The organism is Streptococcus sp. HMSC062D07 (assembly GCF_001814215.1).
GTDB lineage: Bacteria > Bacillota > Bacilli > Lactobacillales > Streptococcaceae > Streptococcus > Streptococcus infantis_I.
The window spans coordinates 1-57,398 of sequence record NZ_KV815322.1 but is presented as its reverse complement, the minus strand read 5'-3'; the positions used below and the strand labels follow the sequence as shown (position 1 = coordinate 57,398).

The window sequence follows — 57,398 nt, the reverse complement described above, 5'->3', positions numbered from 1 at the left end:
TTGAGTTCCTTCTTGGCCCTCTACTTCGACCAGACGGTAGCTAACAGGCTTAGTCTTGTCCTCACGAACGATGATATTGTAAGGAATTGAACTTGTTGTGCTGATTTCCCTAGTTTCAGTAACTTGAGAACCGATATGGATGATCTGTTCTAGAGCTGGACGTAACTCCTTGATGCTAATCAAATCAGTCTTGACCAGAACACCATCTCTGTAGGTTAGTTGATAGACTTTTTCAACTAGACCTGCACGACCTTCTTGAACAAGTTTATGTTCACCCTTCGGCAAATTTTCATCTATAACAGTCACAGTTCTAAAATCAGTTTCCTCGGTTCTAGTTTCTTGCTTGACTGTAATATTTGGAACATGTTTTGTTCCGACTAAAATGATGGTTGGAACTGCTTCTCTGACAACTTTAGTTTCGATTAGTCTTGAAGAAAGTTCTTCATCATTGAAGTATTGCTTCTCGATTGTCTTATGGATTAGACCATCTTGACCTTCTTGGATAATCTTCGTTTCACCTTCTGGAAGAGTGTCATCATTACGGAATACCGTTGATCTTGTGATTCTCTCTTCTTGAATTTCGAAGATTGTGCGTTCGATACCAGAACCTTCAACTAGGACTTTATTGACAGGTTGAGCTGTAATGACTGTTCTGAGGTGTTCACGCTTAGTTTCCTTGCCATTGACGTAAGTTACTTGATAGTAGTCTGTTTGAATTCCCTCTTGGCCCTCTACTTCAACAAAGCTGTATCCAACTGGCTTGGTCTTATCCTTACGGATAATAACATTGTATGGAATTGGACTTGTTGCGTTGATTTCCTTAGTTTCAGTGACTTGAGTACCGATATGGATAATCTCATCTTGGACTTTCTGAACTTCCTTGCTACTGATCAAGTCTGTCTTGATTAAGACTCCATCTTTGTAAGTTAGTTGGTAAACTTTTTCTATGATTCCATTTTGACCTACTTGCACTACCTTGGTCTCTCCTTTTGGTAGGTCAGGATCTTCGATCTTTTGGGTCTTATAAGCAATATTCTCAATTTGAGTATTTTGCTCTACCTTGATCGTCGGTACATGTTTTGTACCTACTAAGATGATAGTTGGAGTTGCTTCTTTAATCAGTTTGCTGTCTACTAATTTCGTAGAACGCAATTCGTCATTGAAGTATTGTTTTTCGATTGTCTTGCGAAGGAGACCTTCCTCACCAACCTGAACAACTTTTATTTCACCTTCTGGAAGAGTATCATCATTACGATACTCAGTTGTGCTGGCTACTTTATCTTCTTGAATCTCTAAGAGAGTTCGTTCCACGCCTGCACCTTCGACGATGACCCTATTGATAGCTTCTTTAACAACTGTTGTCTTAAGATGTTCGCGTTTTGTTTCTGCTCCGTTGATATAGGTAACTTTATAGAGATCTGATTGTTCTCCGTCTTGACCTTCAACTTCCACGACCTTATAACCAATTGGTTTCGTAATATCTTTGCGAACTATTACAGTGTATGGAATTGGACTTGATTCACTTGCTTCTCTAACCTCTTTAACACGAGTTCCTACTTGGATGATTTTATCCTCAGGTTCTATAGTGATGTTAGATTCAACAAATGTTCGAGAAGTTTCTTCACCGTTCACCTTAGTTACAGAGTAGCGACTTGTCTTTTGCCCCTTCTTACCAGGCTGAATAATCTTAGTTGTTCCTGAAGGAAGTTGGTCTGTAAATTCCTCAACAGTATTGTAGTCAATTACTTCTGTTTCTTCTACAAGTTCCGTTGTCTCAACAATAGGTGTTGAATTACCGACACGGACGACACGATTGACAGCATCTGTAACCTTGTGTTCCGAAACGATAGTACGACTAATCTCATTACCATTCTTATAGCTTACCAAGAATGTTCGGATAATTTGTCCAGGACTACCTTCTTCCTCGACAACACTTTCACCTGCCGGAAGTGTATTGTCAGCGATATAGATTGTCTTAAACGAAACATCAATCTGCTCATCCACTGTACGTTCTGTCATTTTAGAAGTTCCGATTACAGTGATTTCATCAATCGCTTTTGGATCTTCCACTTTCGAAAGTTCCTTGCGAGCAACTTCAATATCGTCCTCATAGGTGACTTCATAGGTTATTGTTATTGCCCCTGGGGAACCCACTTGAGTAACCTTGTTGTAACCCTCAGGTTGGGTTTCGTCTTTTTCAATGACCTTGTTGAAGTCTTTTTCTTCGACAACAACTACGGATCTGACTGAGACAACCACACCCAGACCTTTAACAATAATCTTGTCTTTCTTCTCTTTGAGGGTGTTTTCATTGACCAAGGCACGGTCAACAAGTTCATCATTGAGGTAAGTCAGTTTGTATTGCTTTTCAATTCGACCTTTCTCACCGTCTTGACGGACTTCTTCGTAACCTTTTGGTTTCTTGTAGTCATATTCGATGACAGTTTCAAAGTCTACATCTTTGATTTCAGTAGTGTATTCTACTTTTTCTACTGCACTACCAACTGTGATAATACGTTTAACTGGTTGATCAATCACTTTTTCAGACGTCAAAGTCTTACCAGCTTCCTTACCATTCAGTTTTCTGATTTGGTAAGTCTTTTCAACAGAACCGTTCTTACCAGCTTGATTTTCAAATTGGTAAGTCTTTGGTTTTGTTGGATCCGTTCTAACCTCTGTATCGTATTCGACCGTTTCTTTCTCAGAGACAGTTTCAAAGGTTTCTGTCGCTGTACCAATCAAGATAATCTCTTTTGTAGGTTCAAGAATTGTTTCTTCAGAAATGATCTGACGTCCTACTACTGTATCACCAACTTTGGTAATCTTGTATACATTAACTTTCTTACCAGCGATACCTTTTTGAACAGTCTCCTTAAATCCGATAGGAAGCTCGTCTGTCTCACGAGTTTCGATGATGTACTCTGTTATTGTCGTTGTACGAAGTGTTTCAACCGTTTTATTACCAACGATATCCACTGGAGCTAATGGTTTGCCGTCTAGAGTGTTACGTCCTAGGAAGACATTCTTACTCTTAGCATTCAAGTTCACCCATTCCCCATTGTATAGTCTAAAGAAACCATTTTTGTTTGGTGTGTCTGCGATGAATTTGTTGTCTGTTGCTGTTACTTTAACACTATCGTTGAGACGGTTGATACCAAAGAAAGCTTGCATCAAGTCTTTGATAACTGCTCCGTCTGTTTTACGAGTGACATCGTAACGTTGCCATGGCTCATTGTCTTTATACTTGAAGGTATTGCTATTGACATCAATAGAAGCTGCGTTTGTACTTTCAATAGCGACCGCATTCTTCCATCTTGATTTAATTTTCGATACAGTCAACTCATTGTTGTCAATATTGATACTTCCTCTAGTCTTAGTAAATGGTACTTTTGTAACCTTGTTGACACGTTTTCCAGTAGTACGGTCAATAACACTTGCTACATAAGTTGTATCATCATTGATGTAAATCGGTAACTGCTTGATGTCATCTACTTCAATCTTGTTTCTTGAAATAGTGATGTCACCTGAACCGCCACCTTCAACACCTCTAGATGCTTGAGCAGTATTGTTGTTGACAGAGATGATATAGTCTGTCGAATCACCAGTGATGGTGTTTCCTTCAATGTTTAGGCTATAATCATTTGAACTTTCGTTGTTTCTAAAGAGAATACCAAATGTTCCTAGTTGTCCATTTTCAAATGATTTTGTTAAACCTTCAATGGTGTTATTTGAAATGACATAACGACCTTTATCAAGAGGTTTGGTCCATTTATGGTTTTTCTCATTTGTCAGGATAGAGATGGCTGTGTAACCACGGTAACGAGCTGGATCATCATCATCGTTTTCCAACTTAGAGTTTGGATCTTGTGTTACCTTGTTGTTACGAATAATGACATCTGTCATTGGATTGGCACGGTTATAGACCTCAATACCATTCAAACGGTCTCCAAGCGAGACGTTGTTTTCGATGAGGATCTTATTCCCGTCGTGAATATCCAAGCCTTTACGGTAGTTGTAGTTTGTATAGTTTCCAGTATAGGTAATGCCATCATTATAAGACCCTGCCATTGAGGCAGCACCATATCCAGTACCACCGTCCAACACATGACCGTTGTATGACAGGATATTATTGTCTACCACAAAATTACGTTGGTAACCGAACATAACACCAGCAACACGGTTGTTATGAAGGAAAGAGTTGGTTACCTTGTTACCGTCCATGATAGGAACATCTGGATCTCCAATAGACTTGACTTCATTTGAAACCTTCTCAGAGATACTGCTGTAACGGATTGGTCTACCGCTAGCATCATACTCTTGAGCTGTCGCCTTGCTTGAACTAAAGAAGACACCGGCTCTGTTGAATTTCATAGCACGAACATCATTGATCGTAACATTTGAAGAATCGTTTACGTAGATACCGTTTGAACGCCCAAAGTAAGATTTTCCTTTACGGTAAAACTCATTATCCTTAGTGTAGTCTGATGAATCATAGGCGTGCTCAACAGTTAAGCGGCCTACAGTAAAGTTATTCTGATTTTGAATGAGGACCGCAGACTCGTAACGGTTATCCGTCAAGTTTGTTTCAGGATCGTGCTCTCCATCTTGCTTTTTGTTAAACACAATTTTTGTATTGTTACGACTTGGACCACTACCAATCAAACCTTTTACATTGGCATAGTTCTCATCGATAACCAAGGTTTTCTTCAAGAGGACATTCCCTGAAACCATTACGGCAGCTCCTCCCTCGACCTCATTGGCTGCTTTCAGAGCTTTTTGAAGAGAATCACTTGCTTCAACCTTACCTGTTGTATCTAATCCGAAATCCGTAGCTTTTACATACTTACCGTATGTTGCATCTTCATATACTTTTGTATTGCTAGCAGCAGCTCTTCTGCGACGAACTTTAGGGATTGTAGATGCCTCTTGAGTTTTCTCTTTAGAAGCATCGGATAATTTCTTATCCCCCTCAGCAACTGATGTTTCTGCTTTGCTTTTCTTCTCAGCTTCTGGTTGCTCTTTTCCCCCTTTATCTGACTTTTCTTTATCTGCTTGTTCTACATGTGGTTTCTCTTGGACAGGTTGTTCTGTTGCTGGTTTCTCTCCAGCAACTTCCTTCTCAGCAGGAGCCTTGTCTGCTTCCTTTTCTGCCACTTCCGTTGTAGTAGTAGAGTCTTCTGGCGTTAAAACTGCAGACTTACCCTCATTAGTTATCGCCTCTTTCTTGTCTGTAGCAGTAGTTGCACTCTTTTCATTTAAGTTCTTATTTAATGAAGTGTCTTTTTCATCCTGATTTTGAACAACTGTATTATTTAAAAAATCAATTGTATCAGCTTTGACATGCACTTGACTTAATTGGAAGGTAGTTAAAATCCCAATTGTCAATAGTGAATATTTTGTTGATTTTTTAATATTCATTTCCTTTTTCTCCAAATTCTCATTTAGCCATCATCTCTTTATAAGATTTGAATTATGCATAAATATTTTTATCATACCTAAATTAGGGCGCAATATATTCATTCTATTCTATACAATAATACAGTGACCACGAGGGAAAGTCAATAAATTTTAACCAAAATTTTGATTTATCCAACTAACACCTTTTATTTGCTATTTTTTCTAATATTTGTGTCTTTTTGGTACTTTTTATTCAAAAAAGCTAGGAGTTTTTCCCTAGCTTTTTTGGTTCTTTTATACTAATTTTTCAAATACTTCCGAGAAGTTTTTGCTAATAGTTTCAAGCGAAACTTCTACTTCCTCTCGAGTTTGGTTGTTCTTAACCTTGACTTGTCCACTTTCGACTTCGCTCTCTCCCAGAGTGATAAGAGTCTTAGCTCCAAAAACATCTGCTGACTTGAACTGAGCTTTAAGTTTACGATTGAGGTAATCACGCTCCGCTTTGAAGCCTTGTTGGCGAAGAGCTTGTACCAACTCCAAGGCCTTCAGATTAGCCTCTTCACCAAGGACAGCAATATAGACGTCGAGAGTGTTTTCGATAGGTAGGGCCACTCCTTGTTTTTCAAGGACTAAAAGAAGACGCTCTACACCAAGTCCAAAGCCAAAGCCAGCAGTTTCAGGACCACCGAAGTAAGCAACCAAGCCATCGTAGCGACCACCTGCACAGACTGTCAAGTCATTGCCCTCAATCTCTGTAATAAACTCAAAGATGGTGTGGTTGTAGTAGTCCAGACCACGCACCATATTGGTATCGATGATATAGTCTACTCCTAGATTCTCCAACATCTGACGAACAGCATCAAAGTGGGCTTGGCTTTCTTCATCCAGGTAATCCAAGATAGATGGTGCATTCTCCACTGCCTCCTTGTCTTCTTTTTCCTTCGAGTCCAAGACACGAAGAGGGTTTTCCTCCAAACGACGTTGGCTATCCTTAGACAAGGTCTCCTTGAGCGGTGTCAAATAGTCAATCAAGGCCTGACGATAGGCCACACGGCTTTCAGGATTTCCAAGGGTGTTGAGGTGCAGTTTGACACCTTGAATACCAATTGCTTTCAAGAAGTGAGCTGCCATAGCGATCGTTTCTACATCGGTAGCTGGATTGCTAGAGCCAAAGCACTCCACACCAATCTGGTGGAATTGGCGTAAACGACCTGCTTGTGGGCGCTCATAGCGGAACATTGGCCCCATGTAGTAGAACTTGCTTGGCTTTTGCACTTCTGGTGCGAAGAGTTTGTTTTCCACATAAGAGCGGACGACTGGAGCAGTTCCTTCTGGACGGAGGGTAATATGGCGATCACCCTTGTCGTAAAAATCATACATTTCCTTGGTTACGATATCAGTTGTATCTCCAACAGAACGACTGATGACTTCGTAATGCTCAAAAATTGGGGTACGTACTTCTGCGTAGTTGTAGCGTTTGAAGATTTCACGCGCAAAGCCTTCAACGTACTGCCACTTGGCAGACTCAGTAGGTAAAATATCCTGCGTTCCTTTTGGTTTTTGTAATTTCATAGAGAATCCTCTTTCTAACTTAATAGTCCTATTTTACCATAAATAAAGGGATTGGGACAGTCAGAGGAGTAAAGAAATAGCTTTGACCATGCACAGTTGTAATCATTTTCACCCAAATACCTGATTTCAACTAGCATTTACAATCTGCCACAGGCATGATACAATGAAAACCATCAGATATACGAAGGAGAACTTATGAAAAAGAATATCTTGACAACCCTTGTTGCTGCCCTTGTCTACTTTCTCTGTATCGGAGTGGGAGTTCTACTAGGGAGCCTTGTCGACCACACTGGAAATATGTTTTACGCCCCTGCCTTTGCAGCCCTAGTAGGTGGTAGCGTCTATATGATCCTTTTAGCAAAGGTTCCTCGTTTTGGAGCGATTACTACGATTGGACTTGTAATTTCTCTATTTTTCCTCGGGAGCAAGCATGGAGCTGGAGCCTTTCTGCCAGGTATTATCTGCGGTCTTGCAGCAGATGGCATCGCTCACCTAGGACATTACAAGGATAAGGTTAAAAACCTTCTTTCCTTCCTAGTTTTTGCCTTTGGTACTACTGGTCCCATCCTACTCATGTGGTTGACCCCTCAAGCCTATATCGCAACTCTTGTCGCTCGTGGGAAATCCCAGGACTATATTGACCGCATTATGGTTGCACCGAATCCTGCTAATATCCTCATCCTTATCACAAGTGTTCTCATCGGCGCTTTACTTGGTGCCCTGATTGGACAAGCACTTAGTAAGAAATTAGAACATAAAACATCATAAAAAAGAGCCATCTGGCTCTTTTTTATTTATGACTTAATTTCTTGGTCAAGAAATCTCCCAAAAATTGGATAGAAAAGATAATCAAGATAATGATGAGGGTCGCAAGAATAGTCACATCGTGATTGTAACGGTTAAAACCATAAGCGATAGCTACGTTACCAATACCACCTGCTCCAACTGCTCCCGCCATAGCTGTTTCACCGACTAGTGAAATCAAGGTTACAGTCGTCACGCGAATCAAGTCTGGAAGTCCTTCTGATAGGTAAACACCCACAATGTCCCAGAATGTCGCTCCGCTTGCTTGAGCCGCCTCAATGACACCACCATCAAGCTCTGATAAAACTACTTGAACCTGACGAGCAAAGAAGGCAAAAACTGCAAAAGATAGGGGTACGATAGCCGCATTTGGCCCGATACTTGTCCCTACGATCAAATGAGAGAAGGGTGACAAGACAGCCAAGAGAATGATAAAAGGAACCGCACGGAAGATTGAGGTAATCTTATCCAAAACCCAAAAGACGAATTTATCTTCTAAGACGCCACCTGGTCCAGTTAAGACGAGGAAAAGTCCTGCAACTAGTCCTAGGAATCCTCCAATGATAAAGGAAAGAACTGTCATATAAAGTGTTAAGTAAATAGCTGTCCCCCAGCCCGCTTGACCTAACCAACCCATCTTGTAGACGTTTGGTAAATATGTTTGGATCAAGTCTGCCATCTTACTGTCCTCCCTTCAATACTTTTAGTTGTACACCAGCCTGATGGATAGCTTCTTGAGCTTTTGCCAGTGCTTCTTTTTCTCCAGACAAAACAACCACAAGCTCACCCACAGGAGTGCCGTCAAGAATTTCAATGTTTCCATAGAGAATATTGGCTGTTACTTGATAGTGTTTGTATAATTCATTCAAAAGCGGCTCATCTGTAGAAGCTCCTGCATACTTGAGTTGTACCAAAATGCTATTTTCAGATAAGTGCTCCACGATTTCTTGCTTTTCAATCTTAACCATAGCTTCATCGATACCAGTAGCCGTTGAGATAAAGTCCTGGGTCAATGGTTGCTTAGGATCTGAGAAGATTTCAAGAACGCTACCTTCTTCAATCAAGCGGCCATCCTGCATGACTGCCACACGATTAGCAATGTCTTTGACAATCTGCATCTCATGTGTAATTAAGACAATGGTCAAACCTAGTTTACGGTTCAAATCTTGTAAGAGAGATAAGATTTGTTTCGTTGTCTTAGGGTCTAGGGCAGAAGTTGACTCGTCAGAAATCAAGATTTTTGGATCATTGGCCAAGGCACGCGCAATGGCTACACGCTGTTTTTGTCCACCAGAAAGTTGTGAAGGATAGTTTTCAGCACGGTCAGCCAATCCGACCAAGTCTAATAATTCTGCTACTTTAGCCTTCTTATCTTTCTCACTAAGTCCAGAGTGTTTGAGGGCAAAAGCTACGTTTTCCTCTGCTGTCTTCTGACTCATAAGGTTAAAGTGTTGGAAAATCATCCCAATATCTTGACGCTTACGACGTAATTGTCCGGCAGTTAAGGTTTCTTTACCATCAAAAATCACATCATCATCTACAGTAATTCGACCTGCAGATGGTTTTTGTAAAAGGTTAATAACACGAACCAGGGTTGATTTCCCTGCTCCAGAATATCCTACAATCCCGTAGATATCCCCTTCTTGGATGTGAATGGTCACATCCTTGACCGCTGTGATAGTTCTCTTCTTTTGATGAAAAGTCACATCAATCTGGTCTAATTTGATAATGTCTCTACTCATAACTTTTAATCAGCTCCTCTACTAATTCAATATGGGTGTAATAATCGGCGATTCGCACATTTTCATCTCCACCGTGGTCTCGGCTATTGGCATTTCCTAGACCAAAGGCAACCATAGGTACTTCTAAGGCATCAAATACCGTATGCATAGGACCTGTACCAGCAGTTGTCGGTAAGACAGATACGCCCTGTGGATAGAATTTCTTGGCTAGCTCAATAACATTGAGAATGGCCGGCGCACTCATGTCACTTCGATAACTCATCTCACCCAAGGTATAGTACAATTCTACCTTATCAAAACCGTTTTTGTCTAGTTGTTTTCGGATTTTCTCCAAAACATCATGGGGTTCAAGCCCTGGAACCAAACGGACTTCTAGCTTGGCACTAGCCTCTGCTGGCAAAATCGTTTTAACTCCTTGACCTTGATAACCAGACTGAATTCCTTCGATATTGAGCGCTGGTTCAAAGAAAAAACGTTTTAGAAAGGCTGTACGTTCCTCTTGTAAAAGTGGCAATTCCAAGCCATAAATCTGACTGATTTCCTCTGGATTGCGTTGGGCATAGGTTTCAACCAAGGCTAACTCACGTTCGTTTGGTTCCTGCACATCATCGTACAAACCTTCTACCAAGATACGGCCGTCGGCAGCGCGAAGACTTGTCAAAGCTTGAATGAGATACCATGGAGCTGATTCGATGACTCCACCATAGCTAGAATGGATATCGACGTCTGCACTCTTGACCTTGGCATCAAAGGTCACAATTCCCTTGTTTCCACCAGAGATTTCTAACTGTTCTAAGGCATTCTTTGTTCCTTGTTCCCAGACTAATAAATCTGCACCTCGAAGTTTGTCCGCATGTTTTTCTAAATATTTATCCAAATCCATAGAGGCCGATTCCTCTGCCCCTTCCATGATGAAGCTGATATTGACTGGAAGATCATCGTGATGTTGCATGTATTTTCTAAGAGCACTCAAACGAGCAGTGATATGACCCTTGTCATCATCCACCCCACGCCCATACATAATACCATCACGCACAGAAAGCGTGAAAGGATCCTCTGTCCAGACTTGATCACCATCTGCAGGTACTGTGTCATAGTGGTTGTAGAAAATGATAGTCTTGGCATTTGGTCGTGAACTTTTGAAATGTGCCATGACAAAAGGCGCTGTATAGCTCTCGTCAATTTCAACTTCTGCACCAACACGTTTAAAAATCTCACCTAGATAACGAGCCACCTCTTTCAGGCCAACTTGTTGGGCAAAGACTGATTTTTTAGAAATCAAGGTACGCAAAACTTCAAAATAATGTTGCGCTACATGATCCTTTTCAAACTTTTCAATTTGTTCTTCTTGGCTAGGGAAAACCATTTTCTCTCTACCTTTCTACTAGGACTTGTACCTTTAGAATCAATACAAGTGGATTTCATTTGTTTTAGGCTCTATATAAAAGCAAGAGGTGGAAAAATCTCTCCCACCTCCCTGTGTTTATTACCAAACTGGTTGATCCAAGCCGTCTGAAGTTTCTTCGATGACTTTTTTCACTTCGTCAGTGTGGTAAGCTGCGATAATTTTCTTGATTGCATCAGCTTTAGGTGATGATTCCCAATCTTTTTTCGCAACGATGATGTTATACCATTGTTTTGAGTTTTCGTCAGCTTGCTCTTTAAAGAGTGCTTTCTTGTAGTCCAATTTTGCTTCTGTAACAAAAGTGTTGTTTACAACAGCTGCATCAACTGATGACAATGAACGAGCTGTTTGGCTAGCGTCCAATTCAGTGATTTTCAAGTTCTTTGGATTTTCTGTGATGTTTGCGATTGTCGCAAGTGCAGTTCCTGAAACATCCAACTTGATCAAACCAGCTGATTGAAGCAAGTAAAGAGCACGGCTTTCGTTTGTAGCATCGTTAGGTACTGCGATTTCACCCTTATCTGGGATTTCTTCCACTTTAGTGTACTTGTTTTCACTTCCGTTTAAACCTGAGTAAAGACGGATTGGTGAGATGTAAGTATCTGCAATCGCTACAAGATCTTTACCGTTTTCTTTGTTCCAGTTGTTCAAGAAGTTGTAGTGTTGGAAAGCGTTCAGGTCTACTTCACCATCAGCAGTTGCTTTATTTGGTTGTGAGTAGTCTGTAAACTCTGTGAATTCCAATTTAATTCCGTCTTTTTCAACCAATTCTTGGACTTTGTCCCAACGTGCTTCTTCTGAACCACTACGGTTAACAGTCGCAATTTTAACTGTAGTTTTATTGTCCGCTTTCTTGTCTGAATTTCCGCAAGCTGCAAGTGTAAGGCCTGCTACTGTAGCGATAGCTGCTACGCTTAACCATTTTTTGATTTTCATGATTCATTCTCCTTTAAAAATAATACCGTAATAGTATCTCATACTTTATTTGATTTCGCAAATTGTTATTAGATAGGCAGACATATAGTTTGAAACTATATGTCTAAAAGTTGCAAAATCATCCACCTACGAGAGAGTGGATGATTTACAAACTTATTTAATGTCAGCTTCTGCTGGCAGGTAAGAACCACCAAAGAACTGTTGAGACAATTTTTCAAGCGTTCCATCCTTATAGAGTTCTTGGATGCGTTTGTCCACAAAAGCCTTCAACTCATCTTGACCTTTGGCAAGAAGTGGGTAAACATAAGGTTGTTGGTCACTTGGGAGTTCGATGACTTTCAAATTGTCCAAACCTTGGTTTTTGATAACTGTCTCTACACCGATCTTGTCAAAAATCTTATAGTCAAATTGTCCATCGCTCAAACGAGACATGATTTGTTGGAAATCTGCCTTAGTATAATTAAGGATAGTTGGATTGTCCGCATGTTCTGTGTTGTATGCTTCCAATTGTTTAGCTGAGGTTGTTCCTTGAACGACTTCAGTGGATTTTCCACCGATATCATCAAGAGACTTGATACTAGTGTCGTCCTTCTTCACAACAAGAACGTTAGGGTTTTTAGCAGTTGGCGCTGCGTAGAGGTATTTCTCTGCACGTTCTTTGGTATAACTAAGGTTGTTAACGGCCATTTGGTAACGATCGCTATCAAGTCCTGGGAAAATCCCTGACCACTCTGTCTTTTCAAACTTGACAGTATACTTGTCTGAGTCTTTAAAGATAGCACGAACAAGCTCAATCTCGTAACCTGTCAATTCACCATTTTCTTCATAGATAAATGGTTTTGGCGATCCATTAGTTGCTACAACGATTTCTTTCTTACCAGATGTTGCTTCACCAGATGCAGCATCTTTCTTCTCACCACCTGAGCAAGCTGCTAATGTACCTGCAGCAACAAGCCCTAGGGCAGCAAGTGATGAATATTTAACGATTTTTTTCATGATATTTCCTCCAAAATAAAATACAGTCTTATCTTAACAGAAAAATTAGGATTGCGCCATTATATGATTTCTATATTTGCCATAGGTTTTCTTTATGGCTGATTAAAAAACCAAGCGTAGGACTGCTATCAAGACCACTCCAAAGATAACCGTCCCCACCAGATTGCGGTAACGAAAGGCGACAAAGGCTGTCGGAAAGACTGCTAGAAAGTCTAACCATTTTATCTGTGGTAAGCTTCCGATTTTTCCTGTCACCACACTTGAAAGAATCAAGGCAAAGATAATAGAGACTGGTAGGAATTTCAAAAAGCGCTCTACGATTGCTGGCAATCCTTTGTACTTAGCAAGTATGAAAGGAATCATTCTCGGAATCCAGGTCACCAAGCCAGAGAAGATAATTGCCATTAAAATATACTTACTGACCATCCAAAATCACCCCCATAGTACAACCTAGCAAGGTCGCAAACAGTACAGCTAGTGACTGAGACACCACTGTCAACAGTACAAAGAAGGAAAGGGCAACAACTCCTAAAATGATGAAGAGGTTGCGCAAGGGAATTCTTCTTTGCATAATCTGAAACTGAGATGTAAAAATTCCAATAAACATTCCGACTAGGGCAAAGTCAAGACCGAAAATCTCAGGATTTGGCAAAAGGCCACCTAAGGCAGTTCCGACAACTGTCCCCACAAACCAAGCTAGATAGCTGTTAAGGTTGTTTCCGTGCATCCACATAGGATTGACCTTGTCCCTATGAATCAGCTCTCCCATCAAGACCCCGTATGTCTCATCCGTCAAGAGGCTAGACATTCCGATATTATGCCAGAGACTAGTATGACGGAAATAGGTCGACGCATGCAAACTCAATAAAAAGAGACGCAGATTAATCAAAAAGACCGTCATAGCAATGGCTGCCACAGGCGCTTGAACTGCTATCAAGGCTATCATAGCGAACTGGGCACTTCCAGCATAGACAAAGAGACTCATCAAGCCCATCTCAACAGGTGTTACGTAGGGCGAACCGATAATCCCACAAGCAAGGCCGATACTGACATAGCCTAAAGCGGTCGGCATCGCAGCCTGTACTCCCTCCCAAAATCCTTTTTCTTTCATAAACCTCCTCATTCTTACAAATACATCATTCTATTGTCACAAAGCGTTCAAAACAAGAACCCTAGGGCGACTAGCATCGAGATTGATCGATTCGAATATGATATTGATTATTCTCAGGATTGTCATCATCCTCATATTCTGTGGGATAGACATCAATCCAGAGCTCTCTCTTTTGCCCTTTCAGTTTAACCTTGTAGCGATAACCGTCATCATAGAGCCCTACCGTATCAGTGGTCATGGACTGGTAATCTGGAAGAGCTTCAATTTCTGCTTTCATATCTTGGGTTATCTTATAAAGCACTTCCTTCTGTTGAGCCTTGGACGCCACAGGGAAATAAACCGCAGCCCCTTGTAAACGATGTGATTTTGAAAAAGTAAAGATCACGCGACCACTATAACCTTTCCATTTAAAATTTTCATAGTCGTAGAAAAGACGCCCTGTTTTATAGAGATAGGGATCTTTTGCACGCCAAGGATTGTGATAGCCTATTTCTGTTTCTTCTACTATTTCATGAGGTTTTCCAAACACTTTTTCAAAGGATTCGAGGGGCATGTTAAATGAAATAGTTTCAAACATGACCAATTGCGTCTTTTGAAACAGCTGAAAAACCAGCAGAGACAGCAACAATACCACTAGGGCAAGTGCTACACTAATTATTTTTTTAAATCTCATATTTCTACTATACTAAAAAACTCGCGTATTTGTCCAAGATAAAAGAGTTAACGCTGAGCTAACTCTTTATTCCATAGTATCAAAAGCGAGGCTAGGTTTGGCATTTAGTTCCAAGTCTGCAAAGTTCTCTTTGTTCCACTCGCTAACGCTAGCATAGGCAATCATTCCTGCATTGTCTCCGCAAAGACGTAGAGGTGGAATGATAACCTTGACATCGGTGATTTCAGCCGCCAAACGTTCTCTAAGACCTTTATTGGCCGCCACACCACCAGCCACGACTAGGGTTTTAACAGGGTATTTCTCCAAGGCCCTCTTGGTTTTTGCCATGAGAATATCCATAACTGCTGCTTGGAAAGAGGCAGATAGGTCTTCCTTGGACAAGCTTTCTCCCTTTTGCTCGGCATTGTGGTGGAGATTGATAAAGGCAGACTTCAAACCTGAAAATGAAAACTCCAGATTGTCTTCCTTGATCATAGCACGTGGGAAGTCATACACATCCTGACCTTGATGAGCCAACTCGTCAATCTCACGACCTGCTGGATAGGTCAAGCCCATAACACGACCGACCTTATCATAGGCTTCACCAACTGCATCATCACGGGTCTCCCCAACAATCTTATAATCACCAGCTTCAGAAACATAGACCAACTCTGTGTGTCCACCACTGACTAGAAGGGCTAGCAAGGGAAACTCCAAAGGTTCGACACTTTGAGCTGCCATGAGGTGACCAGCCATGTGATTAACGGGAATTAGAGGTAGTTCATGTGCCCAAGCAAAGGCCTTAGCAGCTGACAAGCCAACTAGCAAGGCTCCGACCAATCCTGGTCCGTAGGTAACCGCAACAGCTGTCACATCCTCTTCGCTAATTTCTGCTTCTGCTAGTGCCTCCTCGATGCAGGCTGTAATGACCTCGACGTGGTGACGACTGGCTACTTCTGGCACTACGCCCCCAAAACGTTTATGACTCTCAATTTGACTAGCAATGACATTGGACAAGAGCTCGTCATCGTTTTTTAAGACGGCGACACTGGTCTCATCACAGGATGTCTCAAATGCTAAAATATATCTATCCTTCATCTATTTCTCTCTTCATGATAATGGCGTCCTCAACTGGATCATGGTAATAGGACTTTCTCTCAGCGATGACTGCCATTTTTTCTTTCTTGTAAAATGCTTGCGCTCGGTGGTTGGACTTTCTGACTTCAAGGAAAATCTCCCTGTCTGTCGGCAATGTTGCAAACAAGTCTGAGGCTATTCCCTGACCTTGATAAGCTTTCTTGACAGCGATTTGCAAGACTTCTGCTTCAAAGTTATTCTCCTGAATTGCTAGAAAACCTATCACTTCTTCCCCATCATAAGCTAGAACGTACCAAGTCTGATCTTGAGACAGGTCTGCTTGGATTTGTTCCAACGTCCAAGGACTGACGGGATAAACATCCGTCATCACTTCATAGATAGTTTGTGCTACGTCAGGTTGCTGTTGGATTCGTTTGATTTCTATCATAGGCGTTTAATGTAGGACTCGCCAGACTCGGCGTGGTTCTTGAGCCAATTTTCCTCAGCTTCGACACGTTTGAGGTAATTCGGCACAAAATCGTGCAGGGAGTCTGCTTCCTTGTCCCAGGCCCAAAGAGCTAGATTCGCTGCGTTTGGTAAGGTTTCTTGATAGTTAGCCTGTGGCAAGTGCTCTTGAATCTGCTCGACAAAGGGGGCAACTTCTCCGACAAAGGTTACCTGGTCGGCATCCTTGACTTGCTCTAGGACCTCCTCGAAAGACAGGTGAGCTTCTGGAAAGACTGACTGGGCATTTTCATAAAACCCTGCATATACATTGTTACGACGCGCATCCATCAAGGGGACAACCAAACCTTCCTGCTGGCTAGGTACCAGAGATAAAAGGCTAGACATCCCAACTAGCTCGATATTTAGGGTATGAGCCAAGGTCTTTGCAGTTGCCACCGCGATTCGCAAACCTGTGTAGCTACCCGGTCCCTCTGCTACCACGATTCGATCCAAATCTTTGGGTGTCAAATCTAGACTGGCCATCAAAAAATCAATGGCAGGCATCAGAGTGATACTGTGATTTTTCTTGATATTAATCGTGGTCTCGGCAAGAAGCTGCTTGTCCTCTAAAACTGCTAAAGACAGAGCCTTGCTGGACGTATCAAAAGCTAATACTTTCATAACACATTCCTATCTTTTTGTCTGTTTACTATTATACTACAAAAGCCGACACAAGGGAATTTTCTTTGTTTTGAAACAAAAATGTCCTGCCAAATAGACAAGACAAGCACTTAAGTATTCAAGCCAAAGTAAAATACAAACCAGACCACGTAGGTTACGAGAAGTAGGAAAAACGAATACAGAGTCACGAAGCCAATCTTCCACAGGAGTTTGGCATTTCGATTCTCTAGGAGAGTATACAAAACATTGCCACCGTATACACAAGCAACAAAAATCATAAAAGCTACCAAACGAACTCCGATAGCAAAAGAAAATAAGTTATACATAGGGCAACCTCCTTGATATGGAAACGTCTCTTATAACTTTATTATAGCACTTGCATCTTAAAGTTTCAAATGCTTATACATGGCAAAATGAAACGTATTCCAAGCTCCTTACTTTCATGTTTCCTGCTTTTACTAATTCCCCTTTTTATGTTATAATTGAGATAATTGTAACGAATCAAGGTCAATCCAGACAGAAACTGAAATAGAAATAAACAGCTTCAAGCTGGTAATTTTTTGAATACAGCTGACCTGAAAACAGAAAGGAAACAAATGATTTACAAAGTTTTTTATCAAGAAACAAAAGACCGTAGCCCACGTCGTGAAACAACACGCTCACTCTACTTAGATATCGATGCTAGCTCAGAACTTGAGGGACGCATCATTGCTCGCCAACTTGTGGAAGAAAATCGTCCAGAATTCAACGTTGAATATATCGAGCTCTTGTCTGACAAATTGCTAGACTACGAAAAAGAAACTGGCGCATTCGAAATTACGGAGTTCTAATATGGCCTATACTCTTAAACCAGAAGAAGTGGGCGTTTTTGCCATTGGTGGTCTAGGAGAAATCGGTAAAAATACATACGGAATCGAATACCAAGACGAAATCATCATTGTTGATGCAGGGATTAAATTCCCCGAGGATGACTTGCTTGGTATCGACTACGTTATCCCTGATTACTCTTATATTGTCGAAAACATCGACCGCGTCAAGGCTCTCTTGATTACACACGGACACGAGGACCATATTGGTGGGATTCCTTTCTTGCTCAAGCAAGCAAATATACCTATCTATGCAGGTCCACTAGCTCTCGCTTTAATCCGTGGAAAACTCGAAGAACATGGCCTTTTGCGCAATGCTACACTTCACGAAATCAACCACAACACTGAGTTGACCTTTAAAAATCTTAAAGCAACTTTCTTTAGAACTACTCACTCTATCCCAGAGCCTTTGGGAATTGTTATCCATACACCTCAAGGAAAAATCGTCTGTACCGGTGACTTTAAGTTTGACTTTACACCAGTTGGTGAACCTGCAGACTTGCACCGTATGGCAGCCCTAGGTGAAGACGGAGTGCTTTGCTTACTCTCTGACTCGACAAATGCTGAAGTGCCAACCTTTACAAACTCTGAAAAGGTCGTTGGTCAGTCTATTATGAAGATTATTCAAGGTATAGAGGGACGTATCATCTTTGCATCCTTTGCCTCAAATATCTTCCGTCTCCAACAAGCGACTGATGCCGCAGTCAAAACAGGGCGTAAGATTGCTGTCTTTGGACGTTCTATGGAAAAGGCTATTGTTAACGGAATCGAGCTTGGCTACATCAAGGCGCCAAAGGGAACCTTCATCGAACCAAATGAAATCAAAGATTACCCTGCGGGTGAGATTCTTATCCTCTGTACGGGTAGCCAGGGTGAACCTATGGCGGCTCTCTCTCGTATCGCTAACGGAACCCATCGTCAAGTGCAACTCCAACCTGGCGATACGGTTATCTTCTCATCTAGTCCAATCCCAGGAAACACCACTAGCGTTAACAAGCTGATTAACATCATTTCTGAAGCTGGTGTTGAAGTTATCCATGGTAAGATTAACAACATCCATACATCTGGACACGGTGGTCAGCAAGAGCAAAAACTCATGCTCCGCCTCATCAAACCAAAATACTTCATGCCTGTTCACGGTGAATATCGCATGCAAAAAGTCCATGCTGGACTTGCCGTAGATACTGGAGTTGAAAAAGACAATATCTTTATCATGAGCAATGGTGATGTCCTTGCCCTTACTGCAAACTCTGCTCGTATCGCTGGTCATTTCAATGCTCAAGATATCTACGTCGATGGAAATCGAATCGGTGAAATCGGAGCAGCAGTCCTAAAAGACCGTCGAGACCTATCCGAAGATGGTGTCGTACTTGCCGTCGCAACGGTAGACTTTGAGTCTCAGATGATTATTTCTGGACCAGATATCCTTAGTCGTGGTTTCGTCTACATGCGCGAATCTGGCGACTTGATCCGTCAAAGTCAACGCATCCTTTTCAATGCTATTCGTATCGCTTTGAAAAACAAGGATGCCAGCGTCCAATCTGTCAATGGTGCTATCGTAAACGCCATTCGACCATTCCTTTACGAAAACACTGAACGTGAACCAATCATCATTCCGATGATTCTCACACCAGATGAAGAATAATAAAAAATTCTCTGAAATCCTATGACTTCAGAGAATTTTTTATTATTTAACGACAATTTCGTAACGAGTTTTGCTAGTGAAAGTTTCACCTGCTTTTAGAATGACTTGATCTTTCAGGTCACTGTGAATAGCATCTGGTAAAGCCTGTGCTTCAAGAGCAATTCCATTGTGCTGCATCATTGGCTGACCCGCAATAATGACACTATCATCGACAAAGTTTGCGGTGTAAACTACAAAGCAAGGTGCTTCTGTCTTGAAGAGAAGGAAGCGACCTGAATTTTGGTCATAGAGGAAACCAGCATTGTCATGTCCTGCAGGCAGAGCAAATGGGTGGTCCAAACCAGATACGAGTTGGATTTGCTCATCTTCTTCTGCAAAGATATCTTTCAACAAGGCGCCATTGTAGATATGTTTGACCACATCACGATTAGCATCTGGAGCTTTAGCTGGGACACCGTCAGGAGCGATTGGATAAATACCTTCTGTATTCAGTTGGAAAACATGGCGGTCAACCGTCTGAGTGAAATCGCCAGACAAGTTAAAGTAGCTATGGTTGGTCGGATTGACCAAGGTATCCTGGTCCGTCGTCACCTTGTAGCTAACTTCGTAGGCCCCATTTTCTTCTAATTTGTAGCTAATCCAAATCTTAAGATTACCTGGGAAGCCTCCTGTACCGTCTGTTCTTTCTGTGTAAAGAGTCAAACCATGGTCGCTCACCTCGACTAGCTCAAACAAACTAGAATCCCAACCTGTTGAGCCACTGTGGTTACAGTTGCTTGCGTTATTGACTTCGAGTTCATAGGTTTCCCCATTCAATTCGAATGTCGCACCTGCGATACGACCTGCAACTGGACCTACACTCGCTCCATGTTTAGGACTGTTACCTACATAGCTGTCAAAATCATCAAAACCTAGGATAACATTGGCAAAATTACCAGCCTTATCAGGAGTTACATAGCGTAGAATCGTTGCACCATAGGTCATGATTTCTAGTTGGTAGCCTGCTTCTGTTTCAAAGCGATAAGCGACAACATCCTTGTCATCAACTTTCCCAAATACACGTTCTGTGTATGTTTTCATCCTTTTCTCCTTATTATTTGAATTCGTGAATAATAACACCTTGAACGACGCGGTTTACTGTACCTGTAGGTGATGGTGTATCAGGTCTGTTGCCAACCTTAAGCGAAGTCAAGAGAGCAAATAGTTGACCATAAACAATATAAGGGAATACACGGTAAACGTCATTCAAGACACTGCCACAGCCAAGTGCTACTTCCTTAACGTTTTCAAGACCAAAAGCTTGATCACTCAAGAGAACAACGCGACGAGCGATTTGGTCCCCTGCAACTTCACGAACCAAGTCTAAGTCATACTTACGAGTATAGTTCGTTGTAGTACCAAAAACTAAAACTACAGTATCTTCATTGATAAGAGATTTTGGACCGTGACGGAAGCCGACTGGACTTTCATACATTGTCGCAACCCGACCAGCAGTCAATTCCAAAATTTTCAGTTGTGCCTCATGAGCAAGTCCGAAGAATGGACCTGCACCTAAGTAAATCACTCGGTTAAAGTCTAGGTCAACCAACTCTTTCACATCTGCCACATTGTCAAGAACTTTACGAGCAAGACTAGAAAGCACTTCAAAACGTTCAGCTTTAACAGCAAATTCAGTTGGATCGAAGACCAAAAGTGCTGTCAACATCATTGAAGTAAAGCTTGATGTCATAGCAAATCCAGCATCGTTAGAAGCTGCCGGTTGCAAGAGCAAGAGGTTGCGATCATCACCGTGAGCTTGAAGTGCTAATTTCCCTTCAGCCGCACAAGTGATCGTTACTTGATAAAGATCGTCAACTAAAGCCTTAGCCAAGTCAACTGTTGCCACACTCTCAGGTGAGTTCCCGCTACGTGCAAATGATACCAAAACAGTTGCCACATCTTTTTTCAAATAGGTTTGTGGGGTGGCAACGATATCTGTTGTCGCAATAGCATTGAAATTCCATTTACGTTCGTCATAGACTTCCTTGAAGTATGGAACCAAGGTATCACCTACATAAGCTGAAGTTCCAGCACCAGTCAGGATAACCTTGATATAGTCATGTTTATCTGCAATTCCTTGCAAAAAGGCTGCAATTTCATCACGGCGTGCTTGGTATGATTCAAAAGCTTCCTTCCAAACATCTGGTTGTTGGTAAATTTCGCGTGTGGTGATCTCTGCTCCCAACTCAAGCAAATCTTCTTTTGTATAATCTAGCATTGAAAACCTCTAATCTAATATTGTTTCATGATTGAAAACATGGGAATGGGAGTCGCTCCCATTCCCATGTATATTTTCTATAAGATGATTTAACGTTTTAACGCAATCACATCTTATACTCAATGAAAATCAAAGAGCAAACTAGGAAGCTAGCCGAAGGCTGTACTCAAGTACGGCAAGGCGAAGCTGACGTGGTTTGAATTTGATTTTTGAAGAGTATTATTCATCTTCATCGTCGTCGAAGCTCGCCAATAAATCATTAACTTTCACAATGCTTTCTGAAGCACGACTCTTATAGTCCGCATCCATTCCAGTTAGGCTTGCATTGATAAACTCAATGACCATTGGAAGGTTCATTCCTGCATAAAGTTCAATGTCACGACCTTCCATAATCAAACGGCTCACCACGTTACATGGAGTTCCGCCAAGAAGATCCGCAAAGACTAGGAAATCATCCAATCCTTCAACAGCAGCTTCAAATTTAGCAGTAAATTCTTCTGGTCCATCTTCTGGAAGAAGAGCAACCGCATGAATGTTGTCTTGTGGTCCCATAATCATCTCTGTGCTACCTTTAAGTTCTTCACAGAAACGACCGTGGCTCACTAGAATTAATGATTTAGTCATAAATTATGCGCCCATTCCAAGTGCAAATTTACCAAGAGCAGAAAGAGCCAAGGCAAGCACGATAATGATACCGATAGCTTTTGTAGAGTTCATACCTTTCTTACCAAGCAACCAGAAGATGAAGGCAGTGAAGATTGCTGGAAGCAAACGTGGGAAGATTGAGTTCAAGATATCTTGGAAGTCAATCATCTTTTCACCGATTGGCAATTTGTAAGAAATTTCAAAGTTAATCATTGTTGCTACAAGAGCACCCATCATGAATACACCAAGTACAGATGCAGCTTCAATCAAAGCTGTCAAAGTACTTTGCATGTTGTTGATAAGGTTAACCCCTTCTTTGTATGCAAATTCCAACTGTTTCCAACGGAAGATGTCATAAGCTACTGCAACTGCGATCCAAAGGAAGATACCCCAAGGTTGACCAGCGATAGCCATTGTTGCAGCGATAGATCCCATGATAGCAGGTACAAGTGAACCAAAGATTGTATCTCCAAGAGGAGCGAATGGTCCCATCAAACCTGTCTTGATACCGTTAACCGCATCTTTTGAGCCAACGCCATCTTTTTCTTCCATAGCAAGGTCAAAACCAGCGATAATTGTGTGGAAGAATGGTGAAGTGTTGAAGAATTGAGTATGAACTTTCATCATTTCTTTCAACTCAGGAGTTCCATCTCCATACATTTTACGCAATTGTGGCAAGATCATGTAAAGGTAACCTGATGCTTGCATACGTTCGTAGTTCCATCCCAATTGGAAAGTGAACAAGCTACGTTTGTTAATTTGATTAAAATCTTCTTTTGTTAATTTGTAATTAGAATTCGTCATCTTCAATTTCCCCACTTTCTGATGGTGTAGAAGGTGCTGCTACAGCAACTTTTTGGCTGTTCTTGAAGTGAACAACTGCAAGGAAGATACCCACGATAGAGATACCGATCATAGACAATCCTTTGAAGTTGTTAACAAAGCCAATTTTTTCAGCAACTTCAGCAGGAAGAGTGCCAATGATTCCAGCAACTGCTCCACCAAGACTTGTTACGTTTGAGTAAAGTACAGTCAACATAGCTGTCAAACCGAATCCCATAGCAAGGTAGTGAAGGTTACGTTTAACTGGAAGGTAACGAAGCAAGATAGCGAATCCAAGACCTGGAAGCATACGACCTGCAAGAGTCAAACCGTCTGCAACCCATTGGTATTCTTTAACAAGGTTTACAACACCTTGTACGAATTCTCCACCGAAAGCAAGGGCGAAGAAGACTGGAAGGGCACGAGAAAGAGCCCAAGGAACTGCACCAAGAAGATAGTTACGTTCGATTCCTTTGTAGTCAAAGCGTTCGATCGCAGCATCAATACGGTGAGCGAAGAATGTTGTAGTCATACGACCAAGTACGTCGAAGTAAGTCAAAAGTGCCGCTACTGGTACAGCGATTGTAGTGATCGCAAGATCTGTTTCGATTCCTTGTGAAACTGAGAAAGCTGTCGCAAGAACCGCACCAGAAGTTGCGTCGATACGAGAAGCACCACCGAAGGTACCTACCCCAAGTACGAACAACTGCAAGCTACCACCGATAAACAAACCAGTTGTCAAATCTCCCATGACTAAACCAGTAATGAAACCCGCGAATACAGGGGAACCTGCAGAAGAAACGATCGTCAACTCATCACAGATTTGATAAGCTGAGTACAAAGTGAGAAGTAAAATTTGCCACCATTGTATCATAACAATGACCTCCTAAAAATTTTTTCCTATTTTAATAAGCTCAAAAAGTCTGAAACTGGATCATTTGGAACCATTTGAGCAGTAAGTTTAACACCTTTTTCCGCTAATTTACGGAAATCTTCCACATCCTTATCTACCACGTTGATAGAACGTGTGATAGGGCGAGTTTCTGGTGTTTGAGACATATTGCCGACATTGACAGTTTCAAGTGGCACACCTGCTTCTACCAAACCGAGGAAACGGTCAGGTTTGCGTGCTACAATCAAAAGACGTTGGCTATCGTATTTACCAGCAAGGATATTCGCTGCTGCTTTATCAACTGGCAAAATACTAAGTTTTACACCCGGTGGTGTTGCAAGTTTCAAGCCGCTTTTTTCAACGTCGTTGTTCACAACATCATTGTCAACGACCATGATACGTGAAACATTAAGTTTAGCAGACCAAAGGTTTGCGACTTGTCCGTGAATTAAGCGCCCATCGATACGGCATCCTACAATTGTCATAAGTTTTCCCCCTTTATAAGTTTTAGTGTAGGTTTACAAGTTAAATGTATGTGTTCCTTATACTCCCCTTCTGTTTCAAAGATAATGATGCGGTTGGCACCTTCTTTGAGATAGCTATGTGGAATATAAAGAGATAAGGTTGGACCGACATTCCAGAAGCGACCTAGATGATGTCCATTGATATAAGCAATCCCTTTACCAAACTCAGATAAGTCTAAGTAGGTATCCTTTGGCGCCTCAACTTCAAAGTCATAAGCGTAAAAGGCAGGTTGTCCTTCTGTCCATCCCTTAGAGAAATCAATATTCTCTGGGTTATCAAGAGGAAGTGGATATTGCTTCCAGTTGAGCAAGAAATGCAAATCTTTACAAATACCTGTGCGAATTCCTTTTCGCTGTGTATCTGCTAAGAATTTGTGTCCATAGTTGACACGCCCCATATTTTCAATAAGTATATCAATATTGGATAGCGTTTTCTTTTTACCTTGATAAAAGATATCTTCACCGATTTCTGTTTGGTACTGTGTCGCCACCCATTTACCATCGATAAAGAGCTGAGCTCTATCTCGTCCGTCAATAATTCGAATGCGTTCTTCATCCGCATCCCAACTTGCTTCCGTACGATAGAGTAGGTAGCCGTAACCTTGTCCTAACTCTTCCATTTTCTTAGGGTAGAGACTTTCAATCGGACTGGATAGGCTATCCAAGGTTTCAAACAAGGAAACTTTTTCAACTAGCGGAATCGCGTCAACTTCCATACTTGCCTTGTGAAGTGGCTCAGATTGCGGATACTCAGGATAGTAAGTCGCCATCATGTCTTTGACTGCAAAATATTTAGCAGTTGGGTTTCCAGCTTCATCAAGAAGAGCGTCATAATCATAAGATGTTACTTGTGGTAAATCAATGGTTCCTCGAGCTGAACAACCATTCATAAAACCAAAGTTGGTCCCACCGTGGAACATGTAAAGATTAATAGAACCTTGCTCTAAAACCTCGTGGACAGCTTCTGCTAATTCCTCAGGTTCACGCTTGATGATTGGTTCTTTCCATCGATTGAACCAGCCATCCCAGAATTCCATACACATGAGTGGCCATTTCTTGCCGTGCTCATCAAAGAATTCTTGCATCTGTGAGAAATTATAAGTAGCCTTGGAACCAAAGTTCCCTGTCACAAAGAGATCATCCTCAATTAAGGTTCCAGCCTTAAGAGTTGCTCGCCATGGTCCATCTGATGTGAAAAGCGGACAAGTAACTGCTCGTCCTTCCATCAAACGTCGAATTTCCCTCAAGTAGGTCTTGTCCTCGCCATAGGATCCGTACTCATTTTCGACTTGCATCATGAGAATGTTCCCACCGTTTTCCAATAATCTCGGAACTAGACGTGGAAGCAACTGATCATAGTAGCGACCAACCATATCAATGAAAGCTGGGTCAGATGACCGAATTCTCATATCCTTGGTCAAGAGCCATGCTGGTAAACCACCGAATTCCCATTCTGCACAGATAAATGGAGAAGGACGTACAATTGCATATAAGCCCAAATCTTGTGCAGTTTGAAGAAATCTCTCTAAATCAAGATTACCTTCAAAGTTAAATTTTCCTTCAGCAGGTTCATGCATGTTCCAGGCGACATAAGTCTCAACTGTATTGAAACCTAAAGCCTTGAGGTTATACAATGAATGATGCCAATCTTCCACAGGAATTCTAAAATAGTGAATGGCACCAGACAAAACCTTGAATGGTTTTCCATTCAGATAGAAATCATCTTTAATTTCAAATCTTGCCATTCTTCCTCCTCTGAAAACGAAAAAGATTGCGCTTTCATTTGTTGTTATATCAACTATAAACTAATCGGGGATTAATGTCAATACTTTTTGAAATTTTCTTTAAAAATTTTCTGTCTTTTACTAAATTTTTTCTAAAAAATATCAAAATGCCATAAAATCAACGTTCTAAATAGAAAGCAAAAATAGGAATTAAAACTCAAATTATTTATATGTATCCTAATTTCTTATTCCGATATTTTAAATTTTTTCATCGCTTTTCTACTCTTTTTTTCGATTTTATGTTAAAATCATAGGTGGAGAAGGAAAAAATGAGGTGAAATTATGGCAATTCCAAAGTATCAATATATTAAAGATGAATTGAAAAACAAGATTATTTCTGGTCAATTTGCTAGTGGAGATAAATTCTACACTGAAGCAGAATTGATTTCCATGTATGATGTTAGCTCAATCACAGTGGTTCGTGCCTTGAATGATCTTGCTAAAGACGGATACATTGTTCGTCAACAAGGTAAAGGAACTTTCGTAGCTCGTGCCCGCAAGCATAAACTCGTTGAATTTTCTGATGTAGAAATCTTCGAGACCAAAGACGATAAGGTAACTGTTCTTTCTATCGAACGCGGGAACGATCTTAAATATCTAGAAAAGCTCGGCCTACGTGGCGATCAATTCTACTACAAGATTGAACGTGTTCGTGAAACAAATGGCATCACCTATATCTATCACAGTTCATACATTCCTGAACAGTACATCAATGCCAACTATCCAAATCTTGAATACTATAGTTCTATCTATACTCGTTTCAAATTGGACTACCACATTCACATGAATGATGAGCATTTTGAAGAAATTAATGAAATTGTATTTCCAACTCCAGAACATGCCGCTTCTGTATTAGGAATCGACACTCATTTCCCAACTGTTTTCCAAACTAAGACAACTAAGCTTGAAGCAACTGGTCAAGTTTTGGAATATATCGAGACATATAAACGATCTGATTTCTACAAAATCAAATTCATTTCTTGTGATCGTGACCACTAATCTTTAAAAATCCTGAGGCGACTGTCTCAGGTTTTTTATATACCCATTATAGCATCAGCTCACTTTCCTGAGAATAGCATTTCAAGCAATTCTATAATTAGTAACCTTTTTACTAAAAAATAGTCAAAATTAGAAAAATATATCTTAATTTATAAATTATTCTATTTTTTATAGTAATTCCCTCAAAAACTTGACTTTATTTTAGTAAGAACATACAATAGGATCAATGTATGAAAACGTTATCAAAGAATTCAAAAGGGAGGTTTTTAATGAAACCAGAAAATAAACAGCGCTTCTCTATTCGTAAATATGCAATTTGGGCCGCTTCTGTATTGATTGGCTTTGCCTTTCAGGCTCAAGCTATTGCTGCTGACGGAGTTGTGCCTGCTACAACAGAGAATCAACCTGCTGTCCAAACCACTGGAGAAGTCACTCCACCAACGAGTGAAGAAAAACTCGAGACTACTCCTTCAACAGAAAATGTAGCTCAAGCGTCTCCAGTCGCTCCAGTAACAAATACTGAAGCTCCAACAAAATCAGAAGTAACTGGAGAAGCTAAGAAGTCAGAACCAGAAGAGGTAGAAAATAAAAAAGTTGCTACAGTTGAGGCTCCTTCAGCCAAAGAATATAAACTTCCTGAAACAGGAAGTCAAGGTTCAGAATGGTTGATTGCTACAGGTTTGATGGCTGCACTCACAGCTTATGGACTTAGCAAGAAAAAAGATTAAGCACAAATAAAAAAGCGAGATTGAATCTCGCTTTTTTATTTTATGATTAGTCACCCAAACCGATGCGTTCGAAAATTTCATCCACTCGTTTGGTGTAGTAAGTTGGGTTGAAGATTTCGTCGATTTCTTCTTGAGTCAAACGTGATGTTACTTCTGGGTCTGCTTCCAAAAGTGGTTTGAAGTCAACTTGGTTATCCCATGATTGAGCTGTCTTCGGTTGAACAAGGTCGTAAGCTTGCTCACGCGTCATGCCTTTTTCAATCAAGGTAAGCATAGCACGTTGGCTAAAGATAAGACCAAAAGTAGAGTTCATGTTGCGGATCATGTTTTCTGGGAAGACCGTCAAGTTCTTGACGATATTTCCAAAACGGTTGAGCATGTAGTCAATCAAGATGGTTGTATCTGGTGTGATGATACGCTCAGCTGATGAGTGAGAGATATCACGTTCATGCCAGAGAGCAACATTCTCATAGGCTGTAATCATGTGACCACGGATAACACGCGCCAGACCTGTCATATTTTCAGAACCGATTGGGTTGCGTTTGTGAGGCATTGCTGAAGACCCTTTTTGACCTTTAGCAAAGAACTCTTCCACTTCGCGTTGTTCTGATTTTTGCAAACCACGGATTTCAGTAGCCATACGCTCGATAGAAGTTGCGATGCTAGCAAGAACTGCAAAGTACTCAGCGTGAAGGTCACGAGGAAGTACCTGTGTAGAGATTTCCTGAGCACGGATACCAAGCTTGTCGCAGACGTATTTTTCAACGAATGGTGGGATGTTGGCAAAGTTACCAACCGCACCAGAGATTTTACCAGCTTCCACACCAGCAGCCGCATGCTCGAAACGCTCGATGTTGCGCTTCATTTCGCTGTACCAAGTCGCTAATTTAAGACCAAAAGTTGTCGGTTCAGCGTGCACACCGTGGGTACGACCCATCATGATGGTGAACTTGTGCTCTTTCGCTTTGTCAGCGATGATGTTGAGGAAGTTTTCAAGGTCCTTGCGGATGATGTCATTGGCTTGTTTATAGAGGTAACCATAGGCAGTATCTACCACGTCAGTAGAAGTCAAACCATAGTGAACCCACTTGCGCTCTTCACCAAGAGTCTCAGAAACCGCACGCGTGAAAGCCACCACATCGTGACGAGTTTCCTGCTCAATTTCCAAAATACGGTCGATGTCAAAATCCGCTTTTTCACGAATCAAAGCCACATCTTCCTTAGGAATTTCTCCCAATTCAGCCCATGCTTCATCGGCCAGGATTTCCACCTCAAGCCAAGCACGGTATTTATTTTCTTCAGTCCAAATATTCGCCATTTCTGGGCGAGAGTAACGGTTGATCATTGTTTTGTTTTCCTTTCTTTTGATGTTTTACATCAGTTAGCAATCGACTGTCGCTTTATTCAAATTCCTCTTTCCCAATCCACACCGATGGATAATGATCCAGTGTATTCAAATCCGTATCTAACGGTAGATCATAGATGGCTAAATAGTTTTCAGGATATTGAGCAGTCAGCTCTTCATACTTAGCTTTCACTTTTTCGTGATTGCTACTAGCATACAAGACTTCGACGACTGCTCCCGTCTTTTCTTTTTCAACAAATGCGTTGACAATGAGTTGAATCATAGGCATGTCCTAAAAATCAATCCCTTTCCCAAATTCTTCAACCTCATCTGGCACATCACTAAACAAAGTCACATGTCCCATTTTGCGGTTGTGCTTCGCTTCTATTTTACCATATAGGTGGAGGTGGGCGCTTGGATTTTCTGTCACATATGTTTCAGCTGCTTCGACGTGTTGGCCGAGGACGTTGAGCATGACTGCTGGAGCATGGAGGTGGATTGTTGGAAGTGGCGCTCCGAGAACGCCCAAGATATGTGTGTCAAATTGTGAAAAATCACAGGCTTCGATTGAGTAGTGTCCAGAGTTATGTGGGCGTGGCGCGATTTCGTTGACAATAATGTCATCAGCTGTCGCAAACATTTCCACACAAAGAGTTCCAGACAAGTTCAGCTGTTCAGCGATTCGCACTGCCATGGCTTTGGCTTTTTCAGCCAGACTTTCTGAAATGCGAGCTGGCACGATGGTCTTAGACAGGATATTGTTACGGTGGATATTTTCCTGAACCGGGAAAACTGTCACGTCCTTGCCATTTCCTGACACAATGACAGAAATTTCAAGGTCGAAATTGACGAATTCTTCTAAAACGCAATCTGCTGAATCTGCTAGCGCATAAGCTTCTTCTAAATCTTCCGCTGAACGAATGACCTTTTGTCCATGGCCATCGTAGCCACCAGTCGCAGTCTTGAGGACATAGTTTTTAGAAAGGTCGATATCTGCCAAATCCTGGTTTGAAGTCACAACCTTGTAGGGTGCCACGGTGACTTGAGCCTTATTTAAGAGAAAGTCCTTTTCAAAGATGCGATTTTGGGAAATGCGGAGCAAATCTGTCCCTTGAGGGAGTTGACCATCCTTGATGACAGCATCCAAACCATCGGCATCGACATTCTCAAACTCATAGGTCAGGACATCGCAACGCTCCGCCAACTGACGGAGGGCGTCCACATCATTATAAGGCGCCACGATGATTTCCGCCACACGAGAGGCTGGGCAATCCGCCGCAGGATCCAGCGCGATAACCTTGTGTCCCATGTAGATAGCAGAAATGGCCATCATCTGACCCAGCTGACCACCACCGATAATTCCGATTGTTTTAGATGAGCTCATTCGTCGACTCCTCTGCGATTTTTCCTTGTTCTTCTGCGAAATCTGCCAATGCTGTTGCAATAGCCTGATCCTCTACTGAAAGGAGACGGAGGGCAAAGAGGGCCGCATTGGTCGCACCTGCTTCACCAATAGCCATTGTCGCAACAGGCACACCACCCGGCATCTGAACAATCGAGTAAAGAGAATCCACGCCACTAAGCGCTCGTGATTTGACTGGTACACCGATGACAGGGAGGGTTGTTTTGGCAGCTACCATACCTGGCAAATGGGCTGCGCCACCCGCACCTGCGATGATAACCTTGATGCCACGGCTACGGGCTTCCTCCGCATGTCTAAACATGAGGTCTGGTGTACGGTGAGCGGAAACAACTTTCTTTTCGTAGACTACACCGAAGCGGTCTAGGACTTCAGCGGTTTTTTGCATGGTTGCCCAGTCGGATTTTGAGCCCATGATGATGGAAATTACTGGTTTCATTTTTAATCCTTTTTCTTCCTTTTTTGACAATCACCTTAGGTTGTGAGGGACGGCAGCAGCCACCAAAGGTGTCTCATGCCTAAATCGGAAGCCCAAGGTCTTCCGATTTCCCTGAACGATTGGCTTATAATCCAATCGTTCTTTCACAACGGCGGTGATTGCTCTATATCAGCTCGCTAATGCTCGCAAATTAAACGACCATTATCGGGTTTGGCGACTGCGTCGCTTTTTCTTATATCTTTATCTAATTGCCTTGCTTCCGATATCTGTTCGGTAAAAGAGGCCTTCTGTATTTTGTTTGTTGAGTTGGTTGTAGATAATGTTTTGGCCGTCTTTGACAGTATCTGCTGTGGTGACTAACATATAGACACGTCCACCGTTTGAGAGGAGGTCTTCCCCATTTTCAGCAAATTTAGCTCCGGCATAGTAAGTGATGATGTCGCCTTCTGTCTTGGTAGGAAGCTTGACACCTTTCTCATAAGCGAGTGGGTATCCGTTTGAGGCTACAACAACGCCTAGTGTCACACCCTTGTCCATCCAAGTGATGGCTGGCTCTTTGCCTTCCAAAATGTCAGTAATGTTATTCGCGAAGTCAGATGTCAAACGAGGTAAGATAATTTGCGTTTCTGGATCTCCGAAACGAGCGTTAAACTCGATGACTTTGGGCCCATCAGCTGTCAAGATAAGACCTGCGTAAAGGACACCAAGATAGGGGCGCCCTTCTTTAATCATCCCTTCGAGGACTGGCTTGACAATGGTGTCAACCGCTGTAGCAACCACGCTCTCTGGCAAGTGTGGAACTGGCGCATAGGCACCCATACCACCCGTGTTAGGCCCCTTGTCGCCATCATAGGCACGTTTGTGGTCCTGAGCTGTTGGCATGATGTAGAACTTGTCACCATTTACAAAGGCAAAAAGTGAAAATTCCTCTCCTGCAAGAAACTCCTCGATAACCACACGCGCACCTGAGTCCCCGAATTTATTGTCCAAAAGCATCTCGTGAGCGGCTTCTACTGCTTGCTCGACTGTCTCAGCAACGACGACACCTTTCCCAAGGGCCAAACCGTCTGCCTTGACTACGATTGGAGCGCCTTTTTCTTCGATATAGGCCTTGGCTTCCTCGAAATCTGAGAAGGTCCCATAGGCTGCTGTCGGAACATCGTATTTGACCATGATTTCCTTAGCAAAATCCTTGGACCACTCCAACTCCGCTGCCAATCTTGTCGGACCAAAGGCTTTGAGGCCAGCTGCATTGAACTCATCCACAATCCCAGCCGCAAGGGCGTCATCTGGACCAATGAAGGACCAAGCAATATCGTTGGCTTTTGCAAACTCAATCAATTTAGAATGTTCGGAAATAGAGATATTTACCAATTCCAGATCATCCAGAGTCATCCCGTCGTTCCCAGGAGCTACAAAGACTTTTTCAACATCTTTTGACTCAAGCAACTTCTTAGCAATGGCATGTTCACGACCACCCGAGCCGACAACTAACAGCTTCATCTTTCAACCTCTTTTGCGAATTATTTACTAATATTATACCATAAACGTTCGTTTTAATCTTGTTTCGTTTCGCTTTTAAAGCAAAAAAAAGGAAAGAAACTGTTTTCTTCCCTTTTATTTTCTTAATGTCTAAAATGTCTCACGCCTGTGAAGACCATGGTTAAGCCGTATTTATCAGCAGCTTCGATGGATTCTTGGTCACGGACGGATCCACCAGGCTGGATGATAGCCTTAATACCTGCTTTAGCGATTTCTTCCACGTTATCCGCAAATGGGAAGAAGGCATCTGAAGCAAGAACAGCGCCGTCAAGGCGGTCTTTGGCTTGATTGATGGCAATACGAACAGAGGCCACACGGTTGGTTTGACCTGGGCCAACACCCAGTGTCATGTGGTCATTAGTCACGATGATTCCATTTGATTTGACATACTTGATAGCTTTCCAAGCAAACTCAAGGGCAGTCGCTTCTGTCTCAGTTGGTTGGCGTTTGGTTACCACTTGCCAGTCAGCTGGGCTTTCTTTGACCACGTCTTGATTTTGAACGAGGAGTCCACCGACAACACCTGTATATTCTGCTTCCACTTCACTAGCATCTTGTGCGTCAAATGGCAAGGCAAGAATGCGCAAATTTTTCTTTTTGTTGGTCAAAATGGCTAGCGCTTCATCCGTATAGCTTGGTGCAATGATGATTTCGAGGAAAACACCGTGCATCTTCTCAGCTGTCGCAGCATCTACCTCACGGTTGAGAACGACAATTCCACCAAAGATAGAAACTGGGTCAGACTCATAAGCGTAGTCCCAAGCATTCTCGATGTCATCAGCTTGACCAATCCCACATGGGTTCATGTGTTTCAAAGCCACAACCGTTGGGCGTTCTTTGAAATCGCGAATGATACGGATGGCAGCATCAGCGTCACGGATATTGTTGAAGGACAATTCCTTACCGTTGAGCTGTTTCGCTGAAGCAATTGAGTAGTCCGTTGGCAAGGCTTTTTGGTAGAAGTCTGCGTCTTGTTGAGGGTTTTCACCATAACGCATAGCTTGTTTAAGGTCATAAGTCAAGGTGAGTTTTTCAGGTTTACTTTCACCCACTTGAGCTGTGAAGTATTCTGCAATCAAGGCATCGTATGAAGCTGTGTGACGGAAAACCTTAGCTGCCAAGCGTTGGCGAGTTTCGTAACTTGTTTCGCCGTTGGCTGCCAATTCGTCAAGCACAACAGCGTAGTCAGCTGGGTCTACCACAACTGTTACGCTAGCGTGGTTTTTTGCTGCTGAACGAAGCATTGATGGACCACCGATATCGATGTTTTCAACGGCATCCGCATAAGTCACGTCTGGTTTAAGAATGGTTTCCTTGAATGGGTAAAGATTGACCACAACAAGGTCAATCAATTCGATTTTGTTATCCTTGGCTGCTTCTAAGTGACTATCCAGGTCGCGACGAGCGAGGAGACCGCCATGGATATTGGGGTGGAGGGTCTTGACACGACCGTCCATCATTTCCGGGAAACCAGTCACATCATCGATAGCAATGGTATCAACCCCAGCATTGTCTAGGACAACTTTGGTACCACCTGTTGAGATGATGTCCCAACCAAGTTTTTTAAGTTCTTGGGCAAATTCAACAATGCCCGCTTTATCTGAGACTGAAATAAGTGCTCGTTTAGTCATGTTCTTTCTTTTCCTTTTTAAAAAAGTTCTTTCTTTGCTACAGTCGAAAATTTTCTTTCAGCTCAAGGGCTTCCTTATTTTCGTGCAGCCCCCAAACTATCCAAGACTTCTGGATAGAGCTTGTACTCTGTTTCGTGGATGCGAGTCTCGAAAGTATCAAGGGTATCCCCTTCATGCCTTGGCACACGGACCTGTTTGATGACCTTGCCGGTATCAACACCAGAGTCCACCCAGTGAATAGTCACGCCAGACTGGTCCACACCTGCACTCCAAGCATCCTCAATACCATGAGCGCCTGGAAATTCAGGGAGATAAGCTGGGTGAATATTGATGATACGGCCCTCATAAGCTGCTAACAAGGTTGGACCGACGATTTTCATGTAACCTGCGAGACAAACCAAGTCAATCTCATGCTCATCTAAGAGCTCGACGATGGTCCTTTCGTAATCTGCCTTGCTCTCAAATTCCTTGAGCTCAAAAGCATATGAAGGAATTCCAAGCTTTTCTGCACGTTCAAGGACGTAGGCATCACGGTGATCTGAAAAGACAAATTCTACTGGAAATTGTTCTGCAATCACCTGAAAGTTTGAGCCGTTGCCAGAGGCAAAAACAGCAATCTTTTTAGCCATTATTTAATCACCACACTTGCATCTGTCTTCTTGACAATCCGACCGATTTCATAAACAGGTTCGTCAAGAAGTTCTTTGACACGTTCAACATTTTCTGGTTTAACCGCAAGCATAAGCCCCACACCCATGTTGAAGATTTCAAACATTTCTTCGTGTTTGATTTGGCCATATTTTTCAAGGGCTTTGAAAATTGGAAGGACCGGGACTTTGCTTTCCTCAATTTCAGCCGCCAAGTCATCCGCGAACATACGTGGTACATTTTCGATGAAACCACCACCTGTGATGTGGGCAATCCCGTTGACCAACTCTTCCTTAATGAGTGGTAAAACAGCCTTGACATAGATACGAGTTGGCTCCAAAAGAACGTCTTTGAGTTTCTTGCCTTCCAATTCTGGGAGGACTTCCTCACCTGTATAATCGGCAAAGACACGACGTACAAGCGAGTAACCATTTGAGTGAATACCGCTTGAGGCAAGTCCGAGAAGGACGTCTCCCTCTACTACTTTTGAACCATCGATGATTTGAGATTTTTCTGCAACACCGACTGCGAAACCAGCCAAGTCATAGTCGTCTTCGCCATACATACCAGGCATTTCAGCCGTTTCCCCACCGATAAGGGCTGCACCGGCTTGTACACACCCTTCGGCTACACCAGCAACGACTTGTTCCAATTTAGCTGGTTCATTTTTCCCAGTCGCCACATAGTCTAGGAAGTAGAGGGGCTCCGCGCCTGCAGCGATGATATCGTTGACACACATAGCCACACAGTCTTGACCGATAGTATCGTGTTTGTCGTACTTGATAGCAAGCATGAGCTTGGTTCCAACACCGTCAGTTCCTGAAATCAAAACTGGCTCTTTAACACCTGTTTTTGAAAGGTCGAACATACCACCAAAACCGCCAAGAGCTCCCATAACACCCGCACGCTCCGTACGTGCCACATGTTTTTTAATCCGTTCAACAACTTCATAACCCGCTTCAACGTCCACACCTGATTGAGCGTATGCATTTTTATTTGTCATTTTTTAATCCTTTTCTTTTTTTGAGAAAGACTGCGACGTATTTTTAGATAAACAATTATTTTATCTAAAAATACTAGTCAGGTCTCTAGCTTTGGTCCCATAGGAGAAAGCGTCTACTGACAAATGCTTTAGCTTTTAGTCAGTAGTGAGACGTGGCGCATAAGCATTCTTATTTGTCATTTTATTCATTCCTTTTCTTTAATCGAGAGTCTTTAGCCGTCTATTTGTAAAAACTGATCTTGTCATCCAAACTTCTACGATAGTCTTCTTCATAGTCGTAGAGAGGCGTTGGGTAGTCACCGTCAAAGTAAGCGACACAGAGACCGCCATTTGGCGCATCTGTTTCGATGCCGATAGAATCAATCAAGCCATCAATAGAAAGATAAGTCAGACTATCCGCACCAATGATTTGGCGAGTTTCTTCAACCGTATGATTGGCCGCAATCAGCTCCTGACGTGTCTGGATATCAATCCCGTAGAAACATGGATAGGCAAGAGCAGGACTACCAATGGCAACGTGTACTTCTGATGCCCCCGCTTCTTTCAAAAGTTGGACAATGCGACGAGATGTCGTGCCTCGCACGATAGAGTCATCAATCATGACAACGCGTTTGCCTTTAACGACACCAGAAACAGCAGATAACTTCATCCGAACCCCTTGCTCGCGTAATTCTTGAGTCGGCTGGATAAAGGTCCGTTGCGTATATTGGTTCTTGATGAGCCCCATTTCATTTGGCAGACCTGATTCTTCGGCAAATCCCATAGCTGCGCTAAGAGAGGAGTTTGGCACCCCGACTACGATATCAGCTTCATACTTGAACTCACGTGCCAGTTGTGCTCCCATTCTCTTACGAGCTGTATGAACATTGACTCCATGGATGTTAGAGTCGGGACGGGCGAAGTAGATATACTCCATGGAACAGATAGCCAACTGAGTGTCGTTTGTGTAGCTATCATACTGGATACCACTATCATCAATAATAACAATTTCGCCTGGTTTTACGTCGCGAATCCACTCAGCACCGATTACTTCAAAGGCACAGGTTTCAGATGAAACCACTACTGCTCCATTAGCCATTTTCCCGATTGACAGAGGACGGAAGCCATTTGGGTCAAGCGCTGCAATTAACTTATCTTCAAACATCAAGAGATAAGCAAAACCACCTTTAACAAGACTGAGTGCTTCCTTGATTTTACCCATCAGGTTTGGATTGTGGCTACGGCGAATAAGGTGAGCCAAGATTTCAGAGTCAGAGGTTGAGCTGAAAATCGCTCCTCTTTGTTCCAATTCTTGCTTGAGCGATTCTGCATTGGTCAGATTCCCATTATGAGCCAAACCAAACTGCATATCGTGAAAGCGGAAGAGGAAAGGTTGGATATTGTCTACAGAAGCTTCTCCCGCAGTCGCATAACGCACGTGCCCAATCGCTCCAGTTCCTGTCAATTTATCCAAATTCGCAGGATTTTTGAAGACTTCTGATAAAAGCCCCATATCACGATGACGCTTCAATTTCCCTTGGTCATTGGAGAGGATTCCTGCCCCCTCCTGACCACGGTGCTGAAGACTATGGAGTCCAAAATAGGTTAATTTGGCAGCGTCTGGGTGGCCCCAGATACCAAAAACACCACATTCTTCATTAAGAGATTTTACTTCGTATGTCATTTTATATACCTAATTTTTATTTGTGTATCATTCCTTAACGATACTAGAGCGGAATGATACGGCAGAAGCTCGTTTCACTCACAACAATAAATCATTTGCAATTGTCGTAAGTTAGATCTACTTGATTTTACATTCACGGATGGTTATCTATTAGAAAATCTGCAAAGCCTATTTTTCAGTAAAGTATTTAACCGCTGACGCAAAGAGGTGTTGGTCTTTATTTCCTGGAATATTTTGGAAAAGACCGTCTTCGAAACGTTCTGAGTGTCCCATCTTACCAATGATTTGACCGTTCTTGCTTGTGATACCTTCAATAGCATTCACAGAACCGTTAGGATTGTATTTAGAATCCATGCTTGGTTTGCCTTCGAAGTCAACATATTGGCTAAAGATTTGACCATTATCACGGAGCTCTGCAAATTCCTCAGCTGTCACGACAAATTTACCTTCACCGTGTGATACTGGGATGGCATGGATGTCACCAACTTTCACGCCAGCAAGCCATGGTGAGTTCGTATTGGCAATACGTGTTTCAACCATCTTAGCCACGTGTTGGTTGGCATCATTGTAAAAGAGAGTTGGACTCGTACTGCTTGCATCTTCAAAGTTACCGTATGGAAGAAGACCTGATTTGACAAGAGCTTGGAACCCGTTACAGATACCGATAATCAAACCACCACCTTCGATGAAGCTATCGATGGCTGCACGTACTTTTTCGTTAAGCAAGATATTAACGATGAATTTAGCTGATCCATCTGGTTCATCCGCTGCTGAGAAGCCACCGGCAAAGAAGATAATGTTAGCTTTTTCGATATTTTCAACCATAGTGTCAACAGATTTGACAATTGCTTCTTCATTCAGTGTTACAAATGGTACCAAGTTGACTTTTGCGCCTTCTTTTTCAAATGCCTTAGCGGAGTCATATTCGGAGTTGGTACCTGGGAACACTGGGATGTAAACCACTGGTTTTTCAATAGTTTCTTTAGCTTTGATAACAGCATCTGACGCCACCGCAGGTACTTCTTCCAACTCAGTTGCTTGTGCAAATTCCGTTGGGTAGACTTCTTCCAATTTACCTTGGAAGGCACTGTCAAGTTTGTGTCCATCAAGCGTTACATCGTTGACAGTAAGTGTAAAGTCAGCTGCTGTTTGTCCAATCTTGGCAACACCTGAAATCTCTTCCGGAGATGTGAAGACGAATCCACCCAATTGAGCTGTCAAGGCAGTCTCAAGATTTTCAAGGGTTACAGTGGCACCAATATGGTTACCAAATGTTGCAAGGGCAAGGGCTTCAAGGACACCACCATATTTGACAGCTGATGCTGCTGTTACTTTGTGATCAGCTTGGATGGCTTCAAATTGAGCAAAGTTAGACTTGATCAGATCAAAGTCAATTTCTTGTGCCAAAGCTTGACCTGGGATGTAATAGATATTTTCACCAGCAGCTTTAAATTCTGGAGAAAGAACCTTACGGCTATCTGCAGTTGTGACACCAAAAGCAACTAAGGTTGGTGGTACTGTCAATTCTTCAAAGGTACCAGACATAGAGTCCTTCCCACCGATAGATGGCAACCCAAGTTGAATCTGAGCTTCAATGGATCCAAGAAGAGCTGCTACTGGCTGACCAAAACGCTCTGCTTGTTTATCCATACGCTCGAAGTATTCTTGATAAGAGAAGCGAGCCTTAGACCAGTTTGCACCAGCAGCAACCAAACGAGCAGTTGCTTCGATAACCGCATAAGCAGCACCGTGGTACGGAGACCATTCTGCGATGTATGGGTTAAAGCCTTGTGCCATGACTGATGCCGTATGAGTCACACCATGTTGGACTGGCAATTTCTGTACTGAAGCCTCCGTTGGTGTGATTTGGTAGCGACCTCCTAGTGGGTGATTGACTGTTGAACGTCCAACTGAACTATCAAAGATGGTTTGTAGCCCTTTTTGACTAGCATGGTTGAGGTCAGACAAGACTGCAAGCGTATCTGCTTCAAGGGTTTCGGCAGATGTTTGGCGTTCTTCTGGAAGCTTGACATCCTTGTCAACTACCTTAGCATCTACAACGACACGTACACCGTTTGTATCAAGGAAACGACGTTCCAAATCAACGATGGTTTCACCATTCCAGTGCATGACAAGATTTGGTTTTTCGGTCACTGTCGCAACGACAACCGCGTCAATATTTTCTTTGTTACATGCTGCAATGAAGGCATCTACATCTTCTGGACGAACCACTACAGCCATCCGTTCTTGAGATTCAGAGATGGCAATTTCTGTACCGTTCAAGCCTTGATATTTTAATGGCACTTTGTCTAGATCAATTTCAAGACCATCTGCCAATTCACCGATAGCCACACAGACACCACCAGCACCAAAGTCATTTGATTTCTTGATCAGACGTGTCACTTCCCCATTACGGAAAAGACGTTGGATCTTACGTTCTTCGATGGCATTCCCTTTTTGAACCTCAGCACCAGCTGTTTCAACAGATTCAACTGTTTGAACTTTAGAAGAACCTGTCGCACCACCGACACCGTCACGTCCAGTCTTACCACCGAGCAAGATAATCACATCACCTGCTTCAGGTTTTTCACGAACAACATTTTCCTTAGGAGCTGCACCGACAACTGCACCTAGCTCCATACGTTTAGCAACGAAACCTGGGTGGAAGTATTCACGAACATAGGTCGTCGCAAGACCAATTTGGTTCCCATATGAAGAATAACCGTGAGCCGCTGTTTTAGAAATCACTTGTTGTGGTAATTTCCCAGCGCGAGTTTCTGAAATTGGAGCTGTAATATCGCCAGCACCTGAAATACGCATGGCTTGGTAAACGTAGGAGCGACCTGACAATGGGTCACGAATGGCACCACCGATACAAGTTGCCGCTCCACCAAATGGTTCGATCTCCGTTGGGTGGTTGTGAGTTTCGTTTTTGAACATGAGAAGCCATGGTTCTTTCACACCATTGACATCCACTTCAATTTCAACGGAGCAGGCATTGATTTCATCAGACACTTCCATGTCGTCCAAACGACCATTGGCACGCTCATAACGACCAAAAATAGTCGCCATATCCATCAAGGTTTGAGGTTTTTCTGTACGTCCCAACTCATCACGCATGGCAATATACTTGTCATAAGTCGCTTGCAATTGTTTTTGGAATTTAGAAGCTGAGAAGTCGATGTTTTTCAACTCAGTCTCGAAAGTTGTGTGACGACAGTGGTCAGACCAGTAAGTATCCAACACCTTCAACTCAGTCTCAGTTGGCACACGACCAATAGACTTGAAGTAATCTTGAATGAAGAGAAGGTCATCCACTTCCATGGCCAATCCTTGCTCAGCCTTATACTGTGCAAAATCTTCTGCTGTATATGTTTCAAAGAAATCCAAATTTGGAATGGTCTTGTCAGACTCAGAGAAATCCTGTTTCGCAATACCAAGAGTGATGTCTTTGAAACGAGAATCCACTGGGTTCAAGAGATAGTTTTTAACAGCTTCCAATTCATTCGCATCAATATCCTTATTGACCAAGTAAAGTTGTGCTGTGTTCACTGTTACATCATTTGAACTACCCAACAAAAGCAAAGCTTCTTGTGAAGACGCCGCACGTTGATCAAATTGACCAGGCAAACTTTCGATAGCAAAGAAAGCATACTTCTCAAGATCAGCCTTAACCTCAGCTTCATCCAAAACAGTATCGGTCACCTGCTCAGAAAAAATATGTTTTTCCGCACGCGCAAACAAGTCCTCTGCCAAATTAAAGACATCGTAAACCTGAACAATCCGAAGATCCTTCAAGGTTTTCAACTGAAGATTATGCTGTAATTCTTTTACTAAAGAGTCAGATTTGACACGAAAATCAGCTTTTTTCTCAACGAAAATACGTTTATCCATTTTAGTTCCTTTATCTATTTCTACTTAAAGATTGTAGTGACGACCAAGTAAAACTTTACTTCAATCCTTGCAATTTTTCTAACACGACCTTATAAACATCCGTTAGACTGCCCAAATCTCTACGGAAAACATCCTTGTCCATATGGTGCCCTTCAGCATCCCAAAGGCGGCAGTTATCTGGAGAGAATTCATCTGCCAAGATAATCTTGCCATCCTTATCAAAACCGAATTCCAATTTAAAGTCAATCAAACGAAGACCAATTTGTGCAAACCAATCTTTCAGCAATCCATTGATGCGACGTGTTTCTTCCTTGATATAAGCGATTTGTTCATCATTGGCAATATCCAAGAACTTCACATGCTCATCATTGATGAATGGATCATCCAACTCATCGTTCTTGTAGTAAAATTCAACGATTGGAGTTTTCAAGTCCAAACCTTCTTCCACGCCAAAACGTTTTGAGAAAGAACCCGCAGTCACGTTACGAAGCACAACCTCCAAAGGAATGATGGTCACTTTCTTGTTGAGTTGTTCTGTGTCAGAGATACGTTCGATAAAGTGAGTAGCCACACCTGCAGCATTCAATTTTTCAAAAATAAGAGACGAAATCTGATTATTGAGCACACCTTTGCCTTCGATGGTCTCTTTACGAGCACCATTAAGCATGGTAGCTTGGTCCTTATAAACGGACCTAATCACATGTTCGTCTTCTGTAGTATAGATATCTTTAGCTTTTCCCGTATAAATAAGTTTGCTGGACATTTTATTATTCGCCTTTCGTATTACTTTGCCTCATTCTAACACAAAAATAAGCATAAATCAAATGTTTTACGAACGTAAACGTATTCTTCACTCTAAAACATTTAGAAAAAAATCAAATCAGACTATTTAGATAACCAGACCACAATCATTCAAACTTCACACAATCAAAAAAGCAACATGACCAGCATGTTGCTTTTTCTTATATTCTATTTTTGATGATTGCTAATACGTCTGCAACACTTTGGAGGTTGTCAATTTCTTCATCACTGATCTCGATTCCAAATTCATCCTCAACTGTTAGAATAAATTCCATCAAATCTACTGAATCAGCATCTAAATCATCCTTTAAACTCAAGTTTTCAGTAACTACAAAGTCCTCTCCTTGACGCTCTTGAATGATGGTTACGATACGGTCAAAAATTTGTTGTTCTGTCATATTGTTCTCCTTATTCCTCTGAAAATTCACGCGCAGTTTGAGCAACTACATCTGTCTCAAGCATGGTACGAATCTGGCGTATTGTGCTATAGACAGCCTTGGCATCACTTGAACCATGAGTCTTAACTACTGGTGCTTTAACACCAAACAGAACCGCGCCTCCAACATCTGAATAGTTGAGCTGTTTTTTCAAACCTCTGAGGTTATCCTTAAGAAGGAAAGCTCCTAGCTTAGCTCTAAGACCGCCACCTACAATAGCATTTTTAAGCAAGCCCATGATACCCATAGCAGTCCCTTCAATAGCTTTGAGCACAGCGTTTCCCGTGAAACCATCTGTTACGACTACATCGGCAACACCATCCATTAAATCACGCGCTTCCACGTTCCCGACGAAATTCAAACTCTTATCAGCCACTAATAGGTCATAGGCTTCCTTGCGGAGTGGATCTCCCTTGCTGCTCTCTGTCCCGTTATTAAGCAAACCTACACGAGGTTTTTCAATGCCACGAACATTTCTAGCATAGAAGGAACCTAGGATAGCGTATTGATGCAGGTGATGAGCTGTATTTTCTGCATTAGCACCAAGGTCAAGCATATCAAAACCTTTTCCATCAATAGTTGGCAAGGTTGACATAAGACCTGGTCGATCGATATTTTTGATACGACCAACGATGAAGAATCCTGCTGCTAACAAGGCACCTGTATTTCCTGCAGAAAGAACTGCATCTGCCTCTCCATCTTTGACAGCCTTAGCTGCCAATACCATGCTGGAATTTTTCTTCTTGCGGATGGCTTTTGTAGGCTCATCATCTGAGTCGATTTTTTCATCCGTATGGATAATGCTGACGCGCTCTGTAGCTGTTAGATATTGCTTGATTTTGCTTTCATCTCCATAAAGTTGGACTTCAATATCTGAAAAGTCAGCAAGGGCTTGATTAACTCCCTCTACAATAGCTTGTGGTGCGTAATCGCCACCCATTGCATCAACTGCGATTTTTTTCATTTGTCTTCCTCTTTCAGTAGTTGTCCCCAGTCGGCTAGGGAATCAATAAATTTCTTTGATTTTAGATGAATGCCGACATATTCCTCGTAGATTTGGTCCATAAACTTACGCAAGTCTTGCTTGATTTCGGCCTTAAGTGAGATAGCCTCCAAGGTCTCAAAATCAATGGCTTGAAATTGATTGAGCAGATAAGGAATATTGGGATTTAGATGACATCGTTTCTCATCTTCATGGTAATGATCGGGACAAAGACAAGCCCCGTATTTGAAGGAGAAGTCAAAGGCTTGCCCCACACGATGACAAAAGGTACACTCATTAAAGTTGAGACTGATTCCAAAACGTGTCAATATTTGAATTTCAAAAATATTGGTCAAAACTTGATAATCCAGACCCTCTTCCATCAGCTCTAAAGTCTTTTGCAAAAAAGCAAATAAGGGAGCATCTTCTTGGTTATCCTGCAAACTCGCATCTGCCAAGGCTGCAACGTAAGTCGCATAAGCCATAACAAAGAGGTCACTATTGATTTTCGGAAAAGTCTTCACCTCATGATAATCTTCTATATAACTAAGTCCATCGTCATTGACTTTTAGGAGAAAATGGGCTAAGACTAAAGGTTGAATGACAGGAGCTAGTTTGGATTGGCCGGCGTGTTTGACAAAAAACATGCGCTTCCCTGCCTGTTCTGTAAAGATTTTAACAAGCTTATCATCCTCTCGAAAATTTCGATTGTAAAGTACTAAACCCTGACTCGTAATCGATTGAATCATGTTTCTCTCATGTACTCCTCAAGTCGTTTCATAGCTTCTCTGATGGTTTCCATGCTAGCTGCATAAGATAGGCGAACATAGCCCTCTCCATACTGACCAAAGGCAGCACCAGGAATAAAGGCAACAGCCTTCTTCTTGGCAAAATCCTTTAAAAAAGCAAAAGAATCTTGATTATAGCCTGCCGGAATCTTAGCAAAGATATAAAAAGCCCCATCTGGTTTGATAATCTCAAAACCAAGGTCAGTCATCTTCTCAATAATGTAGTCCCGACGTTGGATATATTCCTTCTTCATGGGTTCTGCATCGTTCTTACCAGCTGTCAATGCTTCCACCGCAGCATGTTGCGCCATGGTGTTTGCAGCAGTTACCAAATACTGATGACTCTTGATGAGTTGAGCCGTAAAGTTTGCTGGTGCAAAGATAAAACCTAAACGCCAACCTGTCATGGCATGGGATTTAGAAAGACCGTTAATGATAATTGCCTGATCTCTCAACATAGTTCCCAAAGATACATGATTTTCCCCTGTATAGGTCAATTCTGAGTAGACTTCATCACAGACTACGAAAATCTCATACTTACGTAAAACAGCTGCCAAGGCTTCTAATTGCTCGCGACTATAAGTAATTCCTGTAGGGTTGGCTGGATAGTTGAGAATAACTGCCTTGAGCTTGTCCCCCTGCTCCAAAATTGCCTTTTCCAACATCTCAGGCGTCAAAACAAAACCATTTTCAGTTGTATCAATCTCGACAATCTCTGCACCAACTAGATTAACTATTGGCTCATAGCCAGGATAGGCAGGAGCTGGCAAGAGAACCTTGTCTCCTTCCTCCAAAATAGCTGTCAGAGTAGCTGATAGAGCCTCTGTCGCACCAATTGTGACTAAGATTTCATTCTCTGGATTGTAGTCTAGCCGATATTTCTCTTTTACAAAATCACTCGCCGCCTGACGCAAGGTCAACAAACCACTCATCCCTGTATAGTAGGATTGGTCTTGGTCAATGGCTCGCTTTGCAGCTTCCTTGACATGATCTGGCGTTGTAAAATCTGGTTCTCCTAGAGTCAGACGTAACACTCCAGGAATCTCTGAAATAGCCTGATCAAACTGACGAATCAAGGAAACTTGAATCTTATCTAATTGTTTATTAAAGCGTTTGGTTAGGTCCATAGATATCCTCCTTGATCAAAGAACATATATCCATTATACTACAAAAGCTCTCTGACCGCAAAATTCCATTAATTTACAACCTTATTCCCACTTTCTATTTTACTTTTCTGACAGATAAGATTATAATAAGTAGTATTTATTTTTGGAGGTTTTTATGTCATTTCTATCAAAAAATTGGGCAGGACTGTTAGCCTGTCTAATCATTTCTATCATCTCTTGGGTTTTAGGAGGCTTTCTGCCTGTTGTGGGAGCACCTGTTTTCGCCATTTTTATCGGAATGATTCTCCATCCCTTTCTCACTTCCTATAAACAACTGGAGGCTGGTTTAACTTACAGCTCCAAGAAATTGCTTCAGTATGCTGTTATCTTGCTTGGATTTGGACTCAATATCTCACAAGTTTTCGCAGTTGGAAAATCTTCCCTCCCAGTCATCCTTTCGACTATTTCTATCGCTTTGATTATAGCTTTCTTTTTCCAACGATTTTTTAACCTTGATACGAAGCTTGCTACCTTGATTGGAGTAGGTTCTTCTATCTGTGGAGGTTCTGCCATTGCGGCAACTGCTCCTGTCATCCATGCTAAAGAAAAAGAAGTGGCCCAAGCCATATCTGTTATCTTTTTCTTCAATGTATTGGCAGCTCTTATCTTTCCAACTCTAGGGTCTTGGCTCCATCTTTCCAACGAAGGTTTTGCTCTCTTTGCGGGTACTGCGGTCAACGATACGTCCTCTGTAACAGCCACAGCTAGTGCCTGGGATAGCCTATACAATACAAACACTCTCGAATCTGCCACTATTGTCAAACTGACCCGTACTCTAGCTATTATCCCTATCACTCTCTTTCTCTCCTATTGGCAAAGCCGTCAACAAGGCAACAACCAAGGAGTGAAGCTTAAAAAAATCTTCCCCGTTTTCATTCTCTACTTTATCCTAGCTTCACTGCTAACCACCGTCCTTACTTCTTTTGGTATTAGCAATAGCCTCTTTTCACCTCTCAAACAACTCTCCAAATTCCTCATCATCATGGCTATGAGTGCTATTGGTCTCAAAACCAACCTCATTGCTATGATCAAATCCAGTGGAAAATCCATTCTTCTTGGAGCCCTTTGCTGGATTGCTATCATCCTGACTAGTCTTGGCATGCAATCACTCATCGGTATTTTCTAAGAAAAAAGGTAGCCTAAAGGCTACCTTTTTATTGTTCAAGAATTAAACGTGTATGTTCTCTCTTAATACAACGGTTCATCACGATGTCATCGCATCCTCCAGCACGCAAGATTTCTTCTGCTTCCAAACTTTCAAGTCCTAGTTGTGCCCAAAAAATCTTAGCATCTGCCTTGAGAAAGTCTCGTGCTACATCAGGTAAAAATTCACTGCGACGATATACATTGACGATATCTACAGGGAAAGGAATTTCAGCTAGACTGGCATAAACCTTTTCTCCCAAAATCTCGCTACCTGCAACTTTAGGGTTAACCGGAATAATTTTATAGCCACGAGCCTGCATTTCTTTAGTCACTCGATTGCTAGTTGTTTCCTCACGATCGGATAAACCTACTACAGCTAGAGTTTTACTGGTTGCTAGATACTGACGGACCACTCCATCACTTGGATTGATAAATTCTTGAGTCATAGAAACCCTCCTTTTTCATCAGTATAGCATATTTTGAAAGGGTTTGCAGAAATTTACTATAAAAATCAAAATCAAAAAATCCTCCCAAAATTAAACTATTTCATTTAATTTTAAGAGGATTCATAAAAATTTTATTTAAAGATTATTCTCTTGTTGGTTTATACTGAAGGCTTTCTCCGTGCTGTTTGACAAAATCACTCATCTCTGAGTCAGGAATTTGTCGAAGGTAGAGATTGGCACGAATCGTATCATCTTCTTCACGACAAGTAGAAAGAACAAGATATTTATCCTTAGCTGATACCTTGACATTTGGTTTCTTAACCTCTGCAGTATCATAAATAGTAGTTAGCTGTTTCTCAAAATCCGCATCATCATCAAAAGAAGTACGGTAAAAAGCTGTTTCTTCTGGAACAATAATCATAGCAACAGCTTCATAATAATACTTTCTTTCTGGAGTTTCAATGACAACATAAGGGTGTGCATCAAAATATTCTTGGCGACTGAAGTAATTCACATCTTTAAACATGCGGTGATCAGGAACTTTACTACCACGGGCGTGACCAAATAACCAAGTCAATCGGTCGCTAAAGTCCTTCTTGTTATCAGCATCCATAAAGACTGCACCCATTAAAGGTTCGTTAACGCCGTCAAAGCGCTTATCCAAATAAGTCGCATTATCCGTTGTTTGAACGACTGGTTCATCTAACTGTGTACCAGGAATATATACATAACCAACCGTTTCAGAGTTTGTTGCGAGCAAGCCTTTAAACTTATTAGCAAGATATTCTTTTTCTTCTTGGCTAGCAGTATAAGCTTGCTTTGACGCTTCCTGAGTAACGGTAGTCTCAGTCTGCTTATTCTCACTTGATGCTGAGAAGCTGTTATTATATATAAACAAGGCTCCCAAAGCAACGATAACTACTGCAGCGATAGAAGCAATTATTTTACCAATAGGTGTTTTCTTTGTTCTAGAATGTCCACTCATCTTTTCCTCCCTCATTTTTTATCAAAAAAATCACTGAAACCAAGTTTCAGTGATTGGCTACTTTTTAAATAAAATTATTTAGCAGCGTGTGTTTTTGGAAGAGCTTTTTGACCTGCTTTTGCAGATGCACCAGCTTTTTTAGCTGCTTCGTCTGCTTTTTTAGCTTGGTCTACAGCACCTGGTTTACCATCTTCTGGTTTAGTTGCTGCTTGATCAGCTGCTTGATCAGCTGCTGCTTGAGTAGCTGCTGGCTTGTTATCGCTACCTGGAGTATAGTTAGGGTTCAAGTAACTATCAGTTTTTTCGATTACAAGGTATTCGTTAGTAAACATGTCACCACCTACAACGATTGCACCTTCTTGGTTAACATTTTGGAAGTATCCAGCAGGTGCTGCTGCTACACGGTAGCGAACAGTTGTTCCAGCAGGTGCTGCGATTGAAGCGTCACCATTTGCATCTGTAACTGCTTGTGATGCAACTCCGTTTACAAGGAAGTCAACTGTAACTCCAGCAACTGGAGCACCCAAGCGGTCTTTAACATTAATACGAGCATGTGTTCCATTTGGAACTACACGTTTAAGAGTTCCATCTGGGTTAACATTGTCACCATAAGAAGTTTCTGGCTTAGTCTGTGCTTTGTCATTAGCTGGTGCTGCTGGAACGTAGTTCTTTGAGTCAAATGTTTTTGGATCGTTATCCGCAAAAACTGGAGCTACTGCAGAAAATACTGCAAGAGCTGCTACTGATGATAATAAAACTTTCTTCATGTTTTATCTCCTCTTTAATTTTAAAATTTAATTATAAGGATAATCCTTACTAACTCAAATTATATCACATATATTAGAGTTGTCAAGCTTTTTTTAAAATAAATTTATATTTTCTGGTAAAAAACAAGTAAAATTCATTCGAATTACAAAAATCAAATAAAATTCTTGAAATAATTGGTATAAAAACGTTTAAAATCCGAACAATATAGAGTTTTACGAGTGTTAGGTTCTGTATTTCTAAGAGTATATTTTATTTTTTCAGCTGTAATTTTAAATAGTCTTCTCGATACTAAACAATGGGGAAAGAGGACGTTTTTCGTGGATACGGATGATTGCATCGCCTAAAAGATGAGCGATAGAGATTTGCTCAATCTTATCAATCAAACGTTCCTCTGGTAGGTAGATAGTATCCAAAACAACCAATTTTTTAATGGCTGATTTCTGGATATTCTCCATTGCTGGACCAGAAAGAACTGGGTGCGTACAACTTGCGTAAACTTCAACAGCTCCTGCTTCTGCTAGAGCATCAGCCGCATGACAAATGGTTCCAGCTGTATCAATCATATCGTCAATCAAGATACAAGTCTTACCTTCTACCTTACCAATGATATTCATAACTTCACTAGTATTCATCTTGTCTACACTACGACGCTTGTCGATAATGGCAATTGGAGTTTTCAAAAATTCTGCTAATTTACGAGCACGAGTCACCCCACCGTGGTCCGGGCTGACAACAACATAGTCGGAACCAACCATGCCACGACGCTCAAAGTAATCCGCAATCAATGGAGCGCCCATCAAGTGATCCACCGGAATATCAAAGAAACCTTGAATCTGTGCAGCGTGCAAATCAATCGTCAACAAACGATCAACTCCAGCTACTTCAAGCATATTTGCAACGAGTTTTGAAGTGATTGGCTCACGCGCTCTTGCCTTTCTATCCTGACGTGCATAACCATAGTAAGGCATAACAACGTTGACAGATTCTGCACTGGCGCGCTTCAAAGCGTCTACCATAATCAAAATCTCAAGTAGATTATCATTTACTGGTGAGCTAGTTGATTGTAGAATAAAGACGTGTTTTCCGCGGATCGATTCTTCGATATTAACTTGAATTTCTCCGTCTGAAAATTGACGAACAGTCGATTTTCCCAACTCTATCCCAATCTCTTGTGCCACACGCTCTGCCAATTCTCTATTTGAAGAAAGGGCAAACAGCTTTAAATCAGAAAAAGACATGATTTCCTCCGGTATTTATGTATCACTTGTGTTTTTCACAACATTTTCCATCTATCATTGTAGCGCTTTTTTCTCGATTTTTCAATAAAAAATAAGACAAGAGTAGACTTTTATACTCTTATCTTATACCATTTTATATTAGTGATATCAAAGGTAAAACTTGTCAACCTTCTCATCCTACTTCATGCTACTCCAGAAGCTTTTAATTAGAAAGTTAGTATATCTCCCTCATACTACCTGTATCCACATCGTAAACAGCTCCTGAAATAATAACATCATCTGGAATTAAGGGGCATTCTCGCAGCAATTTCATATCCTCTCGAACACTCTCATCGATGTCTTGAAACGGTAAAAAGTCCTGCCCAGATACATCAACTCCCAATTCACATTTTAGATGCTCTTGAAAATCCTCGTTATTGAAGGTTTGAGCCCCGCAGTCTGTATGATGAAGAACCACAATTTCTCTTGTCCCCATTTGTTGTTGGGAAATTACAAGTGAACGAATCATATCCTCAGTCACTCGACCACCCGCATTCCTTAAGATATGAGCATCTCCAAGAGCTAACCCTAGAGCTGGTGCAACGTGCAAACGTGAATCCATACAAGTTACGATTGCAACCTTGGTCTTGGGTTTAATGGATAAATGCAAATCTCCATGTAGTTCTACATAAGCTTGATTGGCTTTTAAAAAATTTTCAAAATAGGACATGACAACTCACTTTCTAGTCTGCCAGATAATTTGAACACCAAATTATTTATCTCCTATCTTACCATCTTTTCTTTGTCTTGTCAGCTGTTAACTTTCATATAAAAAAACTGGGACAGAGACATCCAGCAACTAGCTTGGGTTTCTGTCCTAGTTTTTTAATATTATGAACCTTTTTGGATATACTTGTTAAGAGAGCCTGCAAAGCTCTGAAGATTGAGACTTTGTACATAGACCTCACCGGTACCTCGGAAGGTATTCACCACTCCTTCGCCTGTACCAATAGACTGCCAGAAGCCATTTTCTAAGTGGATATCATAGTCCAGAGATTGACTCCAAGCCACCACATGGGCATTGTCGATGGTTATTTCTTGGTTTTGTAGCTCAATTTTCTTAATAGATCCAAAAGCATTGGCCAAAAGAGTTCCCTGACCTTGGGTTGTCATCACAAAGAGACCGCCTTGCCCTCCGAACAGAGCTTTCCCAATAGACTGGCGCTCCATTGTATAGAAAGCTGTACCATCAAGAGCTAAAAAGGCCCCATCATTCAATCGGTACTGGTTTTCGCCTAGCTCAAGAGCAATCACTTGACCAGGAGTATCTGGTGCTAAAGCAAGGTTGCCGTTGTCAGACTCTGCAACAGCTTGAGTGATAAAGGTACTTTCACCAGAAACCATTGAACGCCCTACAGCTTTGACAAAACGTCCCAAACCAGAACCGCTTGCATTGAGCTGGGTATTGAGACTTACATTAGGTGTATGGTAGACCATGCTACCACGCTGAATAAAGACCGTTTCCCCCTGATTGAGCGACAACTCTACCAAAGGAAACTGCATTTGACTATCCATAGAAAATTTCATCAGAAATTCCTCCTTATTTTTAATAAATGTTAGCAATAAAATAATTAGTCATCTAAAACTGACCATAACGATTAGGAGAATACTTTTTTCAAGACTTCCTGAATAGTCGTCACCCCAATCACCTGAATTTCCTTAGGTGGCTTTATACCTGTTAGGGAGTTTTTTGGTACATAGATTTTTGTAAATCCAAGCTTAGCGGCTTCATTGATCCGTTGTTCGATACGATTTACGCGCCGAATCTCTCCCGTCAAGCCCAACTCTCCTACAAAACATTCCTGGGGATTGGTTGGCTTGTCCTTGTAGCTAGAAGCAATAGCAACTGCAACAGCCAGGTCAATAGCAGGTTCATCTAATTTGACACCACCAGCTGATTTAAGATAGGCATCCTGATTTTGAAGCAAGAGACCAGCCCGTTTTTCCAAGACAGCCATAATCAGACTAGCACGATTGAAATCAAGCCCTGTCGTCGTACGCTTAGCATTCCCAAACATGGTCGGCGTCACCAAGGCCTGCACTTCAGCAAGAATTGGACGTGTTCCTTCCATAGTCACAACGATGGACGAACCAGTCGCTCCATCCAAGCGTTCTTCCAGAAACACTTCACTAGGATTCAGGACTTCAACCAAACCACCTGATTGCATTTCAAAAATCCCGATTTCATTGGTCGATCCAAAACGGTTCTTGACTGCTCTCAGAATCCGGAAGGTATGGTGACGTTCCCCTTCAAAGTAAAGCACCGTATCCACCATATGTTCCAACATACGAGGACCAGCCAAAGTTCCTTCCTTGGTCACATGCCCTACGATAAAGATAGCAATGTTATTGGTCTTGGCCAGCTGCATGAGTTCAGCTGTCACCTCGCGTACTTGGGAAACCGACCCTTGTACCCCTGAAATCTCAGGAGACATAATGGTCTGGATCGAATCGATGATAAGAAAGTCTGGTTGGATTCGCTCCACCTCAGCTCTCACGCTCTGCATATTGGTCTCAGCATAGAGATAAAACTCGCTATCAATATCCCCCAAGCGCTCTGCACGGAGTTTGATCTGTTGAGCAGACTCCTCCCCACTGACATAGAGAACTGTCCCTACTTGAGACAACTGAGTTGATACTTGTAAGAGAAGGGTTGATTTTCCAATACCTGGATCTCCACCAATTAGGACGAGACTCCCTGGCACCACACCTCCACCGAGTACACGGTTGAATTCCTCCATCTCAGTCTTGGTTCGATTGACATTAATAGAAGTTACTTCTGCCAATTTCATGGGCTTGGTTTTCTCACCTGTCAAGGACACACGCGCATTCTTGACTTCTGCAACCTCAACCTCCTCAACAAAAGAAGACCAAGCTCCACAGTTTGGACAGCGTCCTAAATACTTTGGTGAATTATATTCACAATTTTGACACACAAATGTCGCCTTTTTCTTTGCGATAATAAACCTCTTTCTATATCTCTATCTCACATTCAATCACTTGGCAAAAATCAATCTTCTCATTTGGTACAAACTGCCGTATCAGCATTCGATGGGCTACAACTACCACAGTTTGATGTTCCCGATACTTAGCCATGCATTCTAGAAAACGAGTCTTCATCTCTACAGCTGTCTCATATTGAACAGGAGAATTTAGGAGCAACTCCCCATTATTTTCTAAAAATAGTCTTCTAGCTTCTTCAAATCTATCTATGCCACTTTCATAGACCTGCCATTCATGCAATAATGGCTCCACTCTCAAAGGAAGCCCAGTAGCACAAGATACATAAGAAGCCGTTTCTAATGCTCGCGTCACTGCAGAAGACACCAGTATATCAGCTGAGCCAAACAAAAGATTTTTGCAAAGTTCCTGAGCTTGTTGTCTTCCTTTTACCGATAAAGGGGCCAAGTCTATCCCAAATCCCGTATAAGAACGCTCCTCTAACTCACGGTAATCTGGCTCTCCATGACGTACAAAGATAATCTTCATCTTAGTGCCCAGTTGATCCAAACCCACCAGTACGAACTCCGTCTGCCTCATCTCCATCTGCAATTAAAAATGGTGCAAAGACAGCCTGAACTACACGTTCTCCAACTTCAAGAACAACTTCTTGATCTGTGATATTCTTCATCTGTGCAAAGATATGTCCCTCATTCCCTGGATTGCCATAATAATCTCCGTCAATGACACCCACAGAGTTAATCAAGACCAAACCTTTTTTACGAGGATTTGATGAACGGTCATAAAGATAGAGCACTTCAGTCGGCTGCATATAAGCCTTAACACCTGTTGGGACGAGGACGATTTCTCCTGGTCCAATCACTGTGCGCTCTGCCACCTTTAAGTCGTAGCCAGCTGCGTGTGCTGTCTCTCGTTTAGGTAACAAAGTTTCATCTGTAAAGCTAGAAACTAATTCAAAACCACGAATTTTCATATTATTCCTCTTTTTAATCTTTTATTCTAGGCTATTTTATCTTATTTATTCGAAAAAAGCACGAAAAAAGAGCACACAATTCACACTCGCTTAGGGCTGCTGGATTCCTCCCCTGACCCGCTTCACGCAGAACTGTTGCTCCACTAGTTATTATACCACATTCCCCTCTATTTTTAAAGAGAAATTATTTTTTACGTCGATTTCGGAAAAAGTCTTGCATAATCTCTGCGCACTCATTCTCTAAAACACCTGTTTCAACGTCCACACGGTGATTGAGCCTCTCATCTGTTAGAATATCGTACAAGCTCCCAGCGGCGCCAAATTTCTGATTTTTAGCCCCGTAGACCACGTTTGGAATCCGTGCGAGACCAATTGCCCCACTACACATGACACACGGCTCTATGGTCACAAAAAGCGTACAATCGAGCAAACGCCAACTCTCTTCGCTCAAATTAGCATTCTCTATGGCCATAATTTCCGCATGCATGACTGCCCGTTGCAACTCCTCTCGAGCATTGTGTCCTCTCCCAATGACTTTTCCATCCTTGACAATTACACAACCAATCGGGATTTCATCATGCTCTAAAGCAATCTCTGCCTCTTTTAAGGCCTCTCTCATAAAAGCTTCTTTTTCTTCAAGCGTGTAATTCATCTCTTCTCTCTTCCTAGCTATCAATTCTATCATTATACCATGTTTCTCAACACAAAAAAAGCCACCGAATGCGGTGACTTTATAGGGAGATTATTATGAAAAAGAAAAGTTTAGGAAATTTGTTACAACAAGTTAGGAGGTCTTCTTGTAACTGTCTATAGTATATCCAACCTGTCTTAAACAAATCTTAAAAATCTGCTATGACCAAACACTTTCTAAAATATTTGTCTGTTCACGACCAGGACCTACTGAGAATGTTGAAATACGAACACCCACCAATTCGCTAACACGGCGAACATAGTTGCGTGCATTTTCAGGAAGGTCTTCCAAATTACGTACTCCAGTGATATCTTCAGACCAACCAGGCAATTCTTCGTAGATTGGTTTACAACGTTTCAATTGTTCGAGACTAGCTGGGTAGTAATCAATACGTTGACCATCAAGATCATAAGCCACACAGATTTTAACAGTATCCAAACCACTCAAAACGTCAATAGAGTTCAAAGAAAGATTTGTGATACCAGAAACACGACGGCTATGACGCATAACAACTGAGTCGAACCAACCTACACGGCGAGGACGCCCAGTAGTTGTCCCATACTCATGCCCCACTTCACGAATACGATCACCAACTTCATCAAATAGCTCAGTTGGGAAAGGACCATCACCTACACGACTTGTATAAGCCTTACATACACCGACAACTTTGTCAATCTTGCTTGGACCTACTCCAGAACCAATTGTCACACCACCAGCCACTGGGTTTGATGAAGTAACAAATGGATAGGTACCTTGGTCAATATCCAACATGACACCTTGTGCACCCTCAAAGAGAACCCGTTTACCATTATCAAGCGCGTCGTTCAAGATAACAGAAGTATCAGTCACATATTGCTTGATTTGTTGGCCATACTCATAGTATTCTTCAAAAATATCATCAATTGAAATAGGTTCACTATCATACAATTTTACAAATTGACGATTTTTCTCAGCAAGATTACGTTCTAAACGTTCACGGAAGATTTCTTTATCCAAAAGATCCGCAATACGAATTCCAACACGAGCTGCCTTGTCCATATAGGCTGGACCAATTCCTTTAATTGTCGTCCCAATCTTGTTATCACCCTTAGCTTCTTCTTGAAGACGGTCTAACTCAATGTGATAAGGCAAAATAACATGCGCACGATCAGAAATCCTTAGATTATCTGTTGTAACACCTTCTTCATGCAAATAAGACAATTCTTTGACAAGAGATTTAGGGTTTACTACCATCCCATTACCAATTACAGAGATTTTTTCAGGGAAGAAAATACCTGAAGGAATCAAGTGCAATTTAAATTTCTTTCCATCAATAACAATTGTGTGACCTGCATTATCTCCGCCTTGGTAACGAGCAATCACTTCCGCATTAGCTGAAAGAAAATCTGTAATTTTCCCTTTACCTTCATCACCCCATTGGGTACCTACAACAACAACTGAAGTCATAATAAATTTTCGTCTGAGCCAAAAGGCTCGTCCTTTCTCATATACATGGTGGGACTCTCACCCACAATAATATCTTACAATTTATTATAAGAAAAAAAGCCTATTTTATCAAGAATTAACACTAGAAAAGATTAGGGAATTCTTTCACTTTTGATTTAAAAAAATATAAAAATTTAGCATAATCTAAATATTTTTTATAAATTACTTATTATTGTTCGTAATAAATGAAAATAACTGTATCTACTAACAATAATTGAATGTTTGTCCAAGTAAATGATTAAGATAGATACGATAAGCAGCCCTAAAATGATAGAGAAGAAAATCCTTCTCATTCTTAATCTTAAAATGAATTAAATAATAAAGTAAAAATTTAAGATGAAGTAATTCCCATTCATCAGTACTTTGAAATAAAATTGAATATTCATTTTCGATTTGCTTTAGAAAAACCAAAGATCGATCATAATATTTTTGAAGCATATAAAAAACCTTTCTTATTGATAAAACAAGTTTATCAAAAAGGCAAAATAAATAGATAAATATTTCTATAAAACAAAAATTTTAAGCTGAACAAACTTAAAACAAAGAAAAGAAGTAAAAATAGATGGAAAAAAGCTCTGAAAAATCCAGAAAAATAAAGCCAAGAAAACAAAAAAACGTTCCTTAGAACGTTTAACTACTCCGCCAGTAGGACTCGAACCTACGACATCATGATTAACAGTCATGCGCTACTACCAACTGAGCTATGGCGGATAAAAGCTAAGCGACTTCCATATCTCACAGGGGGCAACCCCCAACTACTTCCGGCGTTCTAGGGCTTAACTTCTGTGTTCGGCATGGGTACAGGTGTATCTCCTAGGCTATCGTCACTTAACTCTGAGTAATACCTACTCAAAATTGAATATCTATCAAATAACAAGAAATCCTTCACACTTCGTATTCTCAGTTACTTTGGATAAGTCCTCGA

The 57,398-nt window shown here is 41.7% G+C and carries 55 protein-coding genes, 1 tRNA gene, 1 rRNA gene and 1 other RNA gene (1 of these 58 running past the window's edge); 6 read left to right on the top strand and 52 right to left on the bottom strand.

The genetic code is table 11. From position 1 onward, the window contains the following. Positions 1-5,418 carry the 5' portion of a G5 domain-containing protein gene (locus tag HMPREF2957_RS00555; RefSeq protein WP_070676990.1) on the bottom strand. It extends 885 nt beyond the left edge of the window, so the window shows 5,418 of its 6,303 coding nt (coding positions 1-5,418); its start codon is at positions 5,416-5,418; its stop codon lies beyond the left edge, outside the window. Between the two features lie 273 nt (positions 5,419-5,691). Beyond that, positions 5,692-6,969 (bottom strand): histidine--tRNA ligase, encoded by a 1,278-nt coding sequence (gene hisS / locus HMPREF2957_RS00550; RefSeq protein ID WP_070676989.1) that lies wholly within the window; start codon positions 6,967-6,969, stop codon positions 5,692-5,694. Positions 6,970-7,164: 195 nt separating this feature from the next. Here hisS and HMPREF2957_RS00545 point away from each other — a divergent pair, with 195 nt between their 5' ends. Further along, complete coding sequence (locus HMPREF2957_RS00545; protein WP_070676988.1) at positions 7,165-7,737, top strand: MptD family putative ECF transporter S component; 573 nt, start codon at positions 7,165-7,167, stop codon at positions 7,735-7,737. Between the two features lie 22 nt (positions 7,738-7,759). Here HMPREF2957_RS00545 and HMPREF2957_RS00540 read toward each other — a convergent pair whose 3' ends face one another. The 12 genes from HMPREF2957_RS00540 to HMPREF2957_RS00485 form a co-directional block, all read right to left on the bottom strand. Next, entirely contained in the window at positions 7,760-8,452 is a 693-nt protein-coding gene (locus HMPREF2957_RS00540) for a methionine ABC transporter permease (protein ID WP_070676987.1), read from the bottom strand. A 1-nt stretch (position 8,453) separates the two neighbouring features. Continuing rightward, positions 8,454-9,515 carry a methionine ABC transporter ATP-binding protein gene (locus HMPREF2957_RS00535; RefSeq protein ID WP_070676986.1) on the bottom strand — a complete coding sequence of 354 codons (1,062 nt, stop codon included), beginning with the start codon at positions 9,513-9,515 and terminating at the stop codon, positions 8,454-8,456. Continuing rightward, on the bottom strand, positions 9,508-10,881 hold the full coding sequence (locus HMPREF2957_RS00530) for a M20 family metallopeptidase (protein WP_070676985.1): 1,374 nt from the start codon (positions 10,879-10,881) through the stop codon (positions 9,508-9,510). The genes HMPREF2957_RS00535 and HMPREF2957_RS00530 overlap by 8 nt, the downstream gene beginning before the upstream one ends. Positions 10,882-11,001: 120 nt before the next feature. Next, a complete protein-coding gene (locus HMPREF2957_RS00525; protein WP_070676984.1) occupies positions 11,002-11,856 on the bottom strand; it encodes a MetQ/NlpA family ABC transporter substrate-binding protein in 855 nt (284 codons plus the stop codon). A 153-nt stretch (positions 11,857-12,009) separates the two neighbouring features. Continuing rightward, positions 12,010-12,852: an amino acid ABC transporter substrate-binding protein gene (locus HMPREF2957_RS00520; protein ID WP_070676983.1), complete on the bottom strand. Its 843-nt coding sequence runs from the start codon at positions 12,850-12,852 to the stop codon at positions 12,010-12,012. Positions 12,853-12,954: 102 nt separating this feature from the next. After that, entirely contained in the window at positions 12,955-13,278 is a 324-nt protein-coding gene (locus tag HMPREF2957_RS00515; RefSeq protein ID WP_070676982.1) for an AzlD domain-containing protein, read from the bottom strand. Beyond that, positions 13,268-13,963 (bottom strand): AzlC family ABC transporter permease, encoded by a 696-nt coding sequence (locus HMPREF2957_RS00510; protein ID WP_148131961.1) that lies wholly within the window; start codon positions 13,961-13,963, stop codon positions 13,268-13,270. The genes HMPREF2957_RS00515 and HMPREF2957_RS00510 overlap by 11 nt, the downstream gene beginning before the upstream one ends. Before the next feature lie 70 nt (positions 13,964-14,033). After that, positions 14,034-14,636, bottom strand: coding sequence for a hypothetical protein (locus HMPREF2957_RS00505; protein WP_070676981.1), 603 nt, complete (start codon positions 14,634-14,636; stop codon positions 14,034-14,036). A 66-nt stretch (positions 14,637-14,702) separates the two neighbouring features. Further along, on the bottom strand, positions 14,703-15,713 hold the full coding sequence (tsaD, locus tag HMPREF2957_RS00500) for a tRNA (adenosine(37)-N6)-threonylcarbamoyltransferase complex transferase subunit TsaD (protein WP_070676980.1): 1,011 nt from the start codon (positions 15,711-15,713) through the stop codon (positions 14,703-14,705). Next, entirely contained in the window at positions 15,703-16,140 is a 438-nt protein-coding gene (rimI, locus tag HMPREF2957_RS00495; protein ID WP_070676979.1) for a ribosomal protein S18-alanine N-acetyltransferase, read from the bottom strand. The genes tsaD and rimI overlap by 11 nt, the downstream gene beginning before the upstream one ends. Then, positions 16,137-16,820, bottom strand: coding sequence for a tRNA (adenosine(37)-N6)-threonylcarbamoyltransferase complex dimerization subunit type 1 TsaB (gene tsaB / locus HMPREF2957_RS00490; RefSeq protein WP_070676978.1), 684 nt, complete (start codon positions 16,818-16,820; stop codon positions 16,137-16,139). Before tsaB ends, rimI begins: the two co-directional genes overlap by 4 nt. A 110-nt stretch (positions 16,821-16,930) precedes the next feature. Then, complete coding sequence (locus HMPREF2957_RS00485; RefSeq protein WP_070676977.1) at positions 16,931-17,146, bottom strand: hypothetical protein; 216 nt, start codon at positions 17,144-17,146, stop codon at positions 16,931-16,933. Between the two features lie 270 nt (positions 17,147-17,416). Between HMPREF2957_RS00485 and HMPREF2957_RS00480 the strand changes: the two genes are divergently transcribed. Both HMPREF2957_RS00480 and rnjA read left to right on the top strand, forming a co-directional pair. Then, on the top strand, positions 17,417-17,650 hold the full coding sequence (locus HMPREF2957_RS00480; protein ID WP_070676976.1) for a DNA-dependent RNA polymerase subunit epsilon: 234 nt from the start codon (positions 17,417-17,419) through the stop codon (positions 17,648-17,650). Between the two features lies 1 nt (position 17,651). Beyond that, positions 17,652-19,331, top strand: a complete 1,680-nt coding sequence (rnjA, locus tag HMPREF2957_RS00475; RefSeq protein ID WP_004250408.1) for a ribonuclease J1 — start codon at positions 17,652-17,654, stop codon at positions 19,329-19,331. A 42-nt stretch (positions 19,332-19,373) separates the two neighbouring features. Here the strand turns inward: rnjA and HMPREF2957_RS00470 are convergent, their stop codons facing one another. The 7 genes from HMPREF2957_RS00470 to HMPREF2957_RS00440 form a co-directional block, all read right to left on the bottom strand. Further along, positions 19,374-20,411 (bottom strand): aldose epimerase family protein, encoded by a 1,038-nt coding sequence (locus HMPREF2957_RS00470; protein WP_070676975.1) that lies wholly within the window; start codon positions 20,409-20,411, stop codon positions 19,374-19,376. A gap of 13 nt (positions 20,412-20,424) precedes the next feature. Continuing rightward, the gene (locus HMPREF2957_RS00465; RefSeq protein ID WP_070676974.1) at positions 20,425-21,588 is read right to left on the bottom strand and encodes an SIS domain-containing protein; all 1,164 of its coding nucleotides are present in this window, start codon (positions 21,586-21,588) and stop codon (positions 20,425-20,427) included. A gap of 219 nt (positions 21,589-21,807) precedes the next feature. After that, a complete protein-coding gene (locus HMPREF2957_RS00460) occupies positions 21,808-22,212 on the bottom strand; it encodes a PTS sugar transporter subunit IIA (protein ID WP_000167445.1) in 405 nt (134 codons plus the stop codon). A gap of 3 nt (positions 22,213-22,215) precedes the next feature. Next, positions 22,216-23,037, bottom strand: coding sequence for a PTS system mannose/fructose/sorbose family transporter subunit IID (locus HMPREF2957_RS00455; protein WP_049496691.1), 822 nt, complete (start codon positions 23,035-23,037; stop codon positions 22,216-22,218). After that, complete coding sequence (locus tag HMPREF2957_RS00450; RefSeq protein WP_016466413.1) at positions 23,024-23,929, bottom strand: PTS mannose/fructose/sorbose/N-acetylgalactosamine transporter subunit IIC; 906 nt, start codon at positions 23,927-23,929, stop codon at positions 23,024-23,026. Before HMPREF2957_RS00450 ends, HMPREF2957_RS00455 begins: the two co-directional genes overlap by 14 nt. A 26-nt stretch (positions 23,930-23,955) precedes the next feature. After that, positions 23,956-24,432, bottom strand: coding sequence for a PTS sugar transporter subunit IIB (locus tag HMPREF2957_RS00445; protein WP_006155184.1), 477 nt, complete (start codon positions 24,430-24,432; stop codon positions 23,956-23,958). Then, positions 24,429-26,216: a glycoside hydrolase family 35 protein gene (locus tag HMPREF2957_RS00440; RefSeq protein ID WP_004250393.1), complete on the bottom strand. Its 1,788-nt coding sequence runs from the start codon at positions 26,214-26,216 to the stop codon at positions 24,429-24,431. Before HMPREF2957_RS00440 ends, HMPREF2957_RS00445 begins: the two co-directional genes overlap by 4 nt. 321 nt (positions 26,217-26,537) lie before the next feature. On the opposite strand from HMPREF2957_RS00440, the gene HMPREF2957_RS00435 reads away from it, so the two are divergent. Then, complete coding sequence (locus HMPREF2957_RS00435) at positions 26,538-27,254, top strand: GntR family transcriptional regulator (protein ID WP_004250391.1); 717 nt, start codon at positions 26,538-26,540, stop codon at positions 27,252-27,254. 269 nt (positions 27,255-27,523) lie between these two features. Further along, positions 27,524-27,982: a YSIRK-type signal peptide-containing protein gene (locus HMPREF2957_RS09465; protein WP_070676973.1), complete on the top strand. Its 459-nt coding sequence runs from the start codon at positions 27,524-27,526 to the stop codon at positions 27,980-27,982. 46 nt (positions 27,983-28,028) lie between these two features. On the opposite strand, the gene purB is transcribed toward HMPREF2957_RS09465, so the two are convergent. The 16 genes from purB to HMPREF2957_RS00355 all read right to left on the bottom strand — a co-directional run bounded on the left by purB (position 28,029) and on the right by HMPREF2957_RS00355 (position 45,702). Beyond that, on the bottom strand, positions 28,029-29,327 hold the full coding sequence (gene purB / locus HMPREF2957_RS00425; protein ID WP_070676972.1) for an adenylosuccinate lyase: 1,299 nt from the start codon (positions 29,325-29,327) through the stop codon (positions 28,029-28,031). Positions 29,328-29,382: 55 nt separating this feature from the next. Beyond that, positions 29,383-29,610, bottom strand: a complete 228-nt coding sequence (locus tag HMPREF2957_RS00420; RefSeq protein WP_004250386.1) for a hypothetical protein — start codon at positions 29,608-29,610, stop codon at positions 29,383-29,385. 9 nt (positions 29,611-29,619) lie between these two features. Beyond that, positions 29,620-30,711, bottom strand: a complete 1,092-nt coding sequence (purK, locus tag HMPREF2957_RS00415) for a 5-(carboxyamino)imidazole ribonucleotide synthase (protein ID WP_070676971.1) — start codon at positions 30,709-30,711, stop codon at positions 29,620-29,622. Continuing rightward, positions 30,698-31,186, bottom strand: a complete 489-nt coding sequence (purE, locus tag HMPREF2957_RS00410) for a 5-(carboxyamino)imidazole ribonucleotide mutase (protein ID WP_000805610.1) — start codon at positions 31,184-31,186, stop codon at positions 30,698-30,700. Before purE ends, purK begins: the two co-directional genes overlap by 14 nt. 30 nt (positions 31,187-31,216) lie before the next feature. Further along, positions 31,217-31,333 (bottom strand): phosphoribosylaminoimidazole carboxylase, encoded by a 117-nt coding sequence (locus HMPREF2957_RS09345; protein ID WP_080980075.1) that lies wholly within the window; start codon positions 31,331-31,333, stop codon positions 31,217-31,219. 93 nt (positions 31,334-31,426) lie between these two features. Then, on the bottom strand, positions 31,427-32,689 hold the full coding sequence (gene purD, locus HMPREF2957_RS00405; RefSeq protein WP_070676970.1) for a phosphoribosylamine--glycine ligase: 1,263 nt from the start codon (positions 32,687-32,689) through the stop codon (positions 31,427-31,429). A 122-nt stretch (positions 32,690-32,811) separates the two neighbouring features. Beyond that, on the bottom strand, positions 32,812-34,359 hold the full coding sequence (gene purH, locus HMPREF2957_RS00400; protein WP_070676969.1) for a bifunctional phosphoribosylaminoimidazolecarboxamide formyltransferase/IMP cyclohydrolase: 1,548 nt from the start codon (positions 34,357-34,359) through the stop codon (positions 32,812-32,814). 74 nt (positions 34,360-34,433) lie between these two features. Next, positions 34,434-34,988 (bottom strand): phosphoribosylglycinamide formyltransferase, encoded by a 555-nt coding sequence (gene purN / locus HMPREF2957_RS00395; protein WP_070676968.1) that lies wholly within the window; start codon positions 34,986-34,988, stop codon positions 34,434-34,436. Further along, positions 34,988-36,010 carry a phosphoribosylformylglycinamidine cyclo-ligase gene (gene purM, locus HMPREF2957_RS00390; RefSeq protein WP_070676967.1) on the bottom strand — a complete coding sequence of 341 codons (1,023 nt, stop codon included), beginning with the start codon at positions 36,008-36,010 and terminating at the stop codon, positions 34,988-34,990. The genes purN and purM overlap by 1 nt, the downstream gene beginning before the upstream one ends. Before the next feature lie 220 nt (positions 36,011-36,230). Next, positions 36,231-37,673 (bottom strand): amidophosphoribosyltransferase, encoded by a 1,443-nt coding sequence (purF, locus tag HMPREF2957_RS00385; RefSeq protein WP_070676966.1) that lies wholly within the window; start codon positions 37,671-37,673, stop codon positions 36,231-36,233. 168 nt (positions 37,674-37,841) lie between these two features. Continuing rightward, a complete protein-coding gene (locus HMPREF2957_RS00380) occupies positions 37,842-41,567 on the bottom strand; it encodes a phosphoribosylformylglycinamidine synthase (RefSeq protein WP_070676965.1) in 3,726 nt (1,241 codons plus the stop codon). Positions 41,568-41,622: 55 nt separating this feature from the next. After that, positions 41,623-42,330 carry a phosphoribosylaminoimidazolesuccinocarboxamide synthase gene (gene purC, locus HMPREF2957_RS00375; RefSeq protein WP_004250372.1) on the bottom strand — a complete coding sequence of 236 codons (708 nt, stop codon included), beginning with the start codon at positions 42,328-42,330 and terminating at the stop codon, positions 41,623-41,625. A 199-nt stretch (positions 42,331-42,529) separates the two neighbouring features. Next, a complete protein-coding gene (locus HMPREF2957_RS00370) occupies positions 42,530-42,766 on the bottom strand; it encodes an acyl carrier protein (RefSeq protein WP_070676964.1) in 237 nt (78 codons plus the stop codon). A 10-nt stretch (positions 42,767-42,776) separates the two neighbouring features. Continuing rightward, complete coding sequence (gene plsX, locus HMPREF2957_RS00365) at positions 42,777-43,769, bottom strand: phosphate acyltransferase PlsX (protein WP_004250369.1); 993 nt, start codon at positions 43,767-43,769, stop codon at positions 42,777-42,779. Next, positions 43,766-44,536, bottom strand: coding sequence for a DNA repair protein RecO (gene recO, locus HMPREF2957_RS00360; RefSeq protein ID WP_004250368.1), 771 nt, complete (start codon positions 44,534-44,536; stop codon positions 43,766-43,768). Before recO ends, plsX begins: the two co-directional genes overlap by 4 nt. Continuing rightward, positions 44,533-45,702 carry a pyridoxal phosphate-dependent aminotransferase gene (locus tag HMPREF2957_RS00355; protein WP_070676963.1) on the bottom strand — a complete coding sequence of 390 codons (1,170 nt, stop codon included), beginning with the start codon at positions 45,700-45,702 and terminating at the stop codon, positions 44,533-44,535. The genes recO and HMPREF2957_RS00355 overlap by 4 nt, the downstream gene beginning before the upstream one ends. 154 nt (positions 45,703-45,856) lie before the next feature. Here HMPREF2957_RS00355 and HMPREF2957_RS00350 point away from each other — a divergent pair, with 154 nt between their 5' ends. Further along, positions 45,857-46,867 (top strand): YeiH family protein, encoded by a 1,011-nt coding sequence (locus tag HMPREF2957_RS00350; RefSeq protein WP_070676962.1) that lies wholly within the window; start codon positions 45,857-45,859, stop codon positions 46,865-46,867. A gap of 28 nt (positions 46,868-46,895) precedes the next feature. Here the strand turns inward: HMPREF2957_RS00350 and HMPREF2957_RS00345 are convergent, their stop codons facing one another. The 15 genes from HMPREF2957_RS00345 to rrf form a co-directional block, all read right to left on the bottom strand. Then, positions 46,896-47,333, bottom strand: coding sequence for a CoA-binding protein (locus tag HMPREF2957_RS00345; protein WP_070676961.1), 438 nt, complete (start codon positions 47,331-47,333; stop codon positions 46,896-46,898). Between the two features lie 142 nt (positions 47,334-47,475). Then, on the bottom strand, positions 47,476-48,318 hold the full coding sequence (gene srtB / locus HMPREF2957_RS00340) for a class B sortase, LPKTxAVK-specific (RefSeq protein ID WP_070676960.1): 843 nt from the start codon (positions 48,316-48,318) through the stop codon (positions 47,476-47,478). 74 nt (positions 48,319-48,392) lie between these two features. Beyond that, the gene (locus HMPREF2957_RS09340; protein WP_070676959.1) at positions 48,393-49,085 is read right to left on the bottom strand and encodes an LPKTxAVK-anchored surface protein; all 693 of its coding nucleotides are present in this window, start codon (positions 49,083-49,085) and stop codon (positions 48,393-48,395) included. A 270-nt stretch (positions 49,086-49,355) separates the two neighbouring features. Further along, positions 49,356-50,324: a ribose-phosphate diphosphokinase gene (locus HMPREF2957_RS00330; RefSeq protein WP_061863755.1), complete on the bottom strand. Its 969-nt coding sequence runs from the start codon at positions 50,322-50,324 to the stop codon at positions 49,356-49,358. 214 nt (positions 50,325-50,538) lie between these two features. Then, entirely contained in the window at positions 50,539-51,033 is a 495-nt protein-coding gene (locus HMPREF2957_RS00325; protein WP_004250355.1) for a beta-class carbonic anhydrase, read from the bottom strand. A 161-nt stretch (positions 51,034-51,194) separates the two neighbouring features. Beyond that, complete coding sequence (locus tag HMPREF2957_RS00320; protein ID WP_004250353.1) at positions 51,195-51,890, bottom strand: TIGR00266 family protein; 696 nt, start codon at positions 51,888-51,890, stop codon at positions 51,195-51,197. A gap of 71 nt (positions 51,891-51,961) precedes the next feature. Then, a complete protein-coding gene (radA, locus tag HMPREF2957_RS00315) occupies positions 51,962-53,323 on the bottom strand; it encodes a DNA repair protein RadA (protein ID WP_080581389.1) in 1,362 nt (453 codons plus the stop codon). A gap of 13 nt (positions 53,324-53,336) precedes the next feature. Continuing rightward, positions 53,337-53,903, bottom strand: coding sequence for a histidine phosphatase family protein (locus HMPREF2957_RS00310; RefSeq protein WP_033630843.1), 567 nt, complete (start codon positions 53,901-53,903; stop codon positions 53,337-53,339). Continuing rightward, entirely contained in the window at positions 53,854-54,297 is a 444-nt protein-coding gene (locus tag HMPREF2957_RS00305; protein WP_004250347.1) for a dUTP diphosphatase, read from the bottom strand. The genes HMPREF2957_RS00310 and HMPREF2957_RS00305 overlap by 50 nt, the downstream gene beginning before the upstream one ends. Positions 54,298-54,350: 53 nt before the next feature. Next, positions 54,351-54,449: signal recognition particle sRNA small type (ffs, locus tag HMPREF2957_RS00300), an RNA gene on the bottom strand. Positions 54,450-54,481: 32 nt separating this feature from the next. Beyond that, entirely contained in the window at positions 54,482-54,949 is a 468-nt protein-coding gene (gene tadA, locus HMPREF2957_RS00295; RefSeq protein ID WP_004250346.1) for a tRNA adenosine(34) deaminase TadA, read from the bottom strand. A gap of 198 nt (positions 54,950-55,147) precedes the next feature. Continuing rightward, positions 55,148-56,434 (bottom strand): adenylosuccinate synthase, encoded by a 1,287-nt coding sequence (locus tag HMPREF2957_RS00290; protein WP_004250345.1) that lies wholly within the window; start codon positions 56,432-56,434, stop codon positions 55,148-55,150. A gap of 243 nt (positions 56,435-56,677) precedes the next feature. Continuing rightward, positions 56,678-56,911 carry a sigma(X)-activator ComW gene (comW, locus tag HMPREF2957_RS09305; RefSeq protein ID WP_070676958.1) on the bottom strand — a complete coding sequence of 78 codons (234 nt, stop codon included), beginning with the start codon at positions 56,909-56,911 and terminating at the stop codon, positions 56,678-56,680. A gap of 199 nt (positions 56,912-57,110) precedes the next feature. Further along, a tRNA-Asn gene (locus HMPREF2957_RS00280) sits at positions 57,111-57,184 on the bottom strand. Positions 57,185-57,189: 5 nt separating this feature from the next. Further along, positions 57,190-57,305 (bottom strand): 5S ribosomal RNA (rrf, locus tag HMPREF2957_RS00275). Between the last annotated feature and the right edge of the window lie 93 nt (positions 57,306-57,398).

What these genes read in the sequence shown, in the direction of transcription:
- HMPREF2957_RS00420 (WP_004250386.1), bottom strand. Translation starts at nt 29,610, where the DNA reads ATGATTCAACTCATTGTCAACGCATTTGTTGAAAAAGAAAAGACGGGA.
- HMPREF2957_RS00305 (WP_004250347.1), bottom strand. Translation starts at nt 54,297, where the DNA reads ATGAAAATTCGTGGTTTTGAATTAGTTTCTAGCTTTACAGATGAAACT.
- HMPREF2957_RS00290 (WP_004250345.1), bottom strand. Translation starts at nt 56,434, where the DNA reads ATGACTTCAGTTGTTGTTGTAGGTACCCAATGGGGTGATGAAGGTAAA.
- tsaB (WP_070676978.1), bottom strand. Translation starts at nt 16,820, where the DNA reads ATGAAAGTATTAGCTTTTGATACGTCCAGCAAGGCTCTGTCTTTAGCA.
- HMPREF2957_RS00480 (WP_070676976.1), top strand. Translation starts at nt 17,417, where the DNA reads ATGATTTACAAAGTTTTTTATCAAGAAACAAAAGACCGTAGCCCACGT.
- HMPREF2957_RS00325 (WP_004250355.1), bottom strand. Translation starts at nt 51,033, where the DNA reads ATGTCCTATTTTGAAAATTTTTTAAAAGCCAATCAAGCTTATGTAGAA.
- HMPREF2957_RS00345 (WP_070676961.1), bottom strand. Translation starts at nt 47,333, where the DNA reads ATGACTCAAGAATTTATCAATCCAAGTGATGGAGTGGTCCGTCAGTAT.
- HMPREF2957_RS00450 (WP_016466413.1), bottom strand. Translation starts at nt 23,929, where the DNA reads ATGATACAATGGTGGCAAATTTTACTTCTCACTTTGTACTCAGCTTAT.
- HMPREF2957_RS00505 (WP_070676981.1), bottom strand. Translation starts at nt 14,636, where the DNA reads ATGAGATTTAAAAAAATAATTAGTGTAGCACTTGCCCTAGTGGTATTG.
- HMPREF2957_RS00440 (WP_004250393.1), bottom strand. Translation starts at nt 26,216, where the DNA reads ATGGCAAGATTTGAAATTAAAGATGATTTCTATCTGAATGGAAAACCA.
- HMPREF2957_RS00535 (WP_070676986.1), bottom strand. Translation starts at nt 9,515, where the DNA reads ATGAGTAGAGACATTATCAAATTAGACCAGATTGATGTGACTTTTCAT.
- HMPREF2957_RS00310 (WP_033630843.1), bottom strand. Translation starts at nt 53,903, where the DNA reads ATGAGGCAGACGGAGTTCGTACTGGTGGGTTTGGATCAACTGGGCACT.
- HMPREF2957_RS00355 (WP_070676963.1), bottom strand. Translation starts at nt 45,702, where the DNA reads ATGGACCTAACCAAACGCTTTAATAAACAATTAGATAAGATTCAAGTT.
- purB (WP_070676972.1), bottom strand. Translation starts at nt 29,327, where the DNA reads ATGATCAACCGTTACTCTCGCCCAGAAATGGCGAATATTTGGACTGAA.
- purH (WP_070676969.1), bottom strand. Translation starts at nt 34,359, where the DNA reads ATGACTAAACGAGCACTTATTTCAGTCTCAGATAAAGCGGGCATTGTT.
- HMPREF2957_RS09340 (WP_070676959.1), bottom strand. Translation starts at nt 49,085, where the DNA reads ATGAAGAAAGTTTTATTATCATCAGTAGCAGCTCTTGCAGTATTTTCT.
- purD (WP_070676970.1), bottom strand. Translation starts at nt 32,689, where the DNA reads ATGAAGCTGTTAGTTGTCGGCTCGGGTGGTCGTGAACATGCCATTGCT.
- HMPREF2957_RS00485 (WP_070676977.1), bottom strand. Translation starts at nt 17,146, where the DNA reads ATGTATAACTTATTTTCTTTTGCTATCGGAGTTCGTTTGGTAGCTTTT.
- tadA (WP_004250346.1), bottom strand. Translation starts at nt 54,949, where the DNA reads ATGAATTACACGCTTGAAGAAAAAGAAGCTTTTATGAGAGAGGCCTTA.
- HMPREF2957_RS00320 (WP_004250353.1), bottom strand. Translation starts at nt 51,890, where the DNA reads ATGAAATTTTCTATGGATAGTCAAATGCAGTTTCCTTTGGTAGAGTTG.
- HMPREF2957_RS00540 (WP_070676987.1), bottom strand. Translation starts at nt 8,452, where the DNA reads ATGGCAGACTTGATCCAAACATATTTACCAAACGTCTACAAGATGGGT.
- HMPREF2957_RS00530 (WP_070676985.1), bottom strand. Translation starts at nt 10,881, where the DNA reads ATGGTTTTCCCTAGCCAAGAAGAACAAATTGAAAAGTTTGAAAAGGAT.
- HMPREF2957_RS00330 (WP_061863755.1), bottom strand. Translation starts at nt 50,324, where the DNA reads ATGTCTTTTTCTGATTTAAAGCTGTTTGCCCTTTCTTCAAATAGAGAA.
- rimI (WP_070676979.1), bottom strand. Translation starts at nt 16,140, where the DNA reads ATGATAGAAATCAAACGAATCCAACAGCAACCTGACGTAGCACAAACT.
- HMPREF2957_RS00455 (WP_049496691.1), bottom strand. Translation starts at nt 23,037, where the DNA reads ATGACGAATTCTAATTACAAATTAACAAAAGAAGATTTTAATCAAATT.
- HMPREF2957_RS00460 (WP_000167445.1), bottom strand. Translation starts at nt 22,212, where the DNA reads ATGACTAAATCATTAATTCTAGTGAGCCACGGTCGTTTCTGTGAAGAA.
- HMPREF2957_RS00370 (WP_070676964.1), bottom strand. Translation starts at nt 42,766, where the DNA reads ATGACAGAACAACAAATTTTTGACCGTATCGTAACCATCATTCAAGAG.
- rnjA (WP_004250408.1), top strand. Translation starts at nt 17,652, where the DNA reads ATGGCCTATACTCTTAAACCAGAAGAAGTGGGCGTTTTTGCCATTGGT.
- plsX (WP_004250369.1), bottom strand. Translation starts at nt 43,769, where the DNA reads ATGAAAAAAATCGCAGTTGATGCAATGGGTGGCGATTACGCACCACAA.
- HMPREF2957_RS00510 (WP_148131961.1), bottom strand. Translation starts at nt 13,963, where the DNA reads ATGAAAGAAAAAGGATTTTGGGAGGGAGTACAGGCTGCGATGCCGACC.
- HMPREF2957_RS00515 (WP_070676982.1), bottom strand. Translation starts at nt 13,278, where the DNA reads ATGGTCAGTAAGTATATTTTAATGGCAATTATCTTCTCTGGCTTGGTG.
- purC (WP_004250372.1), bottom strand. Translation starts at nt 42,330, where the DNA reads ATGTCCAGCAAACTTATTTATACGGGAAAAGCTAAAGATATCTATACT.
- purE (WP_000805610.1), bottom strand. Translation starts at nt 31,186, where the DNA reads ATGAAACCAGTAATTTCCATCATCATGGGCTCAAAATCCGACTGGGCA.
- HMPREF2957_RS00525 (WP_070676984.1), bottom strand. Translation starts at nt 11,856, where the DNA reads ATGAAAATCAAAAAATGGTTAAGCGTAGCAGCTATCGCTACAGTAGCA.
- HMPREF2957_RS00435 (WP_004250391.1), top strand. Translation starts at nt 26,538, where the DNA reads ATGGCAATTCCAAAGTATCAATATATTAAAGATGAATTGAAAAACAAG.
- purN (WP_070676968.1), bottom strand. Translation starts at nt 34,988, where the DNA reads ATGGCTAAAAAGATTGCTGTTTTTGCCTCTGGCAACGGCTCAAACTTT.
- HMPREF2957_RS00545 (WP_070676988.1), top strand. Translation starts at nt 7,165, where the DNA reads ATGAAAAAGAATATCTTGACAACCCTTGTTGCTGCCCTTGTCTACTTT.
- HMPREF2957_RS00350 (WP_070676962.1), top strand. Translation starts at nt 45,857, where the DNA reads ATGTCATTTCTATCAAAAAATTGGGCAGGACTGTTAGCCTGTCTAATC.
- srtB (WP_070676960.1), bottom strand. Translation starts at nt 48,318, where the DNA reads ATGAGTGGACATTCTAGAACAAAGAAAACACCTATTGGTAAAATAATT.
- HMPREF2957_RS00465 (WP_070676974.1), bottom strand. Translation starts at nt 21,588, where the DNA reads ATGCTAGATTATACAAAAGAAGATTTGCTTGAGTTGGGAGCAGAGATC.
- tsaD (WP_070676980.1), bottom strand. Translation starts at nt 15,713, where the DNA reads ATGAAGGATAGATATATTTTAGCATTTGAGACATCCTGTGATGAGACC.
- HMPREF2957_RS00520 (WP_070676983.1), bottom strand. Translation starts at nt 12,852, where the DNA reads ATGAAAAAAATCGTTAAATATTCATCACTTGCTGCCCTAGGGCTTGTT.
- HMPREF2957_RS09465 (WP_070676973.1), top strand. Translation starts at nt 27,524, where the DNA reads ATGAAACCAGAAAATAAACAGCGCTTCTCTATTCGTAAATATGCAATT.
- hisS (WP_070676989.1), bottom strand. Translation starts at nt 6,969, where the DNA reads ATGAAATTACAAAAACCAAAAGGAACGCAGGATATTTTACCTACTGAG.
- recO (WP_004250368.1), bottom strand. Translation starts at nt 44,536, where the DNA reads ATGATTCAATCGATTACGAGTCAGGGTTTAGTACTTTACAATCGAAAT.
- HMPREF2957_RS00380 (WP_070676965.1), bottom strand. Translation starts at nt 41,567, where the DNA reads ATGGATAAACGTATTTTCGTTGAGAAAAAAGCTGATTTTCGTGTCAAA.
- HMPREF2957_RS00470 (WP_070676975.1), bottom strand. Translation starts at nt 20,411, where the DNA reads ATGAAAACATACACAGAACGTGTATTTGGGAAAGTTGATGACAAGGAT.
- purM (WP_070676967.1), bottom strand. Translation starts at nt 36,010, where the DNA reads ATGACAAATAAAAATGCATACGCTCAATCAGGTGTGGACGTTGAAGCG.
- HMPREF2957_RS00445 (WP_006155184.1), bottom strand. Translation starts at nt 24,432, where the DNA reads ATGACAATTGTAGGATGCCGTATCGATGGGCGCTTAATTCACGGACAA.
- purF (WP_070676966.1), bottom strand. Translation starts at nt 37,673, where the DNA reads ATGACATACGAAGTAAAATCTCTTAATGAAGAATGTGGTGTTTTTGGT.
- purK (WP_070676971.1), bottom strand. Translation starts at nt 30,711, where the DNA reads ATGAGCTCATCTAAAACAATCGGAATTATCGGTGGTGGTCAGCTGGGT.
- comW (WP_070676958.1), bottom strand. Translation starts at nt 56,911, where the DNA reads ATGCTTCAAAAATATTATGATCGATCTTTGGTTTTTCTAAAGCAAATC.